Source organism: Candidatus Eisenbacteria bacterium, from assembly GCA_035577985.1.
In the GTDB taxonomy this organism is placed as follows: Bacteria; Desulfobacterota; Binatia; order DP-6; family DP-6; genus DATJZY01.
Genome location: DATJZY010000057.1, coordinates 57,672 through 115,342, shown reverse-complemented (window position 1 = coordinate 115,342; position 57,671 = coordinate 57,672). Strand labels below are relative to the sequence as shown.

General features: G+C 70.1%; 44 protein-coding genes (1 of these 44 only partly in view). 9 read left to right on the top strand and 35 right to left on the bottom strand.

Annotated elements, in window-relative coordinates:
- Positions 1 to 999, top strand: the final stretch of a protein-coding gene (locus VMS22_09445; protein HXJ34249.1) for an LTA synthase family protein. The gene continues 1,032 nt to the left of window position 1, outside the view; only the last 999 of its 2,031 coding nucleotides appear in the window; its start codon lies beyond the left edge, outside the window; it ends in the stop codon at positions 997 to 999.
- A gap of 58 nt (positions 1,000 to 1,057) precedes the next feature.
- Positions 1,058 to 1,906 carry an isocitrate lyase/PEP mutase family protein gene (locus VMS22_09440; GenBank protein ID HXJ34248.1) on the top strand — a complete coding sequence of 283 codons (849 nt, stop codon included), beginning with the start codon at positions 1,058 to 1,060 and terminating at the stop codon, positions 1,904 to 1,906.
- 46 nt (positions 1,907 to 1,952) lie between these two features.
- On the opposite strand, the gene VMS22_09435 is transcribed toward VMS22_09440, so the two are convergent.
- The 16 genes from VMS22_09435 to guaB all read right to left on the bottom strand — a co-directional run bounded on the left by VMS22_09435 (position 1,953) and on the right by guaB (position 26,077).
- The gene (locus VMS22_09435) at positions 1,953 to 2,912 is read right to left on the bottom strand and encodes a hypothetical protein (protein ID HXJ34247.1); all 960 of its coding nucleotides are present in this window, start codon (positions 2,910 to 2,912) and stop codon (positions 1,953 to 1,955) included.
- Positions 2,913 to 3,046: 134 nt separating this feature from the next.
- Positions 3,047 to 3,532: a hypothetical protein gene (locus VMS22_09430; GenBank protein ID HXJ34246.1), complete on the bottom strand. Its 486-nt coding sequence runs from the start codon at positions 3,530 to 3,532 to the stop codon at positions 3,047 to 3,049.
- 23 nt (positions 3,533 to 3,555) lie between these two features.
- Positions 3,556 to 3,792 carry a LysM peptidoglycan-binding domain-containing protein gene (locus VMS22_09425; protein HXJ34245.1) on the bottom strand — a complete coding sequence of 79 codons (237 nt, stop codon included), beginning with the start codon at positions 3,790 to 3,792 and terminating at the stop codon, positions 3,556 to 3,558.
- A 129-nt stretch (positions 3,793 to 3,921) separates the two neighbouring features.
- Positions 3,922 to 4,206: an osmoprotectant transporter permease gene (locus tag VMS22_09420; protein ID HXJ34244.1), complete on the bottom strand. Its 285-nt coding sequence runs from the start codon at positions 4,204 to 4,206 to the stop codon at positions 3,922 to 3,924.
- 59 nt (positions 4,207 to 4,265) lie between these two features.
- The gene (locus tag VMS22_09415) at positions 4,266 to 4,997 is read right to left on the bottom strand and encodes a hypothetical protein (protein ID HXJ34243.1); all 732 of its coding nucleotides are present in this window, start codon (positions 4,995 to 4,997) and stop codon (positions 4,266 to 4,268) included.
- Positions 4,998 to 5,006: 9 nt separating this feature from the next.
- Positions 5,007 to 5,522 (bottom strand): bifunctional nuclease family protein, encoded by a 516-nt coding sequence (locus VMS22_09410; protein ID HXJ34242.1) that lies wholly within the window; start codon positions 5,520 to 5,522, stop codon positions 5,007 to 5,009.
- A gap of 61 nt (positions 5,523 to 5,583) precedes the next feature.
- Positions 5,584 to 6,990, bottom strand: coding sequence for a VWA domain-containing protein (locus VMS22_09405; protein HXJ34241.1), 1,407 nt, complete (start codon positions 6,988 to 6,990; stop codon positions 5,584 to 5,586).
- Between the two features lie 17 nt (positions 6,991 to 7,007).
- The gene (locus tag VMS22_09400; GenBank protein ID HXJ34240.1) at positions 7,008 to 7,979 is read right to left on the bottom strand and encodes a MoxR family ATPase; all 972 of its coding nucleotides are present in this window, start codon (positions 7,977 to 7,979) and stop codon (positions 7,008 to 7,010) included.
- Positions 7,980 to 8,039: 60 nt separating this feature from the next.
- Positions 8,040 to 8,777 carry an SDR family oxidoreductase gene (locus tag VMS22_09395; protein ID HXJ34239.1) on the bottom strand — a complete coding sequence of 246 codons (738 nt, stop codon included), beginning with the start codon at positions 8,775 to 8,777 and terminating at the stop codon, positions 8,040 to 8,042.
- A gap of 34 nt (positions 8,778 to 8,811) precedes the next feature.
- Positions 8,812 to 9,381, bottom strand: coding sequence for a CDP-alcohol phosphatidyltransferase family protein (locus VMS22_09390; GenBank protein ID HXJ34238.1), 570 nt, complete (start codon positions 9,379 to 9,381; stop codon positions 8,812 to 8,814).
- Positions 9,375 to 10,646, bottom strand: coding sequence for a GTPase HflX (hflX, locus tag VMS22_09385; protein ID HXJ34237.1), 1,272 nt, complete (start codon positions 10,644 to 10,646; stop codon positions 9,375 to 9,377). Before hflX ends, VMS22_09390 begins: the two co-directional genes overlap by 7 nt.
- Positions 10,647 to 10,654: 8 nt before the next feature.
- Positions 10,655 to 14,167, bottom strand: coding sequence for a DNA polymerase III subunit alpha (dnaE, locus tag VMS22_09380; protein ID HXJ34236.1), 3,513 nt, complete (start codon positions 14,165 to 14,167; stop codon positions 10,655 to 10,657).
- Between the two features lie 169 nt (positions 14,168 to 14,336).
- Positions 14,337 to 17,873 carry a hypothetical protein gene (locus VMS22_09375; protein HXJ34235.1) on the bottom strand — a complete coding sequence of 1,179 codons (3,537 nt, stop codon included), beginning with the start codon at positions 17,871 to 17,873 and terminating at the stop codon, positions 14,337 to 14,339.
- A 288-nt stretch (positions 17,874 to 18,161) separates the two neighbouring features.
- Complete coding sequence (locus VMS22_09370; GenBank protein ID HXJ34234.1) at positions 18,162 to 22,700, bottom strand: hypothetical protein; 4,539 nt, start codon at positions 22,698 to 22,700, stop codon at positions 18,162 to 18,164.
- Between the two features lie 360 nt (positions 22,701 to 23,060).
- Entirely contained in the window at positions 23,061 to 24,599 is a 1,539-nt protein-coding gene (gene guaA / locus VMS22_09365; protein HXJ34233.1) for a glutamine-hydrolyzing GMP synthase, read from the bottom strand.
- Complete coding sequence (gene guaB / locus VMS22_09360) at positions 24,599 to 26,077, bottom strand: IMP dehydrogenase (GenBank protein HXJ34232.1); 1,479 nt, start codon at positions 26,075 to 26,077, stop codon at positions 24,599 to 24,601. The genes guaA and guaB overlap by 1 nt, the downstream gene beginning before the upstream one ends.
- A 165-nt stretch (positions 26,078 to 26,242) precedes the next feature.
- Here guaB and VMS22_09355 point away from each other — a divergent pair, with 165 nt between their 5' ends.
- Positions 26,243 to 26,761 carry a gamma carbonic anhydrase family protein gene (locus tag VMS22_09355; GenBank protein ID HXJ34231.1) on the top strand — a complete coding sequence of 173 codons (519 nt, stop codon included), beginning with the start codon at positions 26,243 to 26,245 and terminating at the stop codon, positions 26,759 to 26,761.
- Here the strand turns inward: VMS22_09355 and der are convergent.
- From der to tilS, 15 genes are all read right to left on the bottom strand, one after another.
- A complete protein-coding gene (gene der / locus VMS22_09350) occupies positions 26,673 to 28,124 on the bottom strand; it encodes a ribosome biogenesis GTPase Der (protein HXJ34230.1) in 1,452 nt (483 codons plus the stop codon). The two genes, VMS22_09355 and der, sit on opposite strands and share 89 nt — an antisense overlap.
- A 4-nt stretch (positions 28,125 to 28,128) precedes the next feature.
- Positions 28,129 to 29,013, bottom strand: coding sequence for a GTPase Era (era, locus tag VMS22_09345; GenBank protein ID HXJ34229.1), 885 nt, complete (start codon positions 29,011 to 29,013; stop codon positions 28,129 to 28,131).
- Between the two features lie 10 nt (positions 29,014 to 29,023).
- Positions 29,024 to 29,716 carry a ribonuclease III gene (gene rnc, locus VMS22_09340; GenBank protein HXJ34228.1) on the bottom strand — a complete coding sequence of 231 codons (693 nt, stop codon included), beginning with the start codon at positions 29,714 to 29,716 and terminating at the stop codon, positions 29,024 to 29,026.
- Positions 29,713 to 31,035, bottom strand: coding sequence for a tRNA (N(6)-L-threonylcarbamoyladenosine(37)-C(2))-methylthiotransferase MtaB (gene mtaB / locus VMS22_09335; GenBank protein HXJ34227.1), 1,323 nt, complete (start codon positions 31,033 to 31,035; stop codon positions 29,713 to 29,715). Before mtaB ends, rnc begins: the two co-directional genes overlap by 4 nt.
- Positions 31,032 to 32,108, bottom strand: a complete 1,077-nt coding sequence (gene mnmA, locus VMS22_09330; GenBank protein ID HXJ34226.1) for a tRNA 2-thiouridine(34) synthase MnmA — start codon at positions 32,106 to 32,108, stop codon at positions 31,032 to 31,034. Before mnmA ends, mtaB begins: the two co-directional genes overlap by 4 nt.
- Positions 32,105 to 33,247 carry a cysteine desulfurase family protein gene (locus VMS22_09325; GenBank protein ID HXJ34225.1) on the bottom strand — a complete coding sequence of 381 codons (1,143 nt, stop codon included), beginning with the start codon at positions 33,245 to 33,247 and terminating at the stop codon, positions 32,105 to 32,107. Before VMS22_09325 ends, mnmA begins: the two co-directional genes overlap by 4 nt.
- Before the next feature lie 8 nt (positions 33,248 to 33,255).
- On the bottom strand, positions 33,256 to 34,875 hold the full coding sequence (gene cimA, locus VMS22_09320; protein ID HXJ34224.1) for a citramalate synthase: 1,620 nt from the start codon (positions 34,873 to 34,875) through the stop codon (positions 33,256 to 33,258).
- Between the two features lie 4 nt (positions 34,876 to 34,879).
- Positions 34,880 to 36,088: an aspartate kinase gene (locus VMS22_09315; protein ID HXJ34223.1), complete on the bottom strand. Its 1,209-nt coding sequence runs from the start codon at positions 36,086 to 36,088 to the stop codon at positions 34,880 to 34,882.
- A 17-nt stretch (positions 36,089 to 36,105) separates the two neighbouring features.
- Positions 36,106 to 36,573, bottom strand: a complete 468-nt coding sequence (gene tsaE, locus VMS22_09310) for a tRNA (adenosine(37)-N6)-threonylcarbamoyltransferase complex ATPase subunit type 1 TsaE (protein HXJ34222.1) — start codon at positions 36,571 to 36,573, stop codon at positions 36,106 to 36,108.
- An 11-nt stretch (positions 36,574 to 36,584) separates the two neighbouring features.
- Positions 36,585 to 38,126: an NAD(P)H-hydrate dehydratase gene (locus VMS22_09305; protein ID HXJ34221.1), complete on the bottom strand. Its 1,542-nt coding sequence runs from the start codon at positions 38,124 to 38,126 to the stop codon at positions 36,585 to 36,587.
- 8 nt (positions 38,127 to 38,134) lie between these two features.
- Complete coding sequence (gene glmM / locus VMS22_09300) at positions 38,135 to 39,493, bottom strand: phosphoglucosamine mutase (protein ID HXJ34220.1); 1,359 nt, start codon at positions 39,491 to 39,493, stop codon at positions 38,135 to 38,137.
- The gene (locus VMS22_09295) at positions 39,490 to 40,527 is read right to left on the bottom strand and encodes a CdaR family protein (protein HXJ34219.1); all 1,038 of its coding nucleotides are present in this window, start codon (positions 40,525 to 40,527) and stop codon (positions 39,490 to 39,492) included. Before VMS22_09295 ends, glmM begins: the two co-directional genes overlap by 4 nt.
- Positions 40,524 to 41,276: a diadenylate cyclase CdaA gene (gene cdaA / locus VMS22_09290; protein HXJ34218.1), complete on the bottom strand. Its 753-nt coding sequence runs from the start codon at positions 41,274 to 41,276 to the stop codon at positions 40,524 to 40,526. Before cdaA ends, VMS22_09295 begins: the two co-directional genes overlap by 4 nt.
- Before the next feature lie 54 nt (positions 41,277 to 41,330).
- On the bottom strand, positions 41,331 to 43,166 hold the full coding sequence (ftsH, locus tag VMS22_09285; GenBank protein HXJ34217.1) for an ATP-dependent zinc metalloprotease FtsH: 1,836 nt from the start codon (positions 43,164 to 43,166) through the stop codon (positions 41,331 to 41,333).
- Positions 43,167 to 43,236: 70 nt separating this feature from the next.
- Positions 43,237 to 44,586 carry a tRNA lysidine(34) synthetase TilS gene (tilS, locus tag VMS22_09280; GenBank protein ID HXJ34216.1) on the bottom strand — a complete coding sequence of 450 codons (1,350 nt, stop codon included), beginning with the start codon at positions 44,584 to 44,586 and terminating at the stop codon, positions 43,237 to 43,239.
- Between the two features lie 60 nt (positions 44,587 to 44,646).
- Between tilS and VMS22_09275 the strand changes: the two genes are divergently transcribed.
- The 4 genes from VMS22_09275 (at position 44,647) to VMS22_09260 (ending at position 48,855) form a co-directional block, all read left to right on the top strand.
- A complete protein-coding gene (locus VMS22_09275; GenBank protein HXJ34215.1) occupies positions 44,647 to 45,513 on the top strand; it encodes a crotonase/enoyl-CoA hydratase family protein in 867 nt (288 codons plus the stop codon).
- Between the two features lie 60 nt (positions 45,514 to 45,573).
- Positions 45,574 to 45,963, top strand: coding sequence for a hypothetical protein (locus tag VMS22_09270; GenBank protein HXJ34214.1), 390 nt, complete (start codon positions 45,574 to 45,576; stop codon positions 45,961 to 45,963).
- Between the two features lie 80 nt (positions 45,964 to 46,043).
- On the top strand, positions 46,044 to 47,075 hold the full coding sequence (locus VMS22_09265; GenBank protein HXJ34213.1) for a lipocalin-like domain-containing protein: 1,032 nt from the start codon (positions 46,044 to 46,046) through the stop codon (positions 47,073 to 47,075).
- Positions 47,068 to 48,855, top strand: a complete 1,788-nt coding sequence (locus VMS22_09260; GenBank protein ID HXJ34212.1) for an FAD-dependent oxidoreductase — start codon at positions 47,068 to 47,070, stop codon at positions 48,853 to 48,855. The genes VMS22_09265 and VMS22_09260 overlap by 8 nt, the downstream gene beginning before the upstream one ends.
- Here VMS22_09260 and VMS22_09255 read toward each other — a convergent pair.
- The 4 genes from VMS22_09255 to VMS22_09240 all read right to left on the bottom strand — a co-directional run bounded on the left by VMS22_09255 (position 48,842) and on the right by VMS22_09240 (position 56,116).
- A complete protein-coding gene (locus VMS22_09255) occupies positions 48,842 to 52,444 on the bottom strand; it encodes a protein kinase (GenBank protein HXJ34211.1) in 3,603 nt (1,200 codons plus the stop codon). The genes VMS22_09260 and VMS22_09255 overlap by 14 nt on opposite strands.
- Before the next feature lie 50 nt (positions 52,445 to 52,494).
- Positions 52,495 to 53,019: a hypothetical protein gene (locus tag VMS22_09250; GenBank protein ID HXJ34210.1), complete on the bottom strand. Its 525-nt coding sequence runs from the start codon at positions 53,017 to 53,019 to the stop codon at positions 52,495 to 52,497.
- Positions 53,020 to 53,136: 117 nt separating this feature from the next.
- Positions 53,137 to 54,831, bottom strand: a complete 1,695-nt coding sequence (locus VMS22_09245) for a radical SAM protein (protein ID HXJ34209.1) — start codon at positions 54,829 to 54,831, stop codon at positions 53,137 to 53,139.
- Between the two features lie 160 nt (positions 54,832 to 54,991).
- Positions 54,992 to 56,116: a hypothetical protein gene (locus VMS22_09240; GenBank protein HXJ34208.1), complete on the bottom strand. Its 1,125-nt coding sequence runs from the start codon at positions 56,114 to 56,116 to the stop codon at positions 54,992 to 54,994.
- 106 nt (positions 56,117 to 56,222) lie between these two features.
- On the opposite strand from VMS22_09240, the gene VMS22_09235 reads away from it, so the two are divergent.
- Both VMS22_09235 and VMS22_09230 read left to right on the top strand, forming a co-directional pair.
- Positions 56,223 to 56,480: an acyl carrier protein gene (locus tag VMS22_09235; GenBank protein HXJ34207.1), complete on the top strand. Its 258-nt coding sequence runs from the start codon at positions 56,223 to 56,225 to the stop codon at positions 56,478 to 56,480.
- A gap of 19 nt (positions 56,481 to 56,499) precedes the next feature.
- Positions 56,500 to 57,669: an MBOAT family O-acyltransferase gene (locus VMS22_09230; GenBank protein HXJ34206.1), complete on the top strand. Its 1,170-nt coding sequence runs from the start codon at positions 56,500 to 56,502 to the stop codon at positions 57,667 to 57,669.
- Positions 57,670 to 57,671 lie beyond the last annotated feature (2 nt).

Sequence of the window (57,671 nt, the reverse complement as noted above, 5' to 3'; positions counted from 1 at the left end):
CGCACCTACGCGGTCAGCGAGGGTGTATCGCGGTTCTTCCCGCACGAGGTCAACGGTCGCTACGGCGCCCTGGCGCGCGCGCTCGGCCCCCGGCGGCGTCATCACTACTTCTTCGCGGGATTCCGCCAGCGGATCGACGACTTCCTGCTCTTCATGGGCAATCAGGGCTATGAGGCGTTCGGGTACGAGCAGTTGGCGGCACGGCTCGGCGACCGGACCGCGACGGCCTCGACCGGGCTCGGGATCTACGACGGCCCGCTGCTCGAGCTGGTCGCCGACCAGCTCGTGCACGCGCCCCAGCCGTTCACCGCGCACGTGGTCACCTCGACGAGCCACTCGCCGTGGCAGCTTCCTCCGGGAGCCGGTGCGCCGCTCCAGGGACCCCAAGCGACCTTCCGCTATGCCGACGACAGCATCGGCGCGTTCATGGAGCGGCTGCGGCGCGAGCTGCCGGCGTTCGACAAGACGCTCTTCGTCATCGTCGGCGACCACACCAGCATCACATTCACCGACAGTATGCTCGAGCGCATCCGCGTTCCGCTGATCCTGTACGGGCCGGCCCTGTTCGGACGCGGGGAGCGCTGGGATGACCGGCGCGCGACGCGCGCAAGCCACGTCGACATCCTGCCCACGATCCTCGGCCTTCTCGAGGGATCGCATCCGTACGCCGGCGTCGGAATCAATCTGCTCGCGCCGGGTCCGGTCGAGCGCGGCGTCATCAGCAGCACCTACAACTCCAGCCTCTACGTACGCGACGCCTACGCGCTGCGCTTCGCGCCGTCCAACGGCAACCACGACCTCTTCAAGGTCGCGGCGTCCGAGATCGTCCCGAAGGACGTCGAGGCCGAGCAGCCCGAGGTCGCCAGGCGTCTGACGCGCGAGTACGTGGCCGTGTTCGAGACCACCGACCGGCTCACCCGGGAGAAGCGCGTGTTCCCCGGCGATGATGCCCTGGGACACGAGGCGCTGGCGGCGTGGTGGGGAGGCGACGGCCCGTGACGACGCTCGCACTTGCTCATGCCCGCGTCGCTGCTTATACGGACGCGACGAGAGCTCGATGAGGACGACGCCCGGCGCCCGGTTGCGCTGTGAGATCGCGAGCTGCGAGATCCTGCCCTTCATCGGGATCTACGACGCTTTCTCCGCGGCGCTCGCGGCCCGACACTTCGACGCCCTCTTCGTGAGCGGCTTTGGTTTCGCCGCGAGCCACCACGGCCTCCCCGACGTCGGCTTCGTCACGTGGTCGGAGATCGCCGCATTCGTACAGCGGCTGAGGGCCGTGCTACCCGAGCACCACCTGCTCGTCGACATCGATGACGGCTACGGGGACCCCGAGGTCGCGGCCCACGTCGTCACGGTGCTCGAGGGACTCGGGGCCTCGGCCGTCGTGCTCGAGGACCAGCGCCGGCCGCGCCGCTGCGGCCACTTCGACGGCAAGCAGATCCTCGACGTGGACGAGTACGTACCGAAGCTCGAGCGCGTACTCGCCGCCCGACGCGACCTGGTCGTCATCGCGCGCACCGACTCGTCCGACCCCGACGACATCGTGCGCCGCATGGCCGTCTATGCGGACGCCGGCGCCGACGCCGTCCTGGCTGACGGGTTGAAGGACCTCGCAGTCCTACGGGCGATCCGGGCACGCGTGCGCGTTCCCGTTGCTTTCAACCAGATCGCCGGGGGGAAGTCGGCGCCGTGCACTCTCGGCGAGCTGCGCGAGGCCGGCGCCTCGCTCGCGATCTACAGCACGCCGTGCCTGTTCGCCGCGCAGAGCGCGATCGAGGATGCGATGGTCGCGCTGCGCGAGCACGACGGCACCCTCGCGCGCGGGCACAGCGGAATCGGCGTCGCCGACTGCACCGCCGTTCTGAACGCGAATCTCGGGCGCCCGGCCAACCCGGAGCGCTGAGAGCAGGCGCCGCGTGCCCGACCGCGATCGCGTCGCGGCCGAAAGATCAGAAGACCTTCATCACGCCGACGGTCGGCTGATAGTCGTAGGGATCCGGGTTGGTCACCGGGACGTCGATGCCGGCGAGGAGGTACCAGTTGCAACCCACGTGGGTCCGGAAGGCCGGGGTGAAGATCAGGGTCGTGGTGTTCGGCCCGCGATCGTCGGTCGCCTGGGTCAGCGTGGTTCCCACGGAGAAGACCAGGTCGCCGAACGGCGTCGCATCGTGGTCCGTGAAGTAGTAGCCGGCCGCCAGATTTGCTCCGAAGGTGTTCCGGGCGCCGGCTTCGTCGAACGAGTCGTGACCGTACGGGACCGACATGCTGGCGCCGCCTCGCACGACGAGCTTCTGCCACGGATTGCTCCAGAACTCGTAGGCGGGCGTGATCGCGGCGATCCCGTTGCCATTGATCTCGTCACCGGTGGGCGCCCGGAACGACACGCCGAACGACTGCGTCAGGTCCTGCGACTCCGACAGGATCACGCGCGGCGTGATGGCGATGTCGCCCGCGGCCGTGTGGTAGCGCGACGTCGAGCCCTTGCTGCTCACCAGCAGGGGCAGGTCGTAGCGGAGCTCGAAGCGACGGCTGAGCGGTGTGTAGAGCGTGAAGGCGGGTCCGGTGTACGCGTTCCCGTTCTCGTTCGCATCGTGCGCGTACGAGAACGTGCCGATGATGAGGCGATAGAAGACGCCGTCCGCGGCGCCGATCCATCCCTGGCGCGGGGCGCCGCCCGATCCGTTGACGGGGCTCGCCCAGGCCTGATCCCACCCCTCGGAGAAGAACGTGCCGAGCGAGAGAGGACGCCACTTCGTGGGCTCGGCGTAGACGTCTCCGGTCAAGGACTCGATCGCGGCGTCCCATACGCCGACCCGCTCGGGCTCCGAAGAGGACGTCGCGCCGAGGGCTTGCCCTCCCCTCCCCACCGCCACCAACAAGCCAAGGACGCAGAACAGCCGTACGCTCATCGCAGAGTCTCCCTTCCATGGCCCGCGCCGCGCGCGATGTCCCCCCGAGCGCGCGCAGGGTTCGACTGTGTGCCGCTCCCCCTAGCGACCCGGCGCGTCGGTGGCAAACGGCTGGGGGACCGACCCAAGACTTCCTAGTCGACGACGAAGTCCTTGGTGGACACGACCGCGCCGTTGGCCGAGATCTCGACCTTGTACTTCCCGGTCGGCCAGCCGCTCGGCTTCGCGATGTGGAACTCGGTCGCCGACGGCCCGGTCGGTGCAATCGCCTGGGAGCTCTCGTTGACGAGCTGGCCGTCCTCGTAGGTCCAGCGCGCCGTCAAGGCGACCGACGGCGCAGCCCCCTCGCTCACGATCGACGCATAGATCGTGTCGGTGGTGGCGAACGTCGTCGTGGGCTGGGCCACCTTCTTGTCGGTGCCGACGGCCTTTCCGAGGTCCACCGTGACGACACGGAACGGAACCGGAGCCAGCGGCGCAGGCGGTGGCGCGGCAGCCTGCGGCGGCGGGGCTGCGGGCTTGGCGGGAGGCGGCGGCGGGGCTTCGGACTTCGAGCAGGCGATGGCGCCCGCCACGAGCCCCGCGGCCACGACGGAGATCATCAGGCTTCGGATGCGCATCGGTTGGCTCCCTTCTTGGGTGCTCAGCGATCCGGGATCTTCAGCACCTGACCCGGATGGATCAGGTTCGGGTTCTTCACCGTGTCCGCGTTGAGCTGGTGGATCTCCTTCCACCGGTTGGCGTCACCCAGGAGCTTCTTCGCGATCTTCGAGAGATTGTCCCCGGCGACGACCGTATAGGTGCGCGATCCCGCAACCGTCGGCGCCGTCGACGACGATCCGCTCTGGACGTCCGAGAAATCGGCCTTCTTGTCAGCCATGGCGTCCGGGCCCTCCTTGTCGCGGTGGACTCATCCGCGCCGTAGCCCAGCCGGTCCTGCCTGACAATACCCTATCGACGCGGGGCCTCCCGCCTCCGCGCGATGCGCACGGCGCCGTGGGGTCGCGGCTCAGTTCCAGCGCGGGTGGGTGATCAGCACGGCCAGGAAGAGCAGCCCGACGCCGATCGCCGGCACCGCGAGAAGCCCCAGCAGCTTGATGGCGGGGCCGATGCGGCCTGCCGACCTGAGATGCAGGCTTCCGAGGACGATCCCAGCCAGCGCGACGAGAACCACGGACCACAGCCCGATGTTGAACGACGACACGGAGCCGTCGGCGAGCCCGACGAAGAAGAAGTACAGGAAGACGAGCGCGACCAGCGCGTCGATCGTCCACAGGAACCAGAAGGCCTTCATCGAAGGGCTTCGTAGCACGATCGCCCGCACGGAGGGCGATCGGTCCGGGCCCCCGGTGGCTACTCGGCGTCGTCGTCGGCCGCGTCGCCCCCTGCTTGGGGCGTGGCGCCGGCAGGAGCCTGGCCCGGCGGCAGCTTGGCGAGGATCGCCTGCCGCGTCGCCGCGTCGAGGTCGGGCGCCTTCAGCAGCTCGGCGTAGAGGGTCTTCGCCTTCTCGGCGTTGCCGGCGGCGTCTTCGAGCCGCGCTTCGGCCGCCAGCGCCTGCGTATGGAACGGTCCGGCGATGTCGGCCGCCTGGCGATAGGCGTCGAGCGCGGCGGCGTCGTTCTTCGACGCCTCCTGCGCGCGACCGCTCCCTACGAGCGCTTCCTGGCGCAGGTACTCCGTCGCGGGCGAGCCGGCGAGGTATTCGCCGTAGGCCAGCGCAGCGGCCGCCGGGTCGGGTTGCTGCAGCAGCGCGTGCGCGCGGTACAGGGCGGCGATCCGGCCCATCGGCGCGCGTGGATACGCGGCGGCGACCGATTGGAACTCGGTCGCGGCATCGGCGAACTTGCCCGTCTGGTACAGCATGTGCGCCGTCTGGAAGCGGGCGGCCGCGGTCTCCGCCTGACGTGACGAGTACCAGGCGATTCCGAGCACGATCGCGACCACGGCCACGAGCGCCGAGACGCCACCGACCACCGCCGACTGGTTCGCGCGCAGCCATTCCGTCGCCTGGGCGGTCAGCGCCTGGAACTCGTCGGGCTCCCGCAGGTCCTTGCGCGAGAGCTTGATGTGGTCGGCCTCGGCCATCCCCTCCCCCTACATCTTGTACTTGAAGTCGTCGGGCGACATTTTCTCGAGGATCTCGGCCCACTTGTCGCGCGACACGTTGGACAGGTCGGGATCGCGCGGATCCTCCATCTGCTGGAGCACGCTCGAGGCTTCGAGCACCGCCTTGGCGACGTAGATGGGGCTCTTCGTGCGCAGCGCGAGGCTGATCGCGTCCGAGGGGCGCGCGTCGATCGTGAGCTGCCGGTCGCCGACCCGCAGGTAGATGAGCGCGAAGTAGGTGTTGTCCTTCAGCTCCGTCACTTCGATCCAGTCGACCGTCGCGCCGAGCTCGCCCAGTACGTTGCGCAGCAGATCGTGGGTGAGCGGACGCGCCATCTGGATCCCTTCGAGCTCGGCCGCCATGGCGGTCGCCTCGAGCAGTCCGATCCAGATCGGGAGGTTCAGCTTGTTGTCGGGATCCCGCAGGATGACGATCGGTGTCTTCGTCACGGGATCCAGGGTGAGCCCACCCACGGTCATCAGGATGAAGTTGTCGCGATTCATGGCCGGCCCGACCCCCTGCAGTGCATTCTTCACCACCCCCGGTGGGAGGTCAACGCGCGGCTCACGCAGCGACGATGCGATCGACGACGCGATAGAGCTGGTTCAGGTTGCGGCATTCCTCGACCATCGTGCAGAACGGCGCGTAGCGGTCCATTTCGCTGTCGCCGAATCCCCACGTCATGCGGTTCTCGGGGTTGAGCCAGATGATCTGCTTGGCGCGCAGGTGGATGTCCTTGAGCGCCCACTCGTGCGGCAGATTGTAGTTGTTGCGGGCGTCGCCGAGGATGATGACCGTGGTGCGTGTGTTCACCGCCTGCAGGAACTCGCGGTGGAAGGCCTTGAAGGCCCGTCCGAAGTCGGAGTGCGCGTAGACGTTGATGACGTTGCCGGTGAGCGCCGTGTCGAGCGCGACGTTGGCCTCGTGCTCGGTGAAGAGCTGCGTCACCTCGCCGATGTCGGCGACGAAGATGAAGCTGCGGACCTTCGAGTAGAGGTCCTGGAGCGCGTACACGAACTGCAGCATGAACCGCGACACGTTGCGGACCGAATCCGACACGTCGCAGAGGATCATCACCTGCGGGCGGTCTTTGCGCTTGCGGTCGAAGAACATGCGGAACGGCACGCCGCCGAACTGGAGGTTCTCGCGTAGGGTCCGGCTGGAATCGAAGCGGCCGCGCCGCGCTCGCTTGCGCCGGAGCGCCACCACGTTGCGCAGCCGCTGGGCGAGCTTCGTCACCGCCTCCTGCATGCGCCGCATCTCGTCCTCGGTGAGGTAGAAGAAGCTCTTCTCGGCGAGCGCCTGCATGCCCTGGCGGTCGCGCCGGTCGACGTCCTGCTGGTCGAGCTCCTGGCGCACCATCGCCTTCATCATGTCGGCCAGGTCCTGGAGCCGCCGGTCCAGGAGCTGCCCGAAGCGCCGCCCGGTCTCGGGGTCGAGGCCGCCGAAGGCGCCCTTCAGCCCCTCGATCTCGCCGGCGAGGTTCCCGAGGCCGAGGGCCTGAGCGATCGCGTGGGTGAACTTGCCCTCCTGGAAGCTGTGCTGGATATCGCCCAGCTGCCCGCGCGCCGCGGCCTCGCGCAGCAGCTGCTCGAGGCGTCCGGTGTCGGCCTGGAGGAGCGCCTTCGCCAGCGGCGAGAGCTCGATGCCCTGCTCCTCGAGGAACCGCTGCAGGTCCTCCAGCATGCGCTGGAAGGCGTCGCTGTCGAGCTCGAGCGCGGCCTGGGTCGCCTGGGTGATCTCCTGGATCGTGTCGCCGAGCCCCGAGAAGTAGAGGTCGAACAGGCGTTCGAACGTCGGCACGTCGACGGCACGCTTCACGGCCGTGGCGCGGAGCGCCGCGCGCACCGTGTCGCGATCGGCGAGGCCGACCGTACCCAGCGCACGGAACGCGTCCATGGTCTCGGAGACGGACACGCGGAGCCCGTTCTGTCGCAGCAGGCCACAGAACTCGACGAGCTTCGTGTTCATGGCGGGCTGCCGGCGCCTTAGTGCAGGACGTCCTTGTCGCCCCCGTCGGCGGGCGCGGCGGTCTGCTTCTGCTTTGCGCGCTGGAGCTCGCGGAAGTCCTTCAGCTCCTGCTGCGCCTTGCGGATGTCGGCCTCGTACTTGAGGATGACCGAGAGGGTTTCGCTCACGAGGTCCTCGTCGAGGCTCTGCACGTTCAGCAGGAGCAGCGCGCGCGTCCAGTCGAGCGTCTCGCTGATGCTGGGGGCCTTCTTCAGGTCGAGCTTCCGCACCCGCTGGATGAGCGAGACGACCTCGCCGGCGAGCCGCTCGCCGACGCCGGGCACCTTGAGGGTGACGATGGCCAGCTCGTGCGCTCGATCGGGGAAGTCGATGTAGAGATGCAGGCAGCGGCGCTTCAACGCGTCGGACATCTCGCGCGCGTTGTTGCTCGTGAGCACGACCGTCGGGATGTGCTTGGCGCGCAGCGTTCCGAGCTCGGGCACGCTCACCTGGAAGTCGGAGAGGATCTCGAGCAGGAACGCCTCGAACTCGGCGTCCGACTTGTCGATCTCGTCGATCAGCAGCACGCACGGGTGCGACGACGTGACGGCCTTCAGCAGCGGCCGCGGCAGCAGGAAGCGGTCGCTGAAGAAGACGTCGTCCTCGGTGGCGATGCGATCGACGGCCTCGGTGAGCGACTTGGCGTTCCCCACCACTTCGCTGATCTTGTCCTTCAGGATCTGCGTGTAGAGGAGCTGCTTCGCGTACTCCCACTCGTAGAGGGCCTTCGGCTCGTCCAGACCCTCGTAGCACTGGAGCCGGATCAGCTCGTGCCCGAGCGCCTGCGAGAGGACCTTGGCGAGCTCCGTCTTGCCGACGCCGGCCGGCCCTTCGACCAGGATCGGCTTGTGGAGCTTGGCGGCGAGGTAGACGACGGTGCCGATCGTGCGGCTCGTGATGTACTTGAGCGCCTCGAAGCGCTGGATGACCTCGTCGACGGAAGCAAACACGGTAGCGGGCGCGGACGCTAACACACGCCCCAACCCCAGGCAATCAAACGCGAGCGTCGATCACGCGATCGCGCGGCCACCGTCGACGTGCAGGATCGTCCCGGTCGAGAACGCCGCCTCCTCGACGAGGAAGCGTATGGCACGTGCCACGTCTTCGGGCGTGCCGATGCGGCCGAGCGGCGTCGCGCGACGCACCGCCGCCACCTGCTCCGGTCCGAAGTCGTCGGGGAGCAGCACGGGGCCTGGCGCGACCGCGTTCACGCGCACGGCGGGTGCGAGCTCCTTCGCGAGCGCCTTCGTGAGCGCGATGACGCCCGCCTTCGAGACGCAGTACGGCAGGTAGTCGCGGTAGGGCCGCTCGCCGGCCCAGTCGGCGATGTTGACGATCGCGCCCTCGCCGCGCCCGCGCATGGCGCGGCCGATCTCCCAGGCGAGCAGGAAGGGCGCGCGGAGGTTCACGTCGACGCTCGCGCTCCACGCCGCGTCGGTGATCTCGTCGAAGGGGGTCCGCAGGTAGTTGGAGGCGCTGTTCACGAGGACGGCGAGGCCGCCCGCGCTGCGCGCTTCGGCCTCGGCGGCGAGGCGGCGCACGCTCGTCGCGTCGCCGAGATCGGCGCGGAGCGCGACCGCGTCGACGCCCTTCGCGCGCAGGGCCGTGACCGTCGCCGCGGCGTCGGGAGCCGAGCTGTTGTAGTGGACGACGACGTTGGCGCCGCGGGCGGCGAGCTCGAGCGCGATGACCCGTCCCACGCGCTTCGCCGCCCCCGTGACGAGCGCCCAGCGACCCCGGAGTTCCACGACGGCGACCTTTAGCGGACCCGTCCGCGCGACGCTATGCCGGCGTGCCCAGGTTGTTCTGCCCGCGCGACTGCACCCAGACGAGGCCCCGGTAGACGTACTGCGCGCCGGCCGCGGTCGTGAGGGCCGCGGCCGCGTAGAAGCACGTCTGCTCGAGGAGCGGCGCGACGAGGTCGGGTCGCACGAGACCCACCAGCACGAGCGCCACCGAGGCGAGCTGGAAGAAGGTACTGAGCTTGCCGCTGATGCTCGGACGGATCTCCATCGTCTGCTGCGTCATCGTGAAGAGGAGGAAGTAGCCGAGTACCACGACGACGTCGCGCGAGATGACGACGACCGTCAGCCAGCGCGGCACCTCGTTCATGAACCCGAGCGTGATGAAGGCGGACAGGAGCAGGAGCTTGTCGGCCGCCGGGTCGAGGTAGGCGCCGAGGGTGGTCTTGGTGTGCGTCAGGCGCGCGATCGCGCCGTCGAGCGCGTCGGTGACCCCGGCCGCCACGAAGACGCCGAGCGCCTCGGGATAGCGCCCGTCGACCAGGAAGATGAGGAAGATCGGAATCCCGACGATCCGCAGCAGCGTCAGGAAGTTCGGCACGTTCAACATGAACGGGCGGGCGTACGGTCGAGTGCCTTCCGGAGCTGCCCGGCGAGCTTCGGGGGTACGAGCGCGGTGATGGTGACGGTGCCGTCGCGGTAGTACTCCTCGAGCACCGTGCCGCCGGCTCGGACGCGTGCCACGAGGTCGCCTCGCCCCGTCGGCATCACGAGCCGCACGCGGGCCAGCCCGCGCGAGACGTCGCGCTCGATCGCCGCGAGCAGCCGATCGAGGCCCGCGCCGGTGCGCGCCGAGATGAGCACCGCGTCGTCGCCCACCGCGATCGGCGGCTCGTCGGGCGGGAGGAGATCGGCCTTGTTGAACACCTGGAGGCACGCCACGCCGGCGGCGCCGATCTCTTCCAGCACCTCGTCGACGACCTGCTGATGCTCCCGCCAGCTCGGGTGCGACACGTCGACCACGCGCAGCAGGAGGTCGGCCGAGCGGAGCTGCTCGAGCGTGCTCTTGAACGCCTCGACGAGCTGGTGCGGCAGCTTGTGGATGAAGCCGACCGTGTCGGCGAGCACGATCGTGAGGCCGCCGGGGAGCCGGAGCCGCCGCACGGTCGGATCGAGCGTTGCGAAGAGGCGATCCTCGACCAGCACGCCGGCCTGCGTCAGCGCGTTCATCAGCGTCGACTTGCCGGCGTTCGTGTAGCCGACGAGCGCCACGGTCGGCGTCGGTGTCGCGGTGCGCTCGCCGCGCTGCACCCGCCGGGTGCGTTCGACCTCGCCCAGTCGGCGGCGCAGCGTCGTGATCCGCTCGCGCACGCGGCGGCGATCCACCTCGAGCTGCGTCTCGCCGGGCCCACGGGTCCCCACGCCGCCGCCGAGGCGCGAGAGGTGGGTCCACGCGCGCGTGAGGCGCGGAAGGAGATACTGGAGCTGCGCCAGCTCGACCTGGAGCTTGCCCTCCGTCGTGCGCGCGCGCTGCGCGAAGATGTCGAGGATGAGGGCGCTGCGGTCGATTACCTTGCAGGCGAGCGCCTTCTCGAGGTTGCGCTGCTGGGCCGGCGACAGGGGATCGTCGAAGATGACGACGCTGGCGTCGGTCGCCTGGCGCAGCTCGTTGATCTCGGCGACCTTGCCCGCGCCGATGTACGTCGCCGGATGGATCCGCCGCAGCGGCTGCACTGCCTGCCCGACGATCTCGAGCCCGGCCGTATCCGCCAGCCGCGCGAGCTCCGCCACCGATTCCTCGACTGGAATGCGCGCCTTGGGGAGCGCCACGCCGACCAGGATCGCGCGCTCGGCGACCGGCGCCGTGCTGTGCATCCGCGTCGTCAACGGAACGACAGCATCCCGCTTCCGACCACGCGCTCGACGGCTTCCACCACCTCGTCCGTGGCGGCGACGCGAATCGTCGGCGGGACGGCCACGATCGTTTCGGATCCATCGGGACGAATCAGGTGGAGGAACGCCTCGCAGGAGCCGGGGAAGGTCGCGAGGGTGTCGCGCAGCCGCTCGAGGCCCGGACGGCCGACGCGCTCGAGCGGCACGTTCACGTGGACCTGGCGGATTGCTTCGGCGCGGGCGGTCGCGAGCGGCATGAGCTCGTCGGCGATGATCTGGCAGCGCTCGGGGGAAATGTCGAGCCCGCCCGACACGACCACCGCCTCGCCCGCCGTGATCGTCGACTCGTGCCGGCGGTAGGTGTCGGGCCAGGCGATCACCTCGACCGTGCCTTCCTTGTCCTCGAGGGTGAAGGTCGCATAGCGCTCGCCGCGCTTCGAGTTGCGCAGCCGGATCGAGTTGATGACGCCCCCGAGCTTCACCTTCGGCCGGCTGTCGCGTCCGGGACGGTCGCCGTTGGCCGGCGCCGGCAGCTCGGCGCCGCGTGTGCGCAGCGTGCCGATGGTCACGGTCGTGAACTTCCGCAGATCCTTCAGGTACCGGTCGAGCGGGTGCCCGGTGATGAAGAACCCGATGGCTTCCCGCTCGTGGCGCAGCTCCTCCTCGGCCTTCCACGACTCGCAGGGGGCGAGCGGTGGCGGCGTCGTGTCGACGGCGCCGCCGCGCCCTGCCGCGAACAGGCCGAGCTGCGGGCTCGTGCGTTCCTCGGCGCGCAGGTTCGCCCACTTGAGGGCGTCGTCGAGCGCCGTCCACAGGCGGGCGCGGTTGCGCTCGATCGAGTCGAAGGCGCCACAGGCGATGAGGCTCTCCAGCACCTTGCGGTTCACGACCTGTCCCCGCACGCGCAGGCAGAAGTCGTGCAGGCTGGTGAACGGCCCCTCCCCTTCCCGGGCCGCGATGATGGCCTCGATCGCCTTCGAGCCGACGCCCTTCACCGCCCCGAGACCGAAGCGGATCGCATCGCCCACGACGGTGAAGTCGTCACGGCTCTCGTTCACGTCCGGCGCGAGGATCGCGATGCCGTGCTCGCGGCACTCGGCGATGTTCTTGAAGGTGTTGTCGGTGTCGCCGGCCTCCAGCGAAAGGAGCCCGGCCATGAACGGGACCCGGTGATGGGCTTTCAGATAGGCGGTCTGGTACGTGATGACGGCGTAGGCGGCGGAGTGGCTCTTGTTGAAGCCGTAGGCCGCGAAGGTCTCCATCTGGTCGAAGATCGCCGCGGCGACGGCAGGCTCGCAGGTGCCGCGCCTCGCCACGCCGGCCAGGAAGCGCTGCCGCTCCTTCGCCATCTCCTCGGCCTTCTTCTTCCCCATCGCGCGGCGCAGGTTGTCGGCGTCGCCGAGCGAGTAGCCCGCCAGCTCCTGCGCGATCTGCATCACCTGCTCCTGGTAGACGATGACGCCATAGGTGTCGCGCAGGATCGGCTCGAGGGCCGGGTGCAGGTAGCTGATCTTGTCCTTGCCGTGCTTGCGCTTGATGAACTCGTCGACCATGCCGCTGTCGAGCGGTCCCGGCCGGTAGAGCGCGAGGGCGGCGACGACGTCGGCGAAGCACGACGGGCGCAGGCGGGCCAGCATCCGGCGCATCCCGCCCGACTCGGCCTGGAAGACGCCGACCGTGTCGCCGTCCTGCAGCACCTTGTAGGTGGCCGCGTCGTCGAGCGGCAGCTCGTCGAGGCGCACCGTCGCGCCGCGGCTCTGGGCGATCAGCCGGACGATGTTCGCGATCAGGGTCAGGTTCTTCAGGCCCAGGAAGTCGAACTTGATCAGGCCGATCGCCTCGACGTCGGTGAACGTGTACTGCGTGACGACGGCGCCGTCCTTGTCGATCCAGAGCGGCAGGTCCTCGGTCAGCGGCTGCGGCGAGATGACGATGCCCGCGGCGTGCTTGGAGCAGTTGCGCAGGAGCCCCTCGAGCCGCAGCGCGAGGTCGAACAGGTGCGCCTCGCGCTCGCCGGAGTTCTGGATCTCGACCAGCTTCGGCTCCATCTCGAGGGCCTTGCCGAGCGGGAAATCCTTGCCCTGCTTCGGCTCGGGGTAGAGCTTCGTGATGCGGTCGGTCTCGGCGAAGGTGAAGTCGAGCACACGCCCGACGTCCTTGATCGCCTGCTTGCCCTTGAGGGTCCCGAACGTGATGATCTGCGCCACACGGTCGGCGCCGTACTTCTCCTTCACGTAGCGGATCACCTCGTCGCGGCGCACGAAGCAGAAGTCGACGTCGATGTCGGGCATGGAGCGCCGCTCGGGATTGAGGAACCGTTCGAAGAGGAGCCCGTGCTCGATCGGGTCCAGGTCGGTGATGCGCAACGCCCAGGCGACCAGGCTCCCGGCCGCCGAGCCGCGCCCGGGCCCGACGGGGATGCCCTGGTTCTTCGCCCAGTTGATGAAGTCGGCGACGATGAGGAAGTAGCCCGCGAACCCCATCTGCTTGATGACGCCGAGCTCGTAGGCGAGCCGCTCCTCGTAGCGTGCCTCGTCCTCGGGGTGCGTGCCGAGCGTGCGGCGGGCGTTCAGGCGCTCGTCGAGCCCGGTGCGGGTGTCGCGCTCGAGGACGTCCTCCAGCGTCTCGCCGGCCGGCACCGCGTACACGGGAAACTGGTACTGCTGCCGGAACTCGAAATCACAGCGGTTCGCGATGTCGAGCGTGGTCGCGACGGCGCCGGGAACGTGCGCGAACGCCTGCGCCATCTCCGCCGGACTCTTCACGAAGAGCTGGTCGGTCTCGAACTTCCAGCGCCGCTCGTCGGAAAAGGTCTTGCCGGTCTGGATGCACAGGAGCGCCTCGTGCGCGGCGGCGTCCTCGCACGAAAGGTAGTGGCAGTCGTTCGTGCCGACGAGCGGGATGCCGGTCCGCTTGGCGAGGTCGATCAGCTCGGCGTTCACGGCCTCTTGCTTGTCCAGGCGGTTGTCCTGGATCTCGAGGTAGAAGCGGTCGTCGAAGAGCGCGGCGAGCTCCTCGGCGGCGGCGAAGGCCTTGGCGCGCTGGCCGATCATGAGGCTGTGCGCGATCTCGCCGCGCAGGCAGCCCGAGAGCGCGATGAGCCCGCCGTTCAGCTCGCGAAGGAGCGCCTTGTCGATCCGCGGCTTGTAGTGGAAGCCCTCCTGGTAGCCCGCCGTGACCAGCTTGCAGAGGTTTCGGTAGCCGTCGCGGTTCATCGCGAGCAGGATCAGGTGGTAGTTGCCGCCGGCCTCGTAGTCGTCGATGCGCCCTTCCTTGTCGAAGCGGCTCTTCGGGGCGACGTACACCTCGCAGCCGATGATCGGCTTCACGCCGTGCCGCACCGCCTCGTGGTGGAACTGGACGGCACCGAACATGTTGCCGTGGTCGGTGATGGCGCACGCCGGCATGCCGGCGGCCTTCACGCGGGGCAGGAGCTGCTTGATCTTGTTCGCCCCGTCGAGCAGCGAGAACTGCGTGTGCAGATGCAGATGGACGAATGACATCGCCCCGTGCTTCCCCTCCCCCGGTCGTCCAGAACTGCGGTGAGCGGCACGCTACCGTGCGACCGCGGCGGGCGTCAACTGCAGGGCGCGATCGCCCGCGGAAAATGCGCACCGGGTGCAGCGCGGCGAGGCCGCCCTGCACCCGGTGCGGTTCACGTGAGTGGGTCGGCTACCGTTGCTGCCGGCAGACGAGGCCGCTGGCCGAGGTCGAGCAGTCCGTCACGTCGCCCACGCGATCGATCGACGGGCCGTAGGTCAGCGTCACCACGGCGGGTCCGACGAACGGACCGCCGCCGAGGGTCGCCTTCTTGAACTTCACGCTGAACTTCCAGACCTTCGGCTGGGAGTTCGACGTCTTGAAGGTGCCCTTGATGAGCTTGTCGAGGGTCCGGCACTTGCGCGCGGTCGCCGTGATCTTGCACTCCGCCGGCGTGAAGGTGTGGGTCCGGACGGTCGGGACGGGCGCGCTGTCCGCGATGGAGATGGTGACGTCGCCGGTGCCGTCCGGGAAGACCTCCCCGGGCAGCAGGGTGACGAAGTCGCCCTTCGTGCTGACGTTGCTGGAGTCGGCCGTCACCGAGAAGTTCGCCTTCATGCGGACGCGGATGGGATTGAGCGGCCCTTCGTTGTCGTCACAGACGTTGCCGACGTTGTCGCTGTCGATGTCCGCCTGATCGGGGTTGGAGACGGTGTCGCAGTTGTCGTCGGTGCTGCAGATCTGGTCGCCGTCGGGATCGCCGCCGCCGCCGTTGTTCTGGCACGTGCCGGCGACGCAGTGGTCGGGAACGGTGCAGGTGTCGGCGCCGCTCTCACAGGTCGTGGTGTCCGGTTTCGGCGAGGCGACGCAGGTCCCAACCGGCTCGGTGCAGACCCCGGTGTTGCACTGATCGTCGAGACCCGAGCAGTTGACCGGTGTCCCCGCCTGGCAGGAATGGGTTCCGACGTTGCAGACCTCCCCACCGTTGCAGGCGACGCCGTCGCTGCATTCCGCGTTGGTCGAGCAGCTCGCGCACGCCGGGACAGAGGTCGCGACTGGGGCGAACGACACGGCGCCGTTCACGCTGTCGCAGCCCGGGTTGCCGGGCCCGGCCACGCAGCCCCACCAGTTGAGGGTCGCCGACACGGTGCCCGCGATCACGGACGAGTTGTCGACACCGTTGGAGGCGCTGCTCAAGAACGAGTTCCCGTGCATGCTGACGGTGGTCGGATCGAATCCCGTCGTGAAGCCGCCGTCGTCCTGGACGAGGACGCCCGTCCCGTTCGAGACGAACTGGTTGCACGACAGCACGGTGCTGTTGCTCGAGAGCACGTTGACGCCCCGGAGCAGACCGCGGAACACGTTGTGCTGGAAGGTCGTGTGGCCCCAGACGGTGGCGTCCGGGTAGCCCCAGGTGCCGAGGCCGTAGCCACCGAGCCCCAGGCCGTCCACGGTGTTGTCCTGGACGAGGCCGTTCTTCGCCTGCGTGCGCGCGGTGGCGTTGAACAGGCCGGTGATCTGGTTGCGGAGGAGCTGGAAGCCGTCCACGCCCGTATTGATGAAGAACGCCCGCTCGCCGGAGGCGCCGAGCGGCTCGATGACGTTGTCGGTGACGGCCAGGTTGTTCACGAGGGTGCTGGTCGAGTAGGTCGTGATGACGCCGAAGCCGTCGTCACCCGTCGAGCTCCCCGGATCGGCGAAGCCGACGCGCAGCCGGTTGTTCTTGATCGTGACGCTCGAGAGCGCGGTGTCGACCAGGATGTTGCTGGCCGCAACCTGCGTCGGCGTACCGTCCCGGCCGACGATGGTGAAGCCGTCGACCGTCACCGTCGGCGCGCTGATCTCGAGCGCGCCCAGGTAGGTGGGGCCCGTCTGCAGGTTGATGGTCGTGAGCGCCCGGCCCGACGCCGAGCGCAGCGTGATCGACTGGGTCACCTGCGGGCTCTCGTCGTATGAGCCCTTGCCCACCAGGACCGTGTCGCCCGCCTGGGCGTGGTCGATCTCGCCCTGGATGACTGCGCCGATGCGCCGCACGTTGTCGAAGGTGTACGGCGCGCTCGTGTACGAGAACGGCCGTACGTCGTTGGGCGGGTTCACGCCCACGACGACCGAGCGATTGAAGGTGTTCGAATTGAAGTAGGTGGCCCAGTCGAACTGCGTGTTGTCGTAGTCGCCGCGCGCCCGGATCATCTGGCCGTCGGGCGCGCTGTTGCTGAAGGTGTTGCCGGTGATGACGGCGCCACCGATGCCGTACGTGAACCACGACGGCTCGAGAGGCCCCGGGCCGTTGAAGCTGATCGACGGCCACGGCTGCGCGCCCGGCAGCGTCGCCAGGTTCAAGAACGTGTTGCCCGTGATGACACGCCCCGCGACCGGGCCGCTGAAGCCCGCGCCGCTGGCGATGTCGAGGCTGACGCCATCCTCGAAGATGTTGCCGTCGATCGTGTACGCCTTCACGTGGGAGACGTTGCCGATCGTGTCGAAGTCGAAGTCGTTGATGTACACCGAGCCCTGCGGGTCGGCGATGTCGCTGTCCCGGAGGGTGAAGTTGTCGCCGACGACCTCGATCGTCTTGTTCTGACCGAGGCTGTTGGTGCCGATGCGCACCCCGGCGATCGTGACGTTGTCACCCTGCACGAACACGCCGTCGGGTCCGAAGCAGAGATTGGAGTTGGTGTTGATGGTCGCCAGGACCGAGCCGGCGCTCGTGATCGGCACGTTGCCGGCCGTCACACCCTGGACCGTGACGCCCGCTTTGGTGTCGGCGATGAAGAGACCGGCGGTGTCGCCGGCGCAGGCCGGCGGCGACGGCATGGGGGCCGTTTCGCTGTAGGTTCCCGGGAACACGTTGACGGTGTCACCCGGGCACGCGGTGTCGATCGCGTGCTGGATCGTCTTGCACGGCGTCCCGAGCGTCTTGCAGACGTTCGGCGTCGGTCCGGGGAGCAGATCGGCTCCGGACGGCGATGCGTAGCGGGTACCGCAGAGGACCTCGGCCTCGACCGACACGGGGCCCTGGAAGAACCACGTGAGCGGATCCGTGACCGTCGTCAGGTCCAGGCTGAGGGTGGCCGTGAAGAACATCTTGCCGGTCAGCTGGAAGACCGAGACCGGCGTGTTCGGCGTGACCGGGTTGTACCAGTGGATCAAGTTGTCGCTCTGGAGCGTGCCGGAGAAGGTCGCCGAGAGGGTCGTCGGCCCGGTGGGGACGATGACCGGCGGATTGAGGGTGATCGACGTTCCGGTTCCGCTGCCGCCCCGCAGCAGGCTGTTCACGACCCCGTTGGCCGGGTCGGACGGTCCGACCGTCGGCACCTGATAGCCGTTGATGGCCCAGTCGATGGCGCCCGCCGACGTCGAGAATGCCGGATCCCCGTTCACGTTCTCCTTGGCGATCAGCGAGCCCGGCGGCAGGTTGCTGCCGTTGTTGGTCGGGAACAGGAGCTGGATGTCGAGCCCGAACTGGTCCGGGACCGACTGGAAGAGCGCGTACCAGTTGAGCCCGAACGCGCCGGGCAGCGGCGTCGAGTCGAAGTTGTACTGCGCGCCGTTCGTGTTGGTCTCGGTGAAGGTCGCCTTGGCGTAGGAGACGTTTGCCAGGCTCGGTCCTCCGGTGGTGTTGAAATGGACCGCGATCCCGCCGGTGGCATCACCCAGATGGACCGTCGCGCCCTGCGCGGGCGATGCCCCCAGCGCCAGGACCGTCGCCACGCCGAGCGTGATCGACACGAGCACCCCTCGAGCCGCACCTGAAATGGTTCTCATCGCAGCAGTTCCCTCCAAATCCCGGTCGTGACGTCGCGAATGCTGGTTCCGTGTTGAGCGTGCACTTACGTCCTTGGACATATGGCTGTCAAGGTTGATTTGCGGATGACCGTCTTGGGCGATCGCCGCTCGCGCAGCCGCCGAACCGCGCGCGGCATGTCGCCACACCTCGACCACGGTCGCAGCGCGAACGAGCGAAGGGGGGCGGGCTTCCGCCCACCCCCCTTCGGGTTCACCGCTGAAAGCTGCGGTCTATTCTTCGCCGTTGAACCGCCAGCCGTTGTGGAGCTGGCGCCAGCGGCCGACGACCGTCCACTCCTGGGCGCCCACGAAGACGTGGGTGACCATGTGCTCGGTCGCGCCGGTCAGGTCGCCGTAGGCCTTGATGGTCACGCGGTAGCCGCGGACGAGCTTCTTGGCCTTCATCTTCTGGATGCCGCCGGCGAGCTTCGCCGCCCGGCTGCTGTACTTGAAGCGTCCGACCTCGGGGATGCCCGTGACGGCACCGGCATCGACCGAGTTCCGGAACAGGACCTGCCCGTACCGGTCGCTCAGCTGGAGGACGAACGACGCTTGGGTCATGTCGACGTTGCCGTCGGTGGCAAGGAGGCCGTGGACCGACAGCTTGCTCAGGATCGGGCCCTTCACGATCGCCGCCGGGTCGTGACAGATGGGCGGCGTGCAGTTGATCTGACACGGGTCGAGCGGGACCGTCGGCCGCAGCGGATCGCAGCCCGACACCTGGTTGCCGTCGTCGCAGGTCTCCCCGTCGACCGTCTGCACGAGCGCGTCGCCGCAGTACGTGCAGTCGTTCCGGCAGGTCGGCGTGGGCGGGACGATGCCCGGGATCGGCGTCGGGTCCGGCGGATCGCAGCTCTCACCCACCGCGGTGTCGACGACGCCGTTGCCGCAGATGTTGGGGATGCACTGGAGCTGCCCGGGCGGACACTGGTTGTGCTGGGCGTCGACGAAACAATTCGTGTGAGTGCAGAGGAAGTTGCCCTGCTGGTCGTCGCAGCCATCGACCGTGCAGACGTCGTTGTCCGAGCAGTTGCGCGGTTGTGTGATGCAGGCGCCGTTCGAGCACGTGTCGTTGACGGTGCACGGGTTGCCGTCGTTGCACTCCGCGTTGTTGAACGTGTGTACGCAGCCACCGGCGACGTTGGGGTTGCAGGAATCGTCCGTGCACGGGTTCTGATCGTCGCAGGTCGGCGGGACGCCGCCGCCCTCACACACGCCATGGTGGCAGACGTCCGTGGGTGTGCACGGATTGCCGTCGTTGCACGGCGCGCTGTTGTTCTGATGCGTGCAGCCCGAGTTCGGGTTGCAGCCGTCGTCGGTGCACTCGTTGTTGTCGTTGCAGTTGAGCGCCGGACCGCCGCCCTGGCACGTGGTGCCGTTGCAGATGTCGACGGTCGTGCACGGGTTGCCGTCGTCACACGGAGCCGTGTTCGGGTTGTGGAAGCAGCCCGAGGCGGGGTTGCAGCCGTCGTCCGTACAGGGGTTGGTGTCGGTGCAGATGGGCGGCGTGCCGGGGGCGCACATGCCGCCCTGGCACTTCTCGACGCCGTCGCAGGCGTTGTGGTTGTCGCAATCGGCCGCCGTCACGCACGGCTGGCAGTTGGGCTGCAGCATGTGCTCGCAGCCGTTGGTGGTGTTGCATGAATCGGTCGTGCACGCGTTGTTGTCGTTGCAGTCCGGCGCTGGTCCGCCCTGACAGGCTCCGCCGCTGCACGCGTCGTTGGTCGTGCACGCGTCGTGGTCGTTACACCCGTCGTTGTTGTTGGTGTAGACGCAGCCGCCCGGGACGTTCGGGTTGCACGAATCGGTGGTGCAGGGATTTCCGTCGGTGCACACGGTCGGGGTTGCGCCAGCGCACACGCCGCCGCCGCAGACGTCGCCGGTCGTGCACGGGTTGCCGTCGTTGCACACGTCGCTGTTGTTGGTGTGCGTGCAGCCGCTCCCGGCGCTGCAGCCGTCGTCGGTGCAGGGGTTCCCGTCGTTGCAGTTCGGCGGCGGGCCGCCCAGGCAGAAGGCCCCGCTGCAGCTGTCGTTGGTCGTGCAGTTGTTGCCGTCGTCGCACGGATCGTCGTTCGGGGTGTGCGTGCAGCCCGTCAGCGGATCGCAGCCGTCGTCGGTGCAGGGGTTCCCGTCGAGGCAGTTCTTGATCGCGCCCAGGCAGTTCCCGCCGCTGCAGGTGTCGTCGATGGTGCACGCGTTATCGTCGTTGCACGGGTTCGTGTTGGGCGTGTGGGTGCAGGTGCCCGTCGGCGCGACGCAATCGTCGTCGGTGCACGGGTTCGGGTCGCCGCAGTTCTTCGGGCTGCCCGGCGAGCACTGGCCCGCCGTGCAGATGTCGCCTTCCGTACAGCCGTTGCTGTCGTCACAGAGCGTGCCGTCGCCGGCATTCGGGTTCGAGCACACGCCCGTCCCCGGATCGCAGACGCCGGGCACGTGGCACTGGTCGAGCGCGGTGCAGATCACGGGGTTCGTGCCCGTGCAGTTGCCTTCCTGGCAGGAGTCCGTCTGGGTACAGGCGTCGCCGTCGTTGCAGGAGCTCCCATCCATCGCGGTCGGATTCGAGCAGATACCGGTCATCGTGTCGCACACGCCCGTCACGTGACACTGATCCGATGGGAAGCAGACGACGAAGTTCGCCCCGGTGCACGAGCCACCCTGACAGGTGTCGCTCTGCGAGCACGCATTGTCGTCGTCACAGGGGGAATTGTTCGGTTTGGTCGTGTACGTGCAGGTGCCGGTCGCGGGGACGCAGGTCCCGGGGTTGTGGCACTGGTCGGGAGGTGCGCAGACCACCGGGTTCATGCCGGTGCACGTCCCGCCCTGGCAGGTGTTCGTCTGGTTGCAGAGGTTGCCGGGGTTGTTGCAGGCCGTGCCGTTCGGCTTCTCCGGATCGGAGCACTGGCCGTCGCTCGGGTTGCAGACCCCGGGGTCGTGGCATTGGTCGGAGGCCGTACAGACCACCGGGTTCATGCCGGTGCAGGTTCCGCCCTGACAAGTGTCCGTCTGCGTGCAGGCGTTTCCGTCGTTGCAGCCGGTTCCGTTGTTGGCTGCCGGGTTCGTGCAGACGCCCGTGCCGGGGTTGCACACGCCAGGGACGTGGCACTGATCCTGCGCCGCGCAGACGACCGGTGCGCCGGGCGTGCACGTACCCGCCTGGCAGGAGTCGTTCTGGGTGCAGGCGTTGCCGTCGGTGCACGAGGTGCCGTCGGGCTTGGACGGGTTCGAGCAGACGCCGTTGGCCGGATTGCAGACGCCGGGCACGTGGCACTGATCGAGCGCCCCGCAAGCGAGGAGCGCGCCGGACTGGCAGCTCCCGCCCGAGCAGGTGTCGTTCTGGGTGCAGGCGTTGCCGTCGCTGCACGGTGCGGTGTTGTTCGTGTGAATGCAGCCGTTCGGCGTGCAGACGTCGTCCGTGCAGGGGTTGCCGTCGTCACACTGGGCCTGGCTGCAGGTCACGTTGATCGTGACCGGGCAGAGGGATTGCTGGCCGCCCTGGTCCGTGACCGAGTACTGCACGATGTAGGCGCCCACCTGGGCGAGCGACGGCGTCCACGAGAAGTTGCTGCTGACGGCCGTCGGGGCCGTGGCGTTCGTGGGCAGCGTCGGGGTCATCGTCGCACCGGCCGGGAGGCCGGCGTCGTTCAGGGTGATGACGTCGCCGTTGTCGGCGTCCGTTCCCGACACGTTGAACGCGAGGTTCGTGCCGGCGAGGACGTTCTGCGGCAGGGTCGGCGCCGTGCACACCGGCTTGTGGTTCACGCAGGTCGTGAGCTTGATGAGGAAGTCGACCGGCGTCTTGCTGTGCCCGTCCTCGATGATGACCTGGGTCGAGTAGAGCGTCGTGTTGGCGCCTCCGAGCGTCCCGCCCATGACCTGGCCGCTGGCCGTCCAGACGGTCGCGTTCGCGGTGTTCCACGTGTAGAGGCCCGACGACGATATCGATGCGCTGTTCGACGCTGGTGGTGGCCCAGGTTGGATGAATGTCGCACCCGTCGACGCGGCCTCCGCGGCCGTCGCCAATCTCCAGGTGAGCACGTCACCCGAATCCGAGTCGGTGGCCGGCACCTGGAAGGTGCACACGGCCGGGTAGCAGCAGTTCACGATCGGTATCTGGGTACTGACTGGCGCATGGTTGTCGTTCGTGAAGATGACGTTGGTGGAGAGGGTGTACTGCTTGTCGGGGTTGTTGATGTGGCCGTTCGTCGAGGCCGGGTTCGAGATCCGGCAGCAGCTGTCGAGCTTCGCCGTGAAGGTCGACGTGTTGCCGCCGTAGGTGTGGGGGATGCTGGCGATGACCGTCGGCAGCTTGGTCGTGTCGATCGCCTCGACGAACGACCAGTTGCTGGTCGTGTCGATCGACGACACGCGGTAGATGAGGGGCGAGCCGCTGCCGCACGGCGCGGGCTCGCAGGTTCCGTCACCGAACTGCAGCTTCGAGTTGCCGATGTCCTCACGGACGAGGTCGCCGACGCCGTGACCGCCGCCGGGCCCCGTACACGCGACCACCGTATTGATGTTGCTCGGGCTGACGCAGTCCATGAAGTTCGACGAGGAGGAGTCCGTCGTGCGCCGGAAGGCGTCGTCGAGCTGGAAGAAGATCGTGCGCCCCGTCCCGAGCGACCACGTGAGGTTGCCGTAGCGGAAGTGCGTCGCATGCGCGCTCGGCGTGCTCCCCAGCACGACGGACGCGAGGGCCGCGACGAACGCGACCTGACGCAGCTTGGTCGAGAAACCTCTGCGGTTCCGATCGGTGTCCGCACACATAGTCATGATCCCCTCCCCCGAAAGGATTTGTTGTGCCAGCTGCCAAGGGGGTTGCTGTCACACTCGCCCCTGACCAGTCAAGGGCAAATTACATGCTAGGGACCAATAAAGGAGTGAAACCATGGTACGTACGAACGGGTGTTCGGTCGGCGGATGAGCGGCGTGCCGGCGGGGGTTCGTGCCCAAGGCGCGCGCGCCTCCGGGCGAGACGCCCGAGCGCGTCTGCCCGGGTGCAGGCTGAGAGGAAGTGCGGCCGCCGACGCCTAGGCGACCGTGCAGGACGCGGTCACGGCGCGATCGGGGCAAATGTCAACGGACATCCCGCGCCGCGGTCCAACGCTCCTTGATTGGAAGGAAACGCGCTCTTCACTCCCACTCGATGGTGGCCGGCGGCTTCGACGAGATGTCGTACACGACGCGATTCACGCCCCGCACCTCGTTGATGATGCGGCTCGACATCCTGGCCAGGACGTCGTCGGGCAGGCGGGCCCAGTCGGCCGTCATGCCGTCGGTCGAACGAACGGCGCGGATTGCGATCACGTGGTCGTAGGTGCGCTCGTCCCCCATGACGCCGACCGTCTTCACCGGAAGCAGGATCGCGAACGCCTGCCACAGGGTGTCGTAGAGGTCGGCGCGCCGGACCTCCTCCTGGACCACGGCGTCTGCGTCCCGCACGATGCGCAGCCGCTCCTCGTCGACCGGACCGATGACGCGAATGGCGAGCCCCGGACCCGGGAACGGCTGCCGGCGGACGATCTCGTCGGGAACCTCGAGCACGCGCCCGAGCTGGCGCACCTCGTCCTTGAAGAGCTCCCGCAGGGGCTCGAGCAGCTCGAGCTTCATGCGCTCGGGGAGCCCGCCCACGTTGTGATGGCTCTTGATGGTCGCCGAGGGGCCGCGCACCGATACCGACTCGATCACGTCCGGGTAGAGCGTGCCCTGGGCGAGGAACGTCGTATCGCCGAGCTTCTTCGCTTCCTCCTCGAACACCTCGATGAAGGTGACGCCGATGGCACGTCGCTTCTTCTCGGGATCCTCGACGTCCTTCAGGTGCTTGAGAAACCGCTTCCCGGCGTCGACCGCCCGGACGTCGAGCGCCATGCTGCCGCGGAAGAGCTGCACGACCTGATCGGCCTCGCCCTTCCGCAGGAGCCCGTTGTCGACGAAGATGCACGTCAGGCGGTCGCCGATCGCCTTGTGGATGAGCGCCGCCACGACCGTGGAGTCGACGCCACCCGAGAGCCCGCACACGACGCGCTTCTTCCCCACCCGCTCGCGGATGCGCGGCACCCACGTCTCGACGAAACTCTCCATGGTCCAGTTGGGCTCCGCCTTGCACACGCGGACGACGAAGTTCCGCAGGATCTCCTTGCCGTGGACGCTGTGCGTGACCTCGGGATGGAACTGGACCCCGTAGATCGGCCTGTCGTGGTGCCGGAAGGCGGCGTGCGGCGAGTTGTCGGAGACCGCGAGCGTCTCGAGCCCGTCGCCCAGCTTCGTCACCTTGTCCCCGTGGCTCATCCAGACCAGGGTCGTGTTGTCGCCGATGGCGAGGAGCGGATCGACGCGCGTGATGCGCAGCTCGGCCGGACCGAACTCCTTGTGCGTCCCCTTCACCACCTCGCCCCCGAACGCGAGGGTGACCACGTTCATGCCGTAGCAGATCCCGAGGACGGGCGGCGTGCCGGAGCGCAGGAACTCGAGCACCGCCTTGGACGGCATCGGCGCATTCTTCTCGTAGACGCTGGCCGGACCACCGGAGAGGATGATGCCCGCCGGCTTCAGGCGTTTGATCGCCTCGAGCGGCACATCGAAGGGGTGGATCTCGCAGTAGACGTGCAGCTCGCGGATGCGCCGGGCGATGAGCTGGGTGACCTGGGAGCCGAAGTCGAGGATGAGGATCATCAGGACTCGATGCGGTAGTTGGGCGCTTCCTTCGTGATGTAGACGTCGTGCACGTGGCTTTCCTTGAGGCCGGCGTTCGTCACGCGGACGAACTTGGCTGTCTTCGAGAGGTCGTCGAGCGTACGCGCGCCGAGATAGCCCATCCCGGCGCGGAGTCCGCCCACCAACTGCTGGACGATGAAGGAGACCGCACCCTTGTACGGCACGCGACCCTCGATCCCCTCGGGGACGAGCTTCATGCCGAGCTCGGCGCCCTCCTCGTCCTGCATGTAGCGGTTGCGGCTTCCCTCGCGCTCGCGCATCGCCTCGAGCGATCCCATGCCGCGATAGAGCTTGTAGGTGCGCCCCTGGTAGAGGATCGTCTCGCCCGGGCTCTCTTCGGTGCCCGCGAGCAGGCCGCCGATCATCACCGACTGGGCGCCAGCGGCGAGCGCCTTGGTGATGTCGCCCGAGAACTTGATGCCGCCGTCGGCGATGATGGGGACGCCGGCCTTGAGGGCGTGATCGGCCGCGTCCGCGATCGCCGTCAGCTGCGGCGCACCGACGCCGGACACGACACGCGTCGTGCAGATCGACGCCGGCCCCATGCCCACCTTGATGCCATCGGCGCCGGCGGCGACGAGGGCCTCGGCGCCCTCGCGGGTGGCGATGTTGCCGGCGATGAGGTCGACGCGCGGGAAGGCTCCCTTCACGGCGCGGACCGTGTCGACGACCGACCGCGTGTGTCCGTGGGCCGTGTCGATCACGAGCGCATCCACCCCGGCGCGCACGAGCGCCTCGGCGCGCTGCTCGCGGTCGGGCCCGGTCCCGATGGCGGCGCCGACCCGCAGCCGGCCGAGCTGGTCCTTGGCGGCATTCGGGTAGCGGATCGCCTTCTCGATGTCCTTCACCGTGATGAGGCCGCGGAGCGTGTTCTGCTCGTCGACGACCGGCAGCTTCTCGATCCGATAGCGGTGCAGGATTTCCTTCGCCTGCTCGAGCGTGATCCCCGGACGGGCGGTGATCAGGCGCTCGCTGGTCATCACCTCGCGGACGGTTCGGTCGGTGCGCTTCTCGAAACGGAGGTCGCGGTTCGTGAGGATGCCGACGAGCTTGCGGTCCTTGGTGACCGGCAGGCCCGAGATGCGGTAGCGCTGCATGATCTCGAGCGCCTGGGCGATCGGCTGGTCGGGATGAACGGTGACCGGATCGACGATCATCCCGCTCTCGGACTTCTTCACCTTCTCGACCTCGAGCGACTGGTCGGCGACGGCGAGGTTGCGATGCACGATGCCGATGCCGCCCTCCTGCGCCATCGCGATCGCCGTGCGCGCCTCGGTGACGGTGTCCATCGCCGCGGAGACGATGGGGATGTTCAGGCGGACGTTGCGCGACAGCCACGTCGACACGTCCGTGTCGCGCGGCATGATGTCCGACGCCGCCGGCAGCAGCAGGACGTCGTCGAAGGTGAGCCCTTCACGCAGGGCGGCTGGCAGCATGCGTCCTCCCAGGGCTCGAAATGCGCGAAGGGGCCCACCGGTCGTGCCCGATGAGCCCCTTCGTGAGTGCCATGACGTCGTCTAGCAGGCGCGTCGGGCTCGGGCAACAACCGGCGCGCCGCGATGGCCGAGCGTGCGCGCGCGATCCGCGCTATAGGCCGGACCGTGATCATCCCGTACGGCGGTCATGCGCCCCGCCTCGATCCCACCGCCTACGTCGTCGAGTCGGCGACGATCGTCGGCGACGTCGTGATCGGCCCGGAATCGAGCGTGTGGTTCGGCGCGGTCGTGCGCGGCGACATCGAGGCGATCCGCATCGGCGCCCGCTCGAACGTCCAGGACAACGCGACGCTGCACGTCGTGGGCGGCAAGTTCGGCACCACGCTCGGCGACGGCGTGACCGTGGGGCACAACGCCGTCGTCCACGGCTGCACGATCGAGGACGGCGTGCTCATCGGCATGGGTGCCATCGTGCTCGACGGCGCGGTCGTTGGTGCCGAGAGCCTCGTCGGGGCCGCCGCGCTGGTGGCGCCGGGAACGCGGGTGCCGCCCCGCTCGCTCGTCCTTGGCAGCCCCGCGAAGGTGGCGCGACCGCTCACGGCCGACGAGCTCGAGCGGATCCGGAGCGCGGCTTCGAACTACGTCGGGTACGCGAAGCGCTACCGCGCCGAGGGCGTGCGCTGAGCTCGTCCGCGGCGGCGCTGCGACGCGGCCGATACAGGACGCGTACCGGAACGCCCACCAGATCGAACGCGACGGCGAAGCGCTTGGCCAGGTAGCGGCTGTAGTCGGGCGGCAGCGATCCCGGCGCGTTGGTGAAGATCGTGAACGTCGGCGGCTCGGTCGCGGTTTGGGTCGCGTAGAAGAGCCGGACGGCCTTGCCGTGCGCGCCCGAGGGCTGGTGGGCCTCGACGGCGGCATTGAGGGCGCGATTCAGCGCCGGCGTGCCGACCTTGGCCCGCAGGCCCTGCGCCACCCGCGCGACCTGGTTGAAGAGCGCCTCCAGGCCCTCGCCGGTCGTCGCCGACACGCACAGGAGCGGCAGGTCGACGAAGCCCGGGTTGAGCCCGCGCAGGCGCTCGCGGAACCGCTTCACGTCGCGCTCGGGCCCGCGCAGGAGGTCCCACTTGTTCGCGAGCAGGATCACGCCCCGTCCCGCCTCGAGCGCACGGCCGACGATGCGCGCGTCCTGGTCGGTCATGCCCTCGCTGGCGTCGAGGACCACCAGCGCGACGTCGGTGCGCGCCAACGTGCCGAGCGCCCGCACCGCCCCGTGCCCCTCGAGCCGGTCCTCGACCTTGCTGCGGCGCCGGATACCCGCCGTGTCGATCAGGACGTAGGGCGTCCCGTTCACGACCACGGGCGTGTCGATCGAATCGCGTGTCGTACCCGGTCGGGGCGAGACGAGGGCGCGCTCGGTGCCGACGAGCCGGTTCAAGAGCGACGACTTGCCGACGTTCGGCCGGCCCACGAGCGCGAGCTTCGTCCCCGCCTGCGCCGGGACGGCACCCCGTGCCGGAAGGAGCGCCGTCACCGCGTCCATGAGCGATCCGACGCCCCGGTTGTGGGCGGCGGCGATCGGGTAGAGGCGCTCGACGCCGAGACGATGGAAGTCGTGCACGAGGTCATCGCGAGCGGGGCCGTCGATCTTGTTGACCGCCACGAAGAGCGGCTTGCCGCTGCGCGCGAGGAGCCGGACCGTTTCGCGATCGACCGGCGACAGGCCGGCCGGACCGTCCACGACGCAGACGAGGACGTCGGCGTCGCCGACCGCGGCCAGCGCCTGCGCGCGCACTTGCGCCTCGAGGGCGCCGGCATCTCTCGGCGGGTCGGCGAGGAAGCCCCCGGTGTCGACGCAGAGGAAGGTGCGCCCGGCGTACGTTGCCGGCGCGATCACCCGGTCCCGCGTCACGCCCGGCGCATCGTCCACGATCGCGCGGTGGCTGCGCACGATACGGTTGAAGAGCGTCGACTTGCCGACGTTCGGACGGCCGACGATGGCGACGACCGGCAGGCCGGTCGCGACGGTCTCCACGCGAGCGGCCACGGTCCTAGAGCCCGAGCTCCGCGAGCCGGCGCGGGCTCTCCGACCAGCCGGGCTCGACCCGGACGAACAACTCCAGGAAGACCTTCGTGCCGAGCAGCGCCTCGATCTCCTCGCGCGCCTTCGTGCCGATGGCCTTCAAGCGCTCGCCGCCTGCGCCGATGACGATCGGCTTGTGGTTCTCACGGTCCACCAGCACGGTCGCCTTCACGACGGTCACGCGCCGCTCCGGCTTCTCGGTGAACTCGTCGACGACGACGGCGACCCCGTAGGGAATCTCCTCGCGCGTCGCCAGGAACACCTGCTCGCGGACCAGCTCGGCGACCAGGTGCCGCTCGGTCTCGGTGGTGAACTCGTCGTCGGGGTAGAGGTTCGGGCCCTCGGGGAGGTGCTTCACGATCACCCCGAGCACGGTCTCGAGCTCGGCGCCCGTCTTGGCGCTCCCCGGCACGAGCTCGGCCTCGGGGAGCAGGCGTCCCAGCTCGGCCATCGAGGGCAGCAGCTTCGACTTGACGATCCGATCGAGCTTGTTGAGCACGACCACCACCGGCCCGCCGTGCCCGGCGAGCTCCTCGGCGAGGGCGCGATCGCCGTGCGTGATGCCGGCGCCGGCGTCCACCACCAGCACCGCGACGTCGGCGTCGGCGAGCGCCGAGCGCGCCAGCTCGACCATGCGGCGGTTCAGGAGCGAGCGCGCCGGATGGATCCCCGGCGTATCGAGGAAGACCACCTGCGCGTCCGGGAGCGTGCGGATGCCGACCACCCGGGTGCGGGTCGTCTGCGGGCGGGGCGTCACGATCGCGACCTTCTGCCCGACGAGGGCGTTCAGCAGCGTCGACTTCCCGACGTTGGGGCGGCCGACGATGACCGCCGTGCCGGCGCGGTGGGACATCCGGCCGAACCTACCCGTCGCCCTCCGTACGGTCCAGCGACACGAGCGCCTTCATCGCGGCCGCCTGCTCCGCCAGCTTCTTGCTCCGCCCGACCCCCCGGCCGTACACGCGTCCCCCGACGGCGAGCTCGACCACGAACTCCTTCTCGTGGTCGGGCCCGCGCTCGTCGACGAGCGTGTAGATGGGCATCTCCCTGTACAGCCGTTGCGTCAGCTCCTGGAGGCGCGTCTTGTAGTCGCGCTGGCCCGGCGGCTCGCGATCGTGCGGCAGCTCGGCCGCGAAGTGCGCCTCCACGACCCGCCGGGCGGCCTCGTAGCCGCCGTCGACGTAGACGGCGCCGAGGACCGCCTCGTAGCCGGCGGCGAGGATCTTCTCCTTCTCGCGGCCGCCGCTGCGCTCCTCGCCCTTGCCGAGCCGCAGCCAATGCCCGAGATCGATGGCGCGTGCCTTCTGCGCGAGGCGCTCGGCGTTCACCAGGCTCGCCCGCATCTTCGAGAGGTCGCCTTCGCGCGCGGCCCAGAACTCGCGCATGAGGAGATCCGAGATCGCGAGCGACAAGACCGCGTCGCCCAGGAACTCCAGCGTTTCGTTGTGCGTGCGGTCGCCGACCGACCGGTGCGTGAGCGCCACCTCGAGCGCCTCGGGGCGGGCGAAGCGGTGGCCGAGCGCCGCCTCCAGTGCCGCGCGCGCGTCGTCACTCATGCGGCGGCGTCGTCCGGTCGCACGCGTGCCTCGACGCTCCCGCGCGCGCCGACGGCGAGCGTCGCGGTCACGCGGCGTCCCATGAGCCCATCCGGTCCATCGAGCCGGGCCCGCAGGTAGTTGCGGGTGTAGCCGCGCAGCGCGCCGGTCTGCGGGTCGCGCGTGTTCTCGACCAGGACCTCGACGTCGGTGCCGTCGAAGCGGCGGGCGAACTCGGCGCGCTTGCGATCGCCCAGGACGCGCAGGCGGCGGGCGCGCTCGCGGATCGCCGGCGGGTCGACCTTGCCGTCGAGCTTCGCGGCCGTCGTGCCGGTGCGCACGGAGTACGGGAAGACGTGTGCATAGGTGATCGGGCTCGCCTCGACGAAGGCGAGCGTGCGCTCGAAGGCCGCGTCGCTCTCGCCCGGGAACCCGGCGATGAGATCCGTCCCGATCGACGCGTCCGGGAGGAGCTCGCGCACCATCGCCAGGCGCTCGGCGGCGAGCGCCCGGTCGTAGCGGCGGCGCATGCGCCCGAGCACGCCGTCGTCGGCCGCCTGGAGGGGAACGTGGAGGTGCGGGCAGACCGACGGGGCGGCAGCCATGACGCGCAGGAGCCGCTCGGTGACCTCGTGCGGATCGATCGACGAGAGACGGATGCGCACGAACAGCCCCTGCTCGGCGAGCGCCTCGACCAGCCACACGAGGTCGGTGCGCGGCGAGAGGTCCTCGCCGTAGCCGCCCAGGTGGACGCCGGTCAGCACGACCTCCTGGAACCCCGCCGCGGCGAGCCCCTCCATCTCGCGCAGCACGTCGCGCGGCGCGAGACTGCGGCTCCGGCCGCGCGCCATTGGGACGATGCAGAACGTGCAGAAGAGATCGCAGCCCTCCTGGACCTTCAGGAACGCCCGCGTCTGCCCAGGGAAGGTACGTGCGCCGAAGGTGCTGACGCTGCGCAGGCGCCGGCTGCTCGCCACCTCCACCCGCGGCACCGCCGGCCGCGCGGCCGTCACGACCTCGACCAGGCGCTCCAGGCGGCTCGGGCCGACGACCCAGTCGACCGCCTCGACGGCCGCGGCGCCCTGCGGCTGCGTCTGCGCGTAGCAGCCGGTCAGGACGATGCGCGCATCCGGGTTCTCGCGCCGCGCGCGCCGCGCCAGGCGCCGGCTCTCCGCGTCGGCAGCGTCCGTCACCGTGCAGGAGTTGACGATCACCACGTCGGCCGGCGCGTCCTCGCCGACGATCGTGCAGCCGGCCTCGCGCAGCCGGTCACCGATGGTGGCCGTGTCGTAGCTGTTCACCTTGCAGCCGAGGGTCAGGATCGCCACCCGGGGCGTCATGCGGCGAGCTCCCCGACGATCCACCCGCCGCCCAGCACGACGTCGCCGCGATAGACGACCGCGGCCTGACCCGGCGTCACCGCCGGGCCGTCGTCCTCGAACGCGATCGTTACCGTCCGCTCGCTCGTGTCGACGATGCGCCCGGCCACCAGCGGATGGCGATGCCGGATCCGGACCCCGAGCGTCACGTCGGTCCCGGGCGCCCTGCCCGCGCTCCACGTGACGTCGCGCGCGACCAGACCGCGCGAGCGGAGGCCGGCGGCGTCCGTCACGGTCACCGTCCCCGAGCCCGCATCGATCGCGCGGACGTAACGCCGCGCCCCACCGCCCAAGCCGAGGCCGCGGCGCTGGCCGACCGTGAAGCGATGCACGCCGTCGTGGCGCCCGACGACCGCCCCCGCTTCGTCGAGGACGACGCCGGGGCGAAGCCGATCCGCCGGGGCGCGACCGGCGACGAACGCGCCGGCATCGCCGCGCGGCACGAAGCACACCTCCATGCTCTCGGGCTTGGCGGCGGTCGGAAGACCGAGCCTGGTCGCGACGGCGCGCACCTCGTCCTTCGGCATCTCGCCGACCGGAAAGAGCGTGTGCGCGAGCACGTCGGCCGTGAGCGTGAAGAGGAAGTAGGACTGATCCTTCAGCGGGTCGCGTGCCGCGCGCAGGACCGGGCGTCCGGTCGCGGGATCGCGGGCGATGCGGGCGTAGTGCCCGGTTGCGAGCCTGGTCGCACCGAGCTCGCGGGTGCGCTGCCAGAGCCAGTCGAACTTCACGTGCTGGTTGCAGCGCGTGCAGGGATTCGGCGTCCGGCCGGCGAGATAGTCGTCCACGAACGGCTGGACGACGCGGCGCTCGAAGAGGTCGCGCAGATCGAACACGTAGTGCGGGAACCCGAGCCGGTCGGCGACCGCGCGCGCATCGAGGAAGTCGTCGAGCGAGCAGCAGCTCCCCTCGCCGTCGGGCGCCAGGCGCAGCGACACGCCGATCACCTCGTAGCCGGCCTGGACGCACAGCGCGGCCGCGACCGAGCTGTCGACCCCGCCGCTCATCGCGACCACGATCCGTTCGCGCCTCATGCCGCTGCGCCCCGGCGGATCTGCGCCACCAGGCGCGGCACGACGGCGACGACACGATCGATCTCGGCGTCGGTCGTGGCCGGCCCCAGGGAGAGGCGAAGGCCACTGCGCGCCTCGGCCTCGCTCCGCCCCATCGCCCGCAGCACGTGCGACGGCTCGGCGCCGCCCGCCGCGCAGGCCGAGCCGAGCGAGGCCGCGACGCCTTCGAGGTCGAGGAGCACGAGCAAGCTCTCGCCCTCGCAGCGCGGGACGGTGACGTTGAGGGTGTTGGGGAGCCGGGGCTCGCCGGCCGGGCCGTTGCGCACGATGTCCGGCAGCGCCGCGCGAAGTCCTTCCCACAGGCGGTCACGCAGTGCCGCCATCCGGCTGCCGGCCGCCGCCAGCTCGGCGCGTGCGAGCTGCGCGGCGACGCCGAAGCCGACGATCCCGGCGACGTTCTCCGTCCCGGCGCGACGTCTGCGCTCCTGGGACCCGCCGGTCGACTGCGCGCGCAGCGCGCAGCCGCGCCGCGCCCAGAGCGCGCCGACGCCGGTGGGCCCACCCAGCTTGTGGGCGGAGAGCGAGAGCAGGTCGACGCCGAGGCCCCCGGTGTCGATCGGGAGGCGGCCGGCCGCCTGCGCGGCGTCGGTGTGGACGACGAGGCCGCGCCCGGCGAGCCCGGCGGCGATCGCTGCGACCGGCGCCACCGACCCGACCTCGCCGTTGGCGAGGCCGACGCTGACGAGCGCGGTATCGGCCGTGCACGCGGCAGTCACGTCGGCGACGGCGACGTGTCCCTCGGCGTCGACGCCGACCACGGCGAGCGGCGCGCCGCCCGCGGCCAGCTCGCGTGCGGTCTCGAGGACCGACGCGTGCTCGATGGCCGTGGTGACGAGCCCACGGCGTCCGCTGGCAGCGAGGGTGCCGCGCAGCGCCAGGTTGTTCGCTTCGGTGGCGCCGCTCGTGAAGATCACTTCGCTCGGCTCGCCGCCGACGAGCGCCGCGACCTCGGCGCGCGCCCGCTCGACCAGCATCCGGGCATGCGCGCCCTCGCGGTGGGCGCTCGACGGATTGCCGGTCGCGCCGAGCGCGTCGATCATCGCCGCGCGCACCTCGGGTCGCAGCGGCGCACTCGCGTTGTGGTCGAGGTAGATCCGCACCGCGCTCCCTACGCCCGCGGCGCGTCCGCCGTCCGCTTGCGCCGCACCGGGGCCCGCCGCGAGCGGTGCAGCTTGTAGTCGACGCTGTCGACGAGGGCCTGCCACGAGGCCTCGATCACGTTGTGCGACACGCCCACCGTCGTCCAACGGCGCTCGTCGTCGCCCGACTCGATGAGCACACGGACGAGCGCGCCCGTCCCCTCGCTGCTGCCGAGAACGCGGACCTTGTAGTCGTGCAGGCGGATGTCCTCGACCTCGGGGTAGAACTTGCCGAGCGCCTTCCGTAGCGCCTGGTCGAGCGCGTGCACGGGGCCGTTCCCCTGCGCCGCGGTGTGCGCGATCTGCCCGTCGGGTCCTTCGAGCTGGATCGTCGCCTCCGCGATCGACGGCTCGCCCTCGTGGCGCTTCTCGTCGATGACGCGGAAGCCGATCAGGCGGAAGAACTGCGCGCGCTCGCCGTCGAGGGCCTTGCGCATGAGGAGCTCGAACGAAGCATCGGCACCCTCGTAGGCGTAGCCGCTCGCTTCGAGGTCCTTCACCTCCTGCAGCAGCGTGCGGACGACGGGCCCGTCGCTCGAGAGGTCGATCCCGAACTCCGCCGCCTTGGCGAGCAGGTTCGACCGCCCGGCGAGGTCGGACATGAGCACGCGCTGCGTGTTGCCGACCACGGCCGGATCGATGTGCTCGTAGGTCTCGGCGTTCTTCTGGACCGCCGCCACGTGCAGCCCGCCCTTGTGGGCGAAGGCGCTCTGCCCGACGTACGCCTGGCGCTTGCTCGGCTCGAGGTTCGCCAGCTCGTAGACGGTGCGCGAGACGTGGGCGAGCTTGCGGAGCTGCGCGGCCGAGACGCACTGGTAGCCGCGCTTGAGCTGCAGCGTCGGGATGATCGAGACGAGGTTCGCGTTGCCACACCGCTCGCCGAAGCCGTTGATCGTGCCCTGCACCTGCGCGCAACCGTGCTCGACCGCGGCCAGAGAGTTGGCGACCGCCAGCTCGCAGTCGTTGTGACAATGGATCCCGAGCGGCGTCCCCTCGATGGCTGACCGCGCGGCGTCGACGGCCGCGGCGACCGCCGACGGGAGCGATCCGCCGCGCGTGTCGCAGAGACACAGCACGCCCGCGCCCGCCTCGGCCGCGGCCGCGAGGCACGCGAGCGCGTACTCGGGGTTCGCCGCGTACCCGTCGAAGAAGTGCTCCGCATCGAACACCACCTCGTCGGTGTGCTTCTTCAGGTACGCCACCGACTCGGCGATGACCTCCAGGTTCGCCTTGAGTGCGATCCGCAGATCGTCCTTCACGTGCAGGTCCCAGGTCTTGCCGACGATGGTCACGACCGGCGTGTCGGCGCGCACGCAGAGCTGGAGGTTCCGATCCTCGGAGGCCCGCACGCCCGCGCGCTTGGTCGACCCGAACGCGGCGATGCGCGCGTGCCGGAGCCGGAGCTTCTTCACCGCGCGGAAGAACTCCTCGTCGCGCGGGTTCGAGCCCGGCCAGCCGCCCTCGACCACGTGGATGCCGAGGTCGTCGAGCAGCTCGGCCACGCGCAGCTTGTCGTCGAGCGTGAGGTTCACGTCCTCCGACTGGCAACCGTCGCGCAGCGTCGTGTCGTAGAGCTGGATCTTCCGCATGCGACTACGCGATGAACGCCTCGTGCAGGGCGCGCTGCGCCAGCTCGACGTACTTGGCGTCGATCACGACCGAGATCTTGATCTCCGAGGTGGAGATCATCTGTACGTTCACGCCCTCGGCGGCCAGCACCTCGAACATGCGCGCCGCGACGCCCGCGTGGGTGCGCATGCCGAGCCCGACGATCGACACCTTGGCGACGCCGAGATCGCCGCGGACGCCCTCGCCCCCGATCTCCTGCAAGATGCGCTCGAGGACGCCCTTGGCCTTGTCGTAGTCGTCGCGCGGCACGGTGAAGGTGAGGTCGGTCGTGCCGTCGGCGCTCGCGTTCTGGATGATCATGTCGACGACGATGCCGGCCGACGCGACCGGCCCGAAAACGTGGGCCGCGACGCCGGGGCGGTCGGGCACGCGCACGAGCGTGAGCTTCGCCTGGTTCAGGTCGGCGGCGACGCCGGCGACGGTGACCTCTTCCATGCTCGGATCCTCCTCGACGACCCACGTACCCTCGTTCTCGTTGAACGAGGAGCGTACGTGGACCTTCACGCCGTAGCGCTTGGCGAACTCGACCGACCGGATCTGCAGCACCTTGGCGCCGAGGCTCGCCAGCTCGAGCATCTCGTCGTGGCTGATGCGGTCGAGCTTCCTCGCGGTCGGCACGGTGCGCGGGTCGGCCGTGTAGACCCCGTCGACGTCGGTGTAGATCTCGCAGACGTCGGCCTTGAGCGCCGCGGCGAGCGCGACTGCGCTCGTGTCCGATCCCCCGCGCCCGAGGGTCGTGATGCTGCCGTGCTCGTCGACGCCCTGGAACCCGGCCACGACGGCGACGGCGCCGCGGCCGAGCGTGGCGCGGATCTGCTCCCCGTCGATGCGGCGGATGCGGGCGCGCCCGTGCGCGCTGTCGGTCTCGATGCGCACCTGATGCCCGAGGAACGAATGCGCCGGCACGCCGATGCCCTGGAGGACGATCGCGGTCAGCGCGGCCGTCACCTGCTCGCCGGTCGAGACCAGGGCGTCGCTCTCCCGCTCGTCGGGGCGCGGGGCGGCGGACCGGGCCATCTCCAGGAGCCGGTTCGTCTCCCCCGCCATGGCGCTCACCACCACCACGAGGTCGTGCCCCTGCTCGCGGGTCTGCTTCACGCGGCGGGCCACGGTGCGGATGCGGTCGACGTCGCCGACCGAGGTGCCGCCGAACTTTTGTACGATCAATGCCATTCCCGTCGCCGCCGCGCTCAGGTGCCGAGGGCGCGCCCGAGCCATCGCTCGTGCCGTGAGCCGTGAGCCGCGAGACGGATCGCCCGGCGGCTGCCGTCGCCGTGGCAAAGGGTGACGTGGAGCACGTCGTTCCCCGCCGCTGGGAGAAGCCGGTCGAACCACTCGACGGCCGCGACTCCCGCGCCGTAGAGCACCTCGCGTAGGAATAGCGTATCCGCCAGCGGCGGCTCAAGGCGATAGAGGTCGACGTGATGGAGTGGCAGGCGGCCGCTGCGGTACTCGGTCGCGATGACGAACGTGGGGCTCGCGACCGTGTCGGGATCGGCGCCGAGGCCGCGGGCGAGCCCCCGCACGAAGCAGGTCTTTCCCGCCCCGAGCTCACCTTCGAGGCCGACCACCTCGCCCCCTTCTGCCGTCCGCCCCAGGCGTTCGGCGAGGGCTTCGGTCTCCTCGGGGGACGTCGTCTCGACCTCACGGACCAGCATGCCCGTCCGGGCTAGACGGCGGACTGGAGCGTGGCAAGCGTCGGCGGCAGCTCGTCCAGGAGGTCGTGCGCCAGCAGCCCGGTCTCGCCCTGGCGGAGCGCCACCCGGTCGCCGGCGAGGCCGTGCGCGAAGGCGCCCAGGCGGGCGGCGTCGAAGGGCTGGAGCCCCTGGGCCAGGAGCCCGCCGACGATGCCCGCGAGGACGTCGCCGGTCCCGCCGCTCGCCATGCCGGGATTCCCGGTCGGAACGACCGCGGCCTGACCGTCGGGCGCGGCGACGATCGTACGGGCGCCCTTCAGCACGACCACGATCCGATCGCGGGCCGCGAGCTGGCGCGCGACGCGCAGCCGGTCCGCCTGCACCTCGGCGATCGTGATCTCGAGCAGGCGGCTCATCTCGCCCGGATGGGGCGTCACGACCGTCGCCGCAGGCCGCTCGCGGAGCACGCTCGTCCCGGCGACGCAGTTGAGACCGTCGGCGTCGACGACGAGCGGCGCGCGCGCGGTGCGCGCGATCGCCGCGACCAGGATGCGAGTGTCGGAATTCGCGCCGACGCCGGGGCCGCAGACCACCGCGGCCTTGCCCTCGAGGAGGCGCGTGAGCGCGATGCCGTCGCCGAGCGCCATCGTGCCGTCGCGTCCGTCGGGGAGCGAGGCCGTCATGGCCTCGCGCACGTGGCCCTCGAGCACCGGCTGGAGCGCGGCCGCGCTGGCGAGCGTGACCAGGCCGGCGCCGGCGCGCCCCGCGGCTTCGGCCGCGAGCAGCGCCGCGCCGCTCTTGCCCCGCGAACCTGCGATCACGAGCACGTGTCCGAACGTGCCCTTGTGGGCGCCGCGCGGTCGGGGCGGGAGCAGGCGCCCGACCTCTCCAGCTTCGAGCAGGTCCACCGCGGGCCCGATGGTCGCGAGGCCCTCGTCGCGCAGGCCGATGTCGACGATCTCGAGGGTCCCAGTGTGCTCGATGCCCGGATACAGATGCTGTCCGACCTTCGGATGGCCGAAGGTCGCGGTGAGGGTCGCGTGCACCGCCGTCCCGAGGGGGCGTCCCGTGTCCGCCGAGAGGCCGGAGGCGATGTCGACGGCGAAGATGGGGCGCCCGGCGCCGTTCATCGCGTCGATGATCTCGGCGTGCAGTCCCGCGACCGGCGCGTTGAGACCCGTTCCCAGCAGCGCATCGACGACGACGGCGGCGCGTTCGAGCCCGCGCCGGAGCGCCGCCACGTCCGCGGCGGTGGTGCACTCGTGCACCCGCCCCCCGGCGCGCCGCCACGCCGCGAGCATGCGCGCCGCATCGCCCTGGACTGCCTTGGGTGAACCCGCGAGCCAGACCTCGACGGCGGCACCGGCGCGCCGCAGATGGCGCGCGATCACGAAGCCGTCGCCGCCGTTGTTGCCGCGCCCGCAGACGACCACGGTGCGTCCGCGCGGCAGGCTTCGGCGCAGCACCCGCGTCGCACCCTTCCCGGCGCGCTCCATGAGGACGTGCCCCGGCGTCCCATGCTCGATCGTCCACTGATCGAGCGCACGCATCTGCGCCGCGGTGCAGAGGCGCATCCGACCGGCTACCGCTCGCCGATCGCGTCCCGCGCGGCGTCGACGATGCGATCGGCGAGCGTCCGGATCTGCGGCTCGCGCTCGCCCTCGATCATGACCCGCAGGAGCGGCTCGGTGCCGGAGTAGCGGACCAGCACGCGGCCCCGTTCGCCGAGCGTGCGCTCGGCCTCGGCCACGCACTGGGCCACCTTCGGGAGCGATGTCACGTCCGGTTTGCTCGCGACCCGGAGATTCACCAGGACCTGCGGGAAGCGCGTCATCACCTTGCGGAGCTGCGAGAGGGGCTGCCCCTTTTCCACCAGCAGCGCCAGCACGGCGAGCGCGGTGATGAGCCCGTCGCCCGTCGTGTTGTGGTCCAGGAACACGATGTGGCCCGACTGCTCGCCGCCGAGGTTGTAGCCGCCCTTCACCAGCTCCTCGACGACGTAGCGGTCGCCGACCGGCGTGGTGACGATGGTGATGCCGCGCTCGCGCAGCGCCGTGTGGAGGCCGAGATTGCTCATCACCGTCGCGACCAGCGCGCCACGCTTCAGCTCGCCGCGCGCGTGCAGCTCGGTGGCGAGGATCGCCAGGATGTCGTCGCCGTCGACGACCTCGCCGCGCTCGTCGACGAGGATGCAGCGATCGGCGTCCCCGTCGAGCGCGATCCCGACTTGCGCACCCGAGAGCTTCACGGCCTCCTGCAGGCTCTGGGGGTGGAGGGCGCCGACGTTCGCGTTGATGTTCTCGCCGTTCGGGTCGACGCCGAGACCGACGACGCGCGCGCCCAGCTCCTCCAGGACCTCGGGCGCCACCTTGTAGCCGGCCCCGTGTGCGCAGTCGATCGCGAGCGTGACGCCGTCGAGTGTGAGGTGGCGCGGGAACGTGTTCTTGGCGAAGACGTTGTACCGCCCCACCGCGTCGTCGATGCGGAACGCCTTGCCGATCTCGGTCGCCGTCGGGCGCAGGGTGTCGATCGAGTCGGAGAGCACGAGGCGCTCGATTTCGGCTTCGAGATCGTCGGGCAGCTTGAACCCGGCCGGGCTGAAGAACTTGATGCCGTTGTCCTGGAAGGGATTGTGCGAGGCGGAGATCACGACGCCCGCATCGGCGCGCAGCGAGCGCGTCAAGAACGCGATCCCCGGCGTCGGCAGCGGCCCCACCAGCAGGACGTCGACGCCCATCGAGCAGATGCCCGACGCCATCGCGGTCTCGAGCATGTAACCGGACAGGCGCGTGTCCTTGCCGATCAGGATCTTGTGCCGGTGCGGCGAGCGCTTGCTGACGTAGGCGACGGCGCGCCCGAGCCGCAGCGCGGTCTCCGAGGTCATCGGCTCGACGTTCGCGATGCCCCGTACGCCGTCGGTTCCGAACAGCCGTGAGCTCACTGGCGCTGCTCCTCCCCCGCCACCTTCACCCGCACACGGTCGGGCGACTGCTCGACGACCTTCAGGCCCTCGGGCAGCGTCACCTGGAGCCCGACCCCCGCATGGACGCCCGGCGGCAGATCGGCGACGTCGACGGTGACGGCGTCGGGGGGGAGCTTCAGGTTGTGCACCAAGCGCTGCGGTCCCCGGATCGTCAGGTCGACGGTCGCCGGGGTGATTTCGCTGACGCCCGCCGGCGCCAGGATCCGGACGCGCGGGAAGTCGCGCGAGACGAGGTTCTCCTGGAGCGTGACGCTGACCCGCACGACGTCCGGGACGAACGTGAGGGCCGGATCGGGGCGATCGAGGAGGACGTTGCGGTCGACGGACTCGCTCGCGCCGCGCAGCTCGATGGGCTCGGTGGTCACCTGCTTCAAGTCGTCGACGATCCGCGCCGGCCCGGTCACCTCGACGACGTCCGGCGCCACCGTCGACTCCGTGACCGTATAGCCGAGCGCCGGAGAGCCCGCCAGGTTCGGCTTCACCGGCAGGCGGCGCATGGTGCGCTTGTCGGCACGCAGCGTGAGGCTCGGCGGATCGAACCGCACGGCCTTGAGCGACCGCGGCAGCTCCGGGTTCAGCATGGCGCCGTTCAGGTCGACGCGGAGGTCGCCCGGCTCGGTGATGCGCTTGAGGCCCACCTGGAGACGGGTCTTCCGTTCGTCGACGTTGTCGAGGATCGTGCGCGGGCCGCGCAAGGTCACGCTGACCGGTTTCGTCGGCGGCTGGCTCACGGCGAAGCCGTCCGGGATGTTGCGCAGCGACACCGGCAGCTCGATGATGCGTTCGGCGTCCCGCTCGGTCTTGGTGATCGAGTACCACAGGAAGATCGCGAGCAGCAGCGCCACGAGCTTCGTGCCCGGATCCCGCCGAAGGAGCTCGCGCAGCTCGCGGCCGCGCGGGATCCGGAAGAGCCGCTGCCACGGCGGCGTGGGGCCGCGCTGGGCGTCGGGGTCCGGCGGCGAGCGCCGGGATCGCAGCGCCGGCAGCTTCATTCGATGAGGAGGCGCTGCATGGTCGTGCGCAGGGTCGCCGCGTCGACGTCGCGCGTGATGGTGCCCTCGCGGACCAGCGAGATCGTCCCGTCCTCCTCGGAGACGACGATCACCATGGCGTCGGTCTCCTCGGTGAGCCCGATGGCCGCGCGATGGCGCGTGCCGAGCGTCTTCGAGACGTTCGGGTTGGTCGTGAGCGGCAGGAAGCAGCCGGCCGCGGTGATGCGCCCGTGCTGGATGATGAGCGCGCCGTCGTGAATGGGCGAGTCGGGCAGGAAGATGCTGGTCACCAGCTCGCGCGAGACGCGCGCGTCGAGCCGCGTGCCGACGTCGATGTACTCGTTGAGGCCGACCTCGTTCTGCAGCACGATGAGCGCGCCGATGCGCCGGCTGGCGAGGTGGGCCGTCGCCTTCACGAGCTCCTCAACCGCCTGCCCCTGCGCCATGCGATCGCGCGGCGAGAAGAGCGGGCCCGTGCCGACCGTCGTCAACAGGCGGCGGATGTCGTTCTGGAAGACGATGAGGAACAGGACGAGCGACCACGAGAGGAGGTAGTTGAGGAGGACGTTGACCGTGTAGATCTCGAACTGCGCCGACAGGAAGTAGAGCCCGTACACCATCCCGAGGCCGATCAGCATGGGGACGGCACGCGTGCCGCGGATCAGCTGGATCGCGGAGTAGATCCCGATCGCCAGCAGGAAGATGTCGACGCCGTCCTGCCAGCGGAACGAGAACAGTAGCTCACTCATCGCGCCGCCGCCTCCCCGTCTCCCGCAGCCCCGTTCGGCGCCCGGCGCACGACCCTATGCGGTGGCAGCCGCCGGTCCCGGCTGGCCGCCGAGCGTCTGCAGGATGTCGTCGATCTCGCTGCCGTCGAGCGACTCGCGCTCGAGCAGCGCCTCGGCGACGCGGTGAAGTGCCTCGAGATTGCGGCGTAGGAGCAGCTTCGCGCGCTCGTACGCGTCCATGAGGATGCGGCGCACCTCGGCGTCGATCTGCACGGCGGTGGTCTCGGAGTAGTCCACGCGCTGAGTGAAGTCGCGGCCGAGGAAGATCTCCTCTTCCTTCTTGCCGAAGGTCATCGGCCCGAGCTTCTCGCTCATGCCCCACTCGCAGACCATCTTGCGTGCGAGGTCGGTGGCGCGCTCGATGTCGTTGCCGGCGCCGGTGGTGATGCTGCCCAGGACGAGCTCCTCGGCCGCGCGGCCCCCGAAGAAGATGGCGAGGTCGCCCAGGAGGTACTCGCGCGAGTAGGTATGGCGATCGTCGAGCGGCACCTGCTGCGTGAGACCGAGCGCCATGCCGCGCGGGATGATCGTCACCTTGTGGACCGGATCGGTGCCGGGCACGAGCTTCGCGACCAGGGCGTGCCCCGCCTCGTGGTAGGCGGTGATGCGCCGCTCGTTGTCGCTGATGATCATCGACCGCCGCTCCGAGCCCATCATCACCTTGTCCTTGGCGATCTCGAAGTCGGTCATCTCGACCTTTTCCTTGTTGTGCCGGGCGGCCAGCAGGGCCGCCTCGTTCACCAGGTTCTCCAGGTCCGCGCCGGCGAACCCGGGCGTCTGGCGGGCCAGGAGCGAGATGTCGACGTTCTCGGAGATGGGCACGCGCCGCATGTGGACGCGCAGGATGCCCTCGCGACCCTTCACGTCCGGCCGCGGGACGACGACGCGGCGGTCGAAACGGCCCGGGCGCAGGAGCGCGGGATCGAGCACGTCGGGCCGGTTCGTCGCCGCGATGAGGATCACGCCTTCGTTGGTCTCGAAGCCGTCCATCTCGACGAGGAGCTGGTTCAGGGTCTGCTCGCGCTCGTCGTGGCCGCCGCCGAGCCCGGCGCCGCGGTGCCGGCCGACGGCGTCGATCTCGTCGATGAAGATGATGCAGGGCGCGTTCTTCTTGCCCTGGACGAAGAGGTCGCGGACGCGCGACGCGCCCACGCCGACGAACATCTCGACGAAGTCCGAGCCGGAAATGGAGAAGAACGGCACGCCGGCCTCGCCGGCGACGGCGCGCGCGAGGAGCGTCTTGCCCGTCCCCGGAGGCCCCACCAGCAGGACGCCCTTGGGGATGCGCCCGCCGAGCTTGGTGAACTTCTTCGGGTCCTTCAGGAACGCGATGATCTCTTCCAGCTCTTCCTTCGACTCCTCGATGCCGGCGACGTCGCTGAAGGTGACCTTGTGCTGGTTCTCGGTGAGGAGCTTGGCGCGGCTCTTGCCGAACGACATGGCCTTGCCGCCGCCCACCTGCATCTGGCGCATGAAGAAGATCCACACGCCGATCAGGAGCAGCATGGGCGCCCATTGGACGAGCGCCACGACGTACCACGGCTCGTTGTCCTCGGGCTTGGCCTCGATGTCGACGCCCTTCTCGCGCAGCATGCGCACGAGGTCGGGGTATTCGGGGGCGAACGTCTTGAACGCTTCGCCGGCGTGGCCCTGCTCGTCGCGGTAGCGGCCGCGGACGTGCTGGCCCTGGATGGTCACTTCGGCGACCTTGTTCTCCTCCACGGCCTGCACGAAGTGCGTGAAGCTGATCTCCGTGTCGCGCGGCTGCTGCTTGGTCACGATGGACCAGAAGAACAGCCCGAAGAGCAAGAGGAGGAGCCAGAGTCCGAGATTGCGGGAGACAGGTGTCAATGGGGCCTCAGTCACAGAAGCTGCGTTTCGACGCTACCATAGGGGTTTCCGAGCGGCAATGATTGTGGCCTCAGCGCAGCGTCATGTCGATGACCCGGCCGGTCGCGGGTCCGATGCGCGCCTCGGCACCCCGCACGATGCCGGCGACCCAGAGGATCGTTCCGGTGGCGTCCACCAGCACCGGAACCTCCGGGCGGCGCTCGCGCGGCACCTTGGCGTCGACGAGGACGTCCTGGAGCTTGCGGGTGCCGACGCCGGCGATGCGGATGCGATCGCCGGGGCGCGGCGAGCGCACGACGAGCGGCAGAGCGAGCGCCTCGGCGTCGAAGCGTGCGACGGAGCCCGAGAGCGACGTCATCTCCTCGGCGCCCCGTGGCCGCGGGCCGGAGACCTCGAGACGCCATCCCGCGGGTCCCTCGACGATCCCTCCCAGGACGACGTCGCGGCGGAATGCCCGGCGCACGGGATCGCGCCCGGCGCGCCGCACCAGCACGTCCCCTTCGCGGACGATGCGGCCGGGACCCGGGACGGCGACGTTGCCGCCATGCTCGCCCGCGGCGAGGCGAAGGACGCGCTCGACGTCGGCCGCCGTGGTCCGGCGGGGCGACGCGGCGTCGAGCCAGGCCCGCACGATGCGCCGGGCGAGCGCCGGGGGCTCTTCGAGGACGGTCGTCGCCAGGGCGTCACCGCGGCAATGGGCCGCAGCGCGCACCGCGGCGGCGTTGCGCAGGAACTCGTCCTCGTCCTGGAGCCGGGTGGCGAGCGCCGTCACTGCGGCTCCCAGGCGAGGGTTGAACTCGCGCGTCAGCAGCGGGATCACGAGCCGTCGGAGCCGATTGCGCGCGTACCGCAGGTCGGCGTTCGTCCGATCGACGCTGAACGGGAGACCCTGGTCGGCGAGGTAGCGCCGGACGTCGGCGCGGGTCGCCGCCAGGAGCGGCCGCCAGAGGCGGCCGCGCACGGCCGGCATTCCGCCCAGGCCCCGGCGGCCGGCGCCGCGCAGCAGGCGCAGGAGCACGGTCTCGACCTGATCGTCCTCGGTGTGGGCGAGCGCGATGCGCGAGGCCCCCGCCTCCGTCGCCATCGCGGCGAGGGCGCGATGGCGCGCCGCGCGCGCGCGTGACTCGAGGTTGCCGCCCGGCTCGATCGGTCCCACGCGGACCCGGCACGCCAGACCGAGTCGCTCGGCCAGGGCTTCGACCGCCTGCGCGTCGGCACGGCTCTCGGCGCCGCGAAGCCCGTGGTCCACGTGCCCCACCGAGAGCGCGAGGCCGCGCTCGGGACCCACGTGGGCGAGGCCGGTGAGCAACGCCGTCGAGTCGGGCCCACCCGACGCCGCGACCAGCACGTGCTCTCCGGCACGCGGCGCGCCGGGCGCCGTGAGGGCTCGGCCGAGCGCTCGGAGCAGCGACGAGGTCACGCGGCGATCCTACGTCCCCCGCCGTTGACGAGCCACCCTCCCTTTCGCCTAGGCTGCGGCATGCAGACGCTTCGCACCGAAACGCAGGACGGCGTTCGCGAGATCGTGCTCACCCGCGCCGCCGAGTACAACACGATCACACCAGCCTTGCGCGACGAGCTGGCACAGGCGATCGACGAGGCAGATGCGACGCACGACGTGCGCGTGATCCTGCTGCGCGCCGAAGGGCCCGCCTTCTGCGCGGGCTACGGCCTCGACTGGTCGACGGCCGCACAGGCCGACGAGTCGGCGCGCATCGCGGCCGGGGGGCGCGTGTGGGACTCGGTCGCCGACTACCGGATGATGAAGCAGTTCGTCGACACCTACATGAAGCTCTGGTACGCGCAGAAGCCGACGATCGCGGCCGTCCACGGCTGGTGCATCGCGGGCGGAACGGATCTGGTTCTGTGCGCCGACATGATCGTCGCGGCCGAGAGCGCGCGCTTCGGCTATCCGCCGTCGCGCGTCTGGGGCACGCCGACGACCGCGATGTGGGTCTATCGGATGGGGCTCGAACGGGCGAAGCGGTACCTCCTCACCGGCGACGAGATCACCGCGGCCGAGGCCGTGCGTGCGGGGCTCATCCTGGAGGTGGTGCCCGACGGCGAGCTGCTCGAGCGCGGCCGCGCGCTCGCGCGCCGCATGGCGCGGGTGCCGACGAACCAGCTCGTGATGTTGAAGCTCCTCTGCAACCAGACCGCCGAGCACATGGGACTCGGGTCGACCCGCGTCCTCGGCACCTTGTTCGACGGCATCGCGCGCCACACGCAGGAGGGGCTCGACTTCGTCCGCCGCGCCGAGGCCGTGGGATTCCGGCAGGCCGTCCGCGAGCGCGACGATCCGTTCGGCGACTACGGCAGCCGGCCGCGCGGTTCCGGCGGCCGCTGACGCTGGCCCTTCTCCGCCCGCTCGTGTAAGAGGGCACGCCGCGAGGCGGAGGTGGTGCGGATGGGACGGGCACTGTTGGTCGTGGGTGTGGCGTTGACGATCGGGATCGCAGGCTGCGCGAAGGAGCAGCCGCGACCGCAAGCGCAGACGCAGCCGAGCAAGGAGTCGGCGGGACCCCCGCCGCCGGCGGGATCCCCGCTCGCGAAGATCCACGAGGGCATGACCGAGATGGAGGTCGGCAGCATCCTCGGGCCGCCCACCGCCAGCAAGGCGTACATCACCGGGAAGGCGTTCATCCCCTTCTACTTCGGGCCGGACCAGTCGCGCTTCGTCGCCTACTACAAGGGCAAGGGTCGCATCATCTTCTCTGGCGGCAATCAGTGGGGCGCCGGTCGCGGCAAAGTGATCCGCATCGAATACGATCCGTCCGAGCCCGGCGTCGCACATTGACAGGCTGCCTGATAGCTTCGCGATAGCCGCAGCTACATTTCACTGGACAAACGCGCGCTGCTTGCGCTAGCTCGGCTGCGATGCGGGATGGACTTGCGCTCCCGAGCGCGTTTCCACTCGGGGGCTCCGCGCCCGCGGCGCACCTGGAACCCATCCGCCTGCCCCGCGACGAGCTCGCACACGAGTTCCCGGTGGAGTGGTGGTACTTCGCCGGGCACGTGGGCGAGATCCACGGCACCGAGCGCCTGAGCTTCATGGTGACCGCGATCCGCGGCACGAAGTGGGTCGTCCCGCCGCTCACGGTGAGCTTCGTCAAGCGGATCGATCACGCCCGCGGTCCGCTCCAGCTCCTGCAGTCGGGCGGTGCCTTCGCGGTGGCCTACGAGGGCCACGACACGCCCGTGTCCTATCGCCTCGGCTATGCCGCCAACATCTACAACCTGTGGGTCGCATCGCCCGACCGGTGGCGGATCGATGGCCAGCCTGGCCACTACCGCCTGCGCCTCTGGAATGCGGCGAGCCAACCGGAGCTCGATCTCGAGCTCACCGCCACGGCGCCGGCGGTGCTGCTCTCCGAAGACGGCATCGTGGACTACGGCGCCGGGCACCGGCTCGCGTACTACGTGCGGCCGAAGATCCGCGTCACGGGCTACGCGCGCTTCGGCGGGCGACTGCGCGTCGTCACGGGCCCGGGGTGGTACGAGCGGCAGTGGGGATCGGCGCCCACCACGGTCTACGCGTGGAAGTACCTGAACGTGTCCCTCGACGACGGCGAGCAGTGGATCTTCTTCCATACGAAGCTCGCCACCGTCGAGCGCCACTATGCGGCCCGGATGCCGGCCGCCGGCGGGATCGAGGAGCTCCCGCTGCGTCCCGCGGACTTCCGCAACGTCGACGTCGTCGGACGGCCGCTCGGCACCGACCTGCGCGTGGACATGCCCGACGGCCCGATGCAGCTCTCGGTCCGGCCGCTCTACGGCGCCGAGCCGGACATCGAATCGATCTACCCGTTCGTGCCCGGGTTCTGGGAGAGCGCGTGTCTCGTCGAGGGGCAGCGCAACGGGACGCCGGTGCGCGGCTGGTCCATGACCGAGCTGCGCGGCTATGGCTGACAGGGTCGCCATCCTCGGCGGCGGGATCGCCGGACTCAGCACCGCGCACCACCTGGCGCTGGCGGGGATCGACGGCCTGCACGTCTACGAGGCGAGCGATCGCGCGGGTGGCAAGGCGAAGAGTCAGTTCATCCCCACGCCGGCCGGCACGAGCTATCCCGGCGAGCACGGGTTCCGGTTCTTCCCCCACTTCTATCGCCACGTCGTCGACACGATGGCGACGACGCCTGCGGGCACCGGCAGCGTGCTGGACCGGCTGGTCGCGTCGTCGGACGCCGGAATCGCGTACGACCACAAGATGCTCGACATCCCGCGCCCCCGGGACTTCGTCGAGTCGCTGCGCTTCGTGCCGACCATCGTGGACATCCTGAAGGACCGCGATCTCGGCATGGAGGACACCCTGCGCTACGCGGGCGTGCTCCTGCAGTTCGCCACCTCGTGCCGCAAGCGCCGCGAGCAGAAGTACGACACCATCCCGTGGTTCGACTTCGCGCGCGCGAAGACCTACGCGCCCCGCTTTCTCGACCTGGTCATCAAGGCGTCGCGGAACCTCTCGGCCATGCGGGCCAAGGAGACCAGTGCCGCGACGATCGGCGCGATCTCGCTCCAGATGATCTTCGACTTCGAGCCGCTCGCACGACGGAAGAAGGATCCGCTCCTGTGCGGCCCGACCGACGAGACGTGGCTCCGCCCGTGGTACGACCATCTGTGTGCGCGCGGCGTGGAGTTCGACTTCGAGAAGACGCTCGTCGGCTTCGACTTCGATGCCCGTCGGGGCCGCCTGCGCGGCGCGCGGTTCGAGGGCGGCGAGGTCGTCGAGGCCGACCACTACGTCCTCGCGGTCCCGCTCGACTGCGCAGCGAAGCTCCTCTCCGACGAGATGCGTGCCTTCGACGCCGCGTTGGAGAACGTGCGAACGCTCGCTCCCATCGCGCACGGCGACATGGTCGGGCTCCAGTTCTTCCTGTCGCGCGACGTCCCGATCGTGCACGGACACGTCCACTATCCGCAGACGGCGTTCGCGCTCACGTCGGTGTCGCAAGCGCAGTTCTGGGCGACCCGCCCGGACGAGCGACCGGGGACGCCGGAGCTGCACGGCATCATCTCGGCCATCATCTCGGACTGGGAGACGCCGGGAACCGAGGGCATCCCCGCCAAGGCCTACGTCGATCGCGGGAAGCTCTTGGACGAGGTGTGGCGTCAGATGGCCGCGTCGCTTCCGCCGGGAACCCTGCGACCCGGCGATAGGATCACGTCGCATCTCGACTCGAACGTGACGCTGAACCCGCTGCACAACGGCACGCCCCTGCTGATCCATCCGCCGGGGCAGCTCGCGCTCCGCCCCGACGCCGAAACGGCGATCGAGAACCTCTTCCTCGCCTCCGACTACGTGCGCACGAACACCGACCTCGCGACGATGGAGGGCGCCGACGAGGCGGCGCGCCGCGCGGTGCGCGGGATCCTCGCGCGGGAGGGTCTCGACGAGCATCTGTACCCGTTCGTCGAGTCGTTCCCCGAGGGCGCGGTCTTCGACGGCGCCAAACGGGTCGACGAGGCGCTCTTCGCCCTGAACCTTCCCCATCCGATGGAGGTGACCGCGAGCGTCATCGACGAGGTGCAGCGCTTCGGCGACCGCCACTCCATCCTGCGGGGCGCATTCAACGCCATGCTGCCGCTGCGCTACGTCGCGGGTCGCCTCGGCGATCTCCATCCGTTCGACTTCGCGCGCCCCGATCCCGATCTGCTCGGCTGCTGGGAGAGCGTGCTCAGGCGACTTTGAGCATGGAGCGCCGGGCCGTCAGGCCGGGCAGCAACATCGCCGCGACGTTGGCCGGGGCGACGCCAAGCGAGGGCGTCGGCGGCGCCGATGCACCGTCGAGCGCGGCGGCGTTCAGCAGCGCCGACTCCGCGTAGAGCGGCAGCCCGCACCGCGCGAGAAGCAGGGCCGCCGCGCGCAGGCATCGTGCCGCGCTCTCCGCGCCGCCCTCGGCGGCCATGAGCATGCCGGTGAGGGCGTCCCCGAGCGCCTGCCCGAGCCGCAGGTCTTCGGCGCGGAGCTGCGCCGCAGCGCGAGCGGCGGCGGCCAATAGGCGGCGCCGTTCGCGACCCGCGGCCGGCGCGGTCGCCGCGGCGAGCGCGGACGAAGCGATCAACACACGGACCTCGATGCGGAAGAGCTGGAGCCGAAGCAGATGACTTCGCCGCACGTGCGGGAGGGCGCTCGACACGCGTTTCCAGGCCGCCCCACCGTCGCCTTCGTACAGGTCGATGCGGGTCTGGGCCAACAGATCTGCGTAGTGCGGGCTCTGGAACGCCCGGAGCCTGAGGCGCCCCACCGCCGCGGCGGCACGCGACCGTGCTTCGGCCGGCCGATCGGCCAGCAGCCACGCGAGATTCGCGTGGCCACTCGCCGCGCCGATCTCGGCCGGGACGTCGCCACGCGTCCGCGCCTCGGTTGCCGCAGCTTCGACCTCGGCTTCGAAACGCGCCGTGTCGCCGTTCCACGACAGCGCCCACAGGCGATAGGAGCGGCAGTTGGCCAGCTCCCACGCGACGCCGTGCAGCCCCCGGAAGATCCGCTCCGCCTCGGCGAGCTCGTCGATCGCACGCTCCCAGCTTCCGCCGAAGTAGCTGCCCACTCCGGCGCAGAGGCGGGCGAAGGCGCGCGCACGCGGGTCGCCGACGCTGGTCGCCAGCACATCGACGCGCGCCGCCAGAGCCGCGGCGCGCGTTCGACCGGTGCGCCCGCCTTCGGCGGCTCGATAGACGGCTTCGGCGGTGAGCGCCCGCACGACGCGCCCCGGCTCACCCGCGTCGAGTGCGAGCAGCGAATGGCGGGCCTGGAACGCCGCGGAGCGTACGGCGTCGAAGGCATTGAGACCGATGGTCGCCGCCCAGCACGCATCGACCTGTGCGAGGCGATCGGGATCGATCGTGTCCTCGGCACGCGGGGTGAATCCGAACCCGCGGATCGCGATCCTGGCGCGGGCGGTGAGCAAGCGCGCCACCGCCGTCGCCGGGCTCCGGGGATATGGGATGCGCGCGAGAGCGAGCGTCCGCCGAAGCGCCCGGCGTCCCGCCTCGACGTCGCCCGCGCACAGCAGCTCGCGGGTCGCGGCGGCGCGGAGCGCGAGCGTGCGTGCCGCCGGGGCCTGTGCTCGCGCCGACGCGTTCGCTGCGGCCTCGGAAGCGGCCCCCGCCGCGCTGCCGAGTCCGGCGTTCGCGAGCGCCTCGGCATGGCGCGCCATGACCGTCCAGTCGGCAGCGCCCCGGTCCCGCAAGCGAAGCGCGATCTCGTAGAGCTCCGCGGCCCGCCCGAAGGCGAGCGCGCCGGCACTGCGCTCGGCGGCGGCGATCGCGGCGTCCGCCGCCCCACGCTCGTCCCCCGCGCCGAGGAGATGCTCGAGAACGGCTTCCGGATCCGGCGACGCCTGCCCCTGCAATGCGTCGGCGACTTGCCGGTGGATCGACCGTCGGCGCTCCGCGCCGAGAGCGGCCAACAACGTCTCCCGGATCCGATCGTGGTAGACCTCGACGCTCTTCGGTCGCGTCGCGACCGTGCGCAGCATGCACTGCTCGCGCATCCGGTAGCACAACGCGGCGGGATCGCGGCTGCCCGTGAGATCGATCACCTGCGCGAGGTCGAGCGCACCGCCGGCGACCGCGACCAGCTCGGCCAGCGCCCGTGCGCCGCTGCCGATGGCATCGATGCGCCCGAGGATCGCGCGGTCGAGGTCGACGTCTGCTTCCCGCCGTGACGCTTCGTGGTGGTAGCGGCTCAGTTGCTCGACGAAGAAGGGCGACCCTCCAGCCTGGTTCACGACCCGCTCGACGATCGGATCGGCGGCGTCACAACCGAGCAGGTCGGCAGCGAGCTCCCTCGTGTCCGATCCACCGAGCGGCTCGACGACGAGGGTGTGGTCGGGCCCGCGATCGCCGCGCTCGAGCTCCTGAAGAAAACCCGAGCCCTCCGTCTCGCCGATTCGAGAGGAGAGCAAGAGAAGGACGGCGGGCGCGTCGGGTCCACGCAGCACCTCGAGCAGCGCGAGCGCGCTGTCTCGATCGCCCCACTGCACGTCGTCGATCGAGAGGACGATCGGTCGCCGCCGCGCCAGCTCGGCGACGAGCGTGCGCAGCGCCGCGAAAGCACGCCGTTGCAGCTCGCGCGGGCTCGCCTCGCCGCCGGCACGGCCGGCGCGCGCGAATCGCCCCACGCTGCTCAGGACCGGAAAGAGGTCGAGCAGCGGGCCCAGGTCGCCCGCACCGAGGTCGGGCAACGCCGCATCCTCTCGCCCGAGGTGCCGAGCCAGCCCCTCCATCACGCCGTCGAGCGCCTTGTAGGGAACCGTCTCGTGCGCATGACACCGTCCCGACAGGACGAGGGCGGTGGCGGCCGCCCGCTCGCCGAAGGATCGCAGGAGGGCGCTCTTGCCGATGCCCGATGGCCCGACCACGTGACCGACGCGTGGATGCCCCGGCGACACCTCGCGGAGCCATTCCGCGAGCGTCGCGAGCTCGGTGGCGCGACCGACGAACGCGTCACGATGCCTCCAGGTCCTCGCCATCGGCGCGACGGCGCCACCCTCGAGCGCGCTGCGAATGCTGCGGCCGTCCGGACGTCGTGTCGGATCCGGGTCGAGGAGCGCGCGCACGAGGGCATCGAGCCCCGCACTGGTGGCCGGTGCCAGGTCACACGGGCCGGGCACGGGGCCGCGCTCCTTCACACGCAGCATGCCGACGGGCGTCCCCGAGAACGCCGGCATCCCCGTGAGGACTTCGAACAGCACGCCGCCGAGCGCGTACCAGTCGACGGCCGCGGACGGCGGCACGCCCCACACCTGCTCGGGAGCCATGTACGCGAGGGTGCCCCCCATCTCCCGATCGTCGCCGCCGGCGTCGTCGCGCACCGTGGCGACCAATCCGAAGTCGAGCACCATCGCGCGCCCGTCGCGCGTCACGAGCACGTTGGAGGGCTTGAGATCGCGGTGGACGCGACCCGCGGCGTGCAGGGCGTCGACGGCATCGACGAGCTGGGGAAGCACGGCCCACAGCCGTTCGAGCCCGGCGTGATCCAGCAGCGCTCGGGGTTCCGCCGCCCCGCGGACGTGGCGCACGACGTCGACGCCTTCGACGAGCTCCATCGTGAAGAAGGACTCGCCTTCTCCGATCACGAGATCGTAGAGCTGGACGAGATTCGGATGGGTGATGCCGTGCAGGGCGCGGAACTCGTTCTTCAGCCGCTGCGCGAGGTCGGGCGACACGTCGAACAGCGTCTTCAAGGCGACGTCGCGCCGGAGCTCCGCGTCGAAGGCGCGGCAGACCGTACCGTTGGCGCCGCTGCCGAGCACCTCTCGCCGCTCGAACCTCACGCTGGCGTCGATAGAGCGCCGGCGCCGACGGCGTCAAACCCCGGGCTCAGTCAGCCGGTCGCCTTCGCCGGCTCGGGCGTGCTCTGGTCGGCGAGCGCGACGACATCGAGCAGCTCGCGGAGCACGGTCGCCACCTCGGCCCGCTCCTCCGGCTCGAGCAGCCCGAACGCCTCGACGACGGCGGCGCGCCAGCGGTCGTGCACTTCCGGCGAACGCGTGAGGCGCATGATGCGCGCGCCGCGCAGGTTCGAGAACACCATCTTGTCGTGATCGAGCGTCGGCCATTCGTCGGGCATCTTCTTCAGCACGCGAACGTACAGGCGCGCGTTCGGATTCGGCCGCGCGCCGTAGCCGGTGATCGCCTCGCCCTCGCCGAGCGTCGCGACGCGCAGGGAGATCTCGCGCTCGAGCACGCCGAGAATCGTCGCGCGGTCCTCGAGCGGAATACGCTCGTAGACGCGCAGGAACCGATCACGCGCGGGGTCGTGTGTGAGCGTCTCGACGAGACCGGATGCGGTCGTGAGTAGCGCTCTCAGTGCCTCGAGCCTGTTGGTCCGGTCCAGTTGGTCTGCCATCGAACAGCTCCCTCCGTGCGTGCCCCCCGCTCGGCGTGTCTGGAAACGGGTTTCGGACAAATGGGCTCGTCCTGTCAATCCCATTCCTGACCTGCACCCGCGCAGGTTCGCCGACCTCTACCAGGCGGCTGGGGTCAGCTCGACGTCACGGAGCTGGGACTGGAGCCGGGTGAACGCGCGCGTCTTGTCCTCGCCTCCTCGCCCCGCAAGGTCCTGCTTCAGCATCGCATTGTGGGCGTCGTAGACCGCGTCGATGTGTCCCTTCGACAGCCCTCGGGCACCGAACTGACCGATCTCCCAGAGCTCTCCGCTGTGCAGTCCGACGTAACGGCTCCGGGTGTCGAGGATCAGATCCCGGATGAGGTCATAGGCCTGCGTCGCGTTCATGCGATCGTGCTGCCAGTTGTACCCCTGCCCGCTCAGGCCGAACTCCGCTGCGCGCTGCGCGATGGGCGTCGAGTGGTCGTACCAAAACGGCTTCAGGTTGTAGTAGTCGAGGCCGCTCGTCTCGATGAAGCGCTGCACCTTGCGAACGGTGTCGGCGGTGTCGCCCGGGAAGCCGACGATGAACGACGCGTAGGTGAGGATCTCGCGCTCCGCCAGCAGCCCGATGCCGCGGCGGAACAGCTCCTCGGTCGCCGTCTTGTTCATGCGCTCGAGCGTCTCGTCGTCGACCGACTCGAGGCCGAGGTAGACGCCGACGCAGCCGCTCGCCTTCATCATCTCGACCTGCGCCGCGTCGAGGAACTGGCAGCGGATGAAGCTGTACCACCGGAACTGATGGCGCCGCAGGATCTCGAGCACCTGCATGAAGCGCTTGGGCGGGACGTTGAACGTGTCGTCGATGATCATCAGCGTGTCGACGCCGCGGCGCGAGAGCGCCTGCAGCTCGCGCTCGAAAGCGTCGAACTCGGCCTTGATCACAGGCCCCTGCGTGGTCGGGTAGCTGCAGAAGCTGCAGCGGAACGGGCAGCTGATCTGCGTGCGGACGTTCACGACCGACCCGATGTGCTCGTTCTCGACCAGGTCCCAGTCCATCCGCATGCGCGCGGCGTCGAACACCTCGCCCGTGCGATCGAGCCGCGAGACCGGCGCGCCCTTCGAGTAGCGCACCGTGTTGGCCAGGCCGTCGAGGCTACGGCCCGCCTTGAGACGCCCCAGGAGCTCGGCGAGGGTCTCGATCCCGTAGGGGTCGACGATCAGCGCATCGGCGCCGAGGAAGCCGAAGCTCCCGAGCAGATCGCCTTCGTCCTCGCGCGGGGCGCCGGCCGGCAGCTGCTCGTTCTCGGCCTTCCTCACCTGGAACTGGTTCCAGATGCTCATGCCGCCCAGCACGATGTACGACGCCGGCGAACGCTCGCGGCACAGGCGCACGAGCGCCTTCATCTCGAGCGGCGAGGTGATGAGCGTCGTCGAGATCGCGATGGCGCGCGGTTGCTCGGCGAGCGCCGCCTCGAGCTGCGCCGCCTGGAGCTGCACGTGCTGGACGAGCGCCACCTCGAAGCCGCGCTGCTTGAGCGCCTGGTAGATCCACATGCCGCCCAGCAGCGGCGTGCGCCACGAGCTCAGCATGGAGACGTCGGCGTAGGCGAAGCCGTTGCCGCCCCGGGCGAGCGGCCCGCGCGCGGAGCGGTGCGCGACGCTGGCGAGCTGGTTCGCCATCAAGGCGTCCCCCTCGAACTCGACGTAGTTGAGGGCGAGGAACTTCCCCCAACCGTCCGCGGCGTCCCCGCGGTGGACCTTGAGGAAGATCTCCCGTTCGCGGTCGCGGTCGAACTCGGCGGCCCCGATCACAAGGCAGTCGACGCCCACGCGGCTAGCCTACCCCCCTCACGACGGACCCATCAACCAATTTCAGAACCCCTGATAGATGAAGACGCGGCCGTCGCCCGGCGCGAACAAGACGAGCACGACGATCGCGAGCGCATAGAGAGCCGCACGAAGCACGATCGCACCCAGGGGCGGCGCAGGTTCAGGACGAGACACGCACGACCTCCTGGGCGAGCCGGGTTTGGAAGCCGCTCAGCTCCGGGAACGGGTGATCGAAGTCGATGAAGGCGTCGGGCCCGAGCGCGTGACGCGCGTCGAGGACCGGCACCCCGTGCGCGGCCGCGACGCGCCCGATCGTGGCGGCCGCCGCGTCGGAGAAGCCGGGGATCGCGTATTCGCCGGTCGGATCCTGGTCGAGCAGCGGGCTCTGCGGCATCAGCACGACGCCGGTGCGGCGACCCGTCGCCACCAGACGGGCCAGCAGCACGTCGAACGCACGCACGCCGGGATCGCCGTCGCGAAGCGGCCGCGCCTGCCGCGCGCGATCGCGCACCATCTCGAGGTAGCTGCTGCTTCCGATCGTCAGGTAGTCGATGAAGCGCGCGAAGCTGGGATCGCGGCGCCACGCTGCGTAGGCTGCCTCCGCCGCCGCGCCGCGATCGCCGTGCATGTACGTGAACACCGCGCGGGTGTCCGCGAAGTGGGTCGGAAACGGCGCCGGCTCGACCGGCGGTGCCACGCGGTCGATCAGCACGGCGCGCGCGAACTCGTGGAAGCGATAGAGTGGCCACAGCGTCCGACCCCAGCGGTCGAGTCGCGCCATCGAGCCGTCCGGCGCAATCGGTCCGTCGGCCCATCCGATGTGCAGGAGACGCGCGGGAAGGCCGGACACCGGATGCCCCGGCGTGTCGAGGAGATCGGTGCCGTCGACCGTGACGAGGACCGTCTTCGGCGCCAGGTGATCCAGATGGCGCGACAGGACCTCGAAGTCGCCCGTCCCCGCCCCGAAGATCGCGAGGTTCGCGACGCGGATGCGCGCGCCGAGGCGATCGACCTCGCGCTGCACGAACGGATCGTGTCCCGCCAGCCACACGCGCGAGTTCCCGAGCAGCGCCGCCACCGGTCGATCGTCGGGCGGCGGACCGTAGATCTCGCGCGCCGCGGTGAACGTCTGCGCGAAGACCACCTGGGTCATGTCGCGCGTGCGCTCGAAGAGCGCCGGGCGCCACAGCACCGGCCGCGACGTGATGGCCGCTCCCAGCAGGAGCGTGAACGCGACCGCGAGAATCCAGGTGAGCGGCGAGCCGGCCGCGCTGGTGTTGCGCACGATCCGTCCGACGCTACTCGGCGGGGCGCGGCTGTCAAGCAAACGGCGCCGCCGAACACCGCGTGCGGTTTGAACCCCGTGCCCGGCCTGCGGTAGGTAGATGCGAATGCCGATCGACGAGCCCGCGCTCGACGCGGCGGTCCGCGACTACCTCGAGCGCGAGCTGCGCATCGCCGCGACCGACGTCGGCCCCGACACCCGCCTGGTGACCAGCGGCCTCATCGACTCGGTGGCGCTCGTGCGGTTGGCGACGATCCTGGAGGAACGCTTCCGCATCGCCGTTCCCGACCGCGACATCGTGGTCGGGAACTTCGACACGCTCCGCCTGATCCGCGCCTACGTGGCGCGGCAGGCCGCGCGCTGAGCACCGCGCGTCACGCGGCATGCTGCCCGCCCTCCTCGGGACGCTGGCTCTGGCGCCGATCTATTGGACGGTCGTGCCGGCGGAGGCCCGGCGCGCCGTGGTCGCCATGGCGAGCCTCGCGATCCTCGGGCTCTGGGACGTGCGGCTGCTCGCGTTCGTCGTGGTGGTGACCGGTGGTCTCTGGTTGCTCATGCGATCGGCGGCGGAGACCACCGACATCCGGCGGGCCCGCGCCCTCGCCACCGCCGGCATCGCCGGTTTCGTCGTTGTCTTCTCGTGGAACAAGCTCGCCGCGAACGGCAGCGGACTGCTCCCCTCGCAGGGCGGCCTCGTGTTCCTCGGCGTCTCGTACATCGCCCTCAAGGGGGTCGCCGCGCTCGTCGAGAGCACGCGGAAGACCTACGGGGCAGTCGCTTTCGCCGACGTGCTCGGCTGGATGGCCTTCCTGCCGACGTATCCCGCCGGGCCCATCGAGCCGTTCGAGCACTTCCGGCCGCAGGCGCCGACCTTCGATCGCACGCGCGTCGGCCGCGGGCTCGAGCGCGTGCTGTTCGGCCTCGTGAAGGCCCTCGTGGTGGGGCACGCCCTGGGCGACTGGTCGGCGGGCATCATCGCCGAGCCGGGCCCGCATTCCCGTTCCGTGCTGCTCCTGGGCCTCTACGCGAACACGCTCCGCGTCTACTTCGACTTCTCCGGCTACAGCGACATCGCGATCGGCATTGCCGCCGTGTTCGGCTGGACCATCCAGGAGAACTTCGACAACCCCCTCGTGCGGCGAAATCTGGTCCAGCTCTGGCAGCACTGGCACATGACGCTCACCAGCTGGCTCCGCCTCTACATCTTCATTCCGGTCGCGCGCGCGCTCATGCGCCGCCGATGGGGGCATCGTGTGGCGGCCGCCGGCGGGCAGATCGCCGCCATGACGTCATGCGGGCTCTGGCACGGCTACACGCCCGGCTTCGCGCTCTGGGGCTTCCTGCAGGCGATCGGTCTCATCTGGGTCGGCGTCTTCGCGCGCGAACTCGGTCGCCGCCTGCCCCTCGGGCTCGTGCAGTGGTGGCGCTCGCATCCCGTCGCCCACGCGCTCTCGATCGCCCTCACCTTCAACGCGTTCGCGCTCTCGCTCGCCTTCTGCGTGACCGACATCACGCACGGCTGGCGATATCTCGCGCGGCTCCTCGTCGGCTGAGC

Excerpts from the sequence above, each read along its gene's own strand:
- VMS22_09230 (HXJ34206.1), top strand. The coding sequence starts at position 56,500 with ATGCTGCCCGCCCTCCTCGGGACGCTGGCTCTGGCGCCGATCTATTGG.
- VMS22_09435 (HXJ34247.1), bottom strand. The coding sequence starts at position 2,912 with ATGAGCGTACGGCTGTTCTGCGTCCTTGGCTTGTTGGTGGCGGTGGGG.
- VMS22_09425 (HXJ34245.1), bottom strand. The coding sequence starts at position 3,792 with ATGGCTGACAAGAAGGCCGATTTCTCGGACGTCCAGAGCGGATCGTCG.
- VMS22_09420 (HXJ34244.1), bottom strand. The coding sequence starts at position 4,206 with ATGAAGGCCTTCTGGTTCCTGTGGACGATCGACGCGCTGGTCGCGCTC.
- era (HXJ34229.1), bottom strand. The coding sequence starts at position 29,013 with ATGTCCCACCGCGCCGGCACGGCGGTCATCGTCGGCCGCCCCAACGTC.
- rnc (HXJ34228.1), bottom strand. The coding sequence starts at position 29,716 with ATGAGTGACGACGCGCGCGCGGCACTGGAGGCGGCGCTCGGCCACCGC.
- mtaB (HXJ34227.1), bottom strand. The coding sequence starts at position 31,035 with ATGACGCCCCGGGTGGCGATCCTGACCCTCGGCTGCAAGGTGAACAGC.
- VMS22_09250 (HXJ34210.1), bottom strand. The coding sequence starts at position 53,019 with ATGGCAGACCAACTGGACCGGACCAACAGGCTCGAGGCACTGAGAGCG.
- VMS22_09295 (HXJ34219.1), bottom strand. The coding sequence starts at position 40,527 with ATGAAGCTGCCGGCGCTGCGATCCCGGCGCTCGCCGCCGGACCCCGAC.
- dnaE (HXJ34236.1), bottom strand. The coding sequence starts at position 14,167 with ATGTCATTCGTCCATCTGCATCTGCACACGCAGTTCTCGCTGCTCGAC.
- VMS22_09260 (HXJ34212.1), top strand. The coding sequence starts at position 47,068 with ATGGCTGACAGGGTCGCCATCCTCGGCGGCGGGATCGCCGGACTCAGC.
- cdaA (HXJ34218.1), bottom strand. The coding sequence starts at position 41,276 with ATGAGTGAGCTACTGTTCTCGTTCCGCTGGCAGGACGGCGTCGACATC.
- tsaE (HXJ34222.1), bottom strand. The coding sequence starts at position 36,573 with ATGCTGGTCCGTGAGGTCGAGACGACGTCCCCCGAGGAGACCGAAGCC.
- hflX (HXJ34237.1), bottom strand. The coding sequence starts at position 10,646 with ATGCACAGCACGGCGCCGGTCGCCGAGCGCGCGATCCTGGTCGGCGTG.
- VMS22_09390 (HXJ34238.1), bottom strand. The coding sequence starts at position 9,381 with ATGTTGAACGTGCCGAACTTCCTGACGCTGCTGCGGATCGTCGGGATT.
- mnmA (HXJ34226.1), bottom strand. The coding sequence starts at position 32,108 with ATGAGGCGCGAACGGATCGTGGTCGCGATGAGCGGCGGGGTCGACAGC.
- VMS22_09440 (HXJ34248.1), top strand. The coding sequence starts at position 1,058 with ATGAGGACGACGCCCGGCGCCCGGTTGCGCTGTGAGATCGCGAGCTGC.
- guaA (HXJ34233.1), bottom strand. The coding sequence starts at position 24,599 with ATGATCCTCATCCTCGACTTCGGCTCCCAGGTCACCCAGCTCATCGCC.
- VMS22_09415 (HXJ34243.1), bottom strand. The coding sequence starts at position 4,997 with ATGGCCGAGGCCGACCACATCAAGCTCTCGCGCAAGGACCTGCGGGAG.
- VMS22_09265 (HXJ34213.1), top strand. The coding sequence starts at position 46,044 with ATGCGGGATGGACTTGCGCTCCCGAGCGCGTTTCCACTCGGGGGCTCC.
- VMS22_09405 (HXJ34241.1), bottom strand. The coding sequence starts at position 6,990 with ATGAACACGAAGCTCGTCGAGTTCTGTGGCCTGCTGCGACAGAACGGG.
- cimA (HXJ34224.1), bottom strand. The coding sequence starts at position 34,875 with ATGCGGAAGATCCAGCTCTACGACACGACGCTGCGCGACGGTTGCCAG.
- VMS22_09370 (HXJ34234.1), bottom strand. The coding sequence starts at position 22,700 with ATGACTATGTGTGCGGACACCGATCGGAACCGCAGAGGTTTCTCGACC.
- VMS22_09410 (HXJ34242.1), bottom strand. The coding sequence starts at position 5,522 with ATGAATCGCGACAACTTCATCCTGATGACCGTGGGTGGGCTCACCCTG.
- VMS22_09315 (HXJ34223.1), bottom strand. The coding sequence starts at position 36,088 with ATGGCATTGATCGTACAAAAGTTCGGCGGCACCTCGGTCGGCGACGTC.
- guaB (HXJ34232.1), bottom strand. The coding sequence starts at position 26,077 with ATGCTGCCAGCCGCCCTGCGTGAAGGGCTCACCTTCGACGACGTCCTG.
- VMS22_09235 (HXJ34207.1), top strand. The coding sequence starts at position 56,223 with ATGCCGATCGACGAGCCCGCGCTCGACGCGGCGGTCCGCGACTACCTC.
- VMS22_09305 (HXJ34221.1), bottom strand. The coding sequence starts at position 38,126 with ATGCGCCTCTGCACCGCGGCGCAGATGCGTGCGCTCGATCAGTGGACG.
- VMS22_09275 (HXJ34215.1), top strand. The coding sequence starts at position 44,647 with ATGCAGACGCTTCGCACCGAAACGCAGGACGGCGTTCGCGAGATCGTG.
- VMS22_09270 (HXJ34214.1), top strand. The coding sequence starts at position 45,574 with ATGGGACGGGCACTGTTGGTCGTGGGTGTGGCGTTGACGATCGGGATC.
- VMS22_09430 (HXJ34246.1), bottom strand. The coding sequence starts at position 3,532 with ATGCGCATCCGAAGCCTGATGATCTCCGTCGTGGCCGCGGGGCTCGTG.